Raw genomic sequence first — 54889 nt, forward strand, 5'->3', positions numbered from 1 at the left:
AGGTCTGCGCGCCGGTATTCGCCGCGGCCGGGGCGGCGGGGGTCTGAGCCTTCCCAGGCATCGAACGCAGCGATGACCGCGCGCGGTACGGGCCTCAAGCCGCCGTAGACCCAGCCCCAGACGCGGCCGCGCCCGGGCATCAGGACCGGATAGACACCCAGCGGATCGGCCACGAGGAACAGCGCCCCGGGCACCCAGCCGCGCCGCGCGCGTCCGCCAAGGCGGGGCAGCAGGGCGCTTGTTAGGGCGTTGTCGTGGTGGTGGGTCAGCGTACCGTAGAAAAACAGGCGGCGCGGCTGGCGCATCGGCTCAATGCGCGCAGGCCAGCGCCTCGACCACGTCCTCGAGCCGCGCGGGATCGCCAACTGCAATGACATGGCCATCGGACCCGGCGTGCAGCGGCTCACCGTTCCAGTCCGCCATCGTGCCGCCCGCGCCTTCGACCACTGGCACGAGTGCGGCCCAGTCATGCAGCTTGAGCCCGGCTTCGCAGACCACGTCGAGCTGCCCGGTCGCGAGCATGGCGTAGTTGTAGCAATCGCCGCCCATGACCATGCGCTTGTGATCGGTCTGCGCGGCAAGGCCCATGAAGTGGGCGCCGTCGTGATCGTCAAAGTAGTGCGGCCCGGTGGTGGCGAGCGCGGCATCGGCCAGCGCGGCGCAGGCGCGGGTGCGCACTGCCTTGCCGTTGAGCGTGGTCGGCCGCCCGACAGCACCGACCCAGCGCTCGCCCAGAATCGGCTGGTCGATCACGCCGAGCACCGGAAAGCCTTCCACCACCAGTGCGATCAGGGTGCCGAACAAAGGGCGTCCGGCAAGGAAGCCCGTTGTGCCATCGATCGGATCAAGCACCCAGCTGCGCCCGGAAGTGCCCGGACTGGCCCCCATTTCCTCGCCGATCACGGTGTCTTCCGGCACTTCGGCGGCAAGGATGGCGCGCATCACCTCTTCGGCGGCGCGATCGGCGAGGGTTACGGGCGAGGCATCAGCCTTGCGGTCCGCGCTGATCCCGCTGCGGAAATGCGGGCGGATAGCCTCGCCTGCCGCATCGGCGAGGCGCAGGGCAAGGGCGATGTCACGGTCGAGATCCTGATCCTTCATGACCCATGCCATGCCCCCCGCCTGCCCCGCGGGTCAAGTGGCAGCCGCTTGCCGGGGTTCGCATTGCCCGCCCAGGGCCCTTGGCGTGTGGGAGGGTTTATGCCTATCAATAGTGATAATGCGCACAACCCGGGGGCGGTAAGGAGGCTAGACCGGGCGCGGCACGAAATCAGTGGGCAGGTTTTGGGGGTTAGGGGGCAATAGATGCATCGGATCACCAGGCCAGCGATCGACCCGGCGATCGCCTCCGGCGGCGCGGCGACGCGCGACGGGCAGCCGATTTCCTACAGCCGCGCTCCTGCGCCTGACCTCGCTCCGTGGATCGCGCGGCTCTATGTGACCGTGGTCGATGTCCCGGCCGACTACGAGGTTTCCTGCGGGATATTCAGTGATGCCGCGATGCTGCGCATCCAGATGCGCGGCGATTGGACCGCCGAAACCGTGGACGGAAGACGCGAAATGGGCCGCGCCGCGCTCTACTTCGGCCCGCATACGCGGCGCATGCCGATTACCGTCAGGGGCAGCTTCACCAGCGTCGGGCTCTCCTTCCGGGCGGGGGCATGCCATGCGCTCGGCAGGGTCAAGCTCGACACCATGTGCGACCGGCTCGCCCCGCTCGAGACGCTCGGTCTGTGCGGCCAGGAATGGATGGGCCTGTTCCGACCCGACCAGTCGCCCGAAGAGTGGTGCACGGCGATGGAGGACACCATGCGCCTCCTGATCGCTCGCAGCGGCGCGGCCGAGCCCGACCCCGTCGCAACCTCTGTCGAGGCGGCTGCCTTTACCAATCCCGAGATCACCGTTGCGCGACTCGCCCAGCAGTGCGGGACAGAGCAGCGCAAGCTGGAGCGCCTCGTCCGCCGCGATTTCGGCATGCCGCCCAAGCAGGTCCTGCGCCGCGCCCGCGCGCTCGATATGGCGAGCCATTTGCGCGGGGTGGCCGATCACGACGAAGCCGAGGCTCTGGCGCTGCGCTATTACGACCAGAGCCACCTGATCCGCGAATTCACTGCGCTTTTCGGGATGAGCCCGCGCCAGTTCGTCGATTCGCCGCAGCCGCTGATGACGCTTTCGCTGGAGACCCGGCAGGCGCGGCGGCTGGAGATGATCGCGCGAATCGCACCCGGCGATATCAAACCCTGGCAGTAGGGATTTCGTGCCAGGCACCGGGTGCGAGGCCGTCAAGCGCCCATTCGCCGATACGCCAGCGCACCAGACGCAAGGTCGGGAGCCCGGCTGCGGCGGTCATGCGGCGCACCTGGCGGTTGCGGCCTTCGCGGATCGTAAGCTCCAGCCAGCAATCGGGCACGGTTTTGCGGAAGCGCACCGGGGGATCGCGCGGCCACAGCACAGGCGGCTCGATTCGCCGCACTTCGGCGGGAAGCGTCGGCCCGTCCTTCAGCACGAGGCCCCGGCGCAGCGGTTCGAGCGCGCCCTCGCCCGGATCGCCTTCGACTTGCGCGAGGTAGGTCTTGGTCACCTTGTAGCGCGGATCGGCGATGCGCGCCTGAAGGCGGCCGTCATCGGTCAGCAGCAGCAGGCCCTCGCTGTCATGGTCGAGCCGTCCGGCAGGGTAGACATGCGGCCGATCGATGTAATCCGCCAGCGTCGGCCTTGGCGGGCCGTTCGGCTCGGGGCTGAACTGGCAGAGGACGCCGTAGGGCTTGTTGAACAGGATCAGCGCCATGCCCGCATCCATGGGCCGGGACGCCGCACGTGTCAAAGCCGTGGCTGCGGCGCAGCGGGGGCGCTATACTCTATCTGGCGGCGGCACGTAAAAGCAGATGGAGAGACAGGCGATGGAATGCTTGCGCACCGATGACAGCCGCTTCGAGAACCTCCCCGGCTACGCCTTCGCGCCGCACTATCTGGAAGACTTGCCGGGCTATGAGGGCCTGCGCGTGCACTATGTCGACGAGGGCCCGCGCGATGCGGCGGCCACGTTCCTGTGCCTCCACGGCCAACCGAGCTGGTGCTATCTCTACCGCAAGATGATCCCGGTCTTCAGCGCGGCCGGCTACCGGGTTGTCGCGCCCGATCTGCTGGGATTCGGCAGGTCGGACAAGCCGGTGGCCGAGGCGGTCTATACCTTCCACTTCCACCGCGACATGCTGCGTGCGTTCATCGCCGCGCTGGACCTTACGCGGATCACGCTGGTCTGCCAGGACTGGGGCGGCATTCTGGGACTGACGATCCCGCCCGACATGCCGGAGCGGTTCGAGCGGCTGCTGGTGATGAACACCGCCATCCCCACCGGCGAGTCGGCAGGACCGGGGTTCGATGCATGGCGGGCCTACAACCGCAGCCAACCCGATCTCGACATTCCCGGCCTGTTCCGGCGCGCTCAAGTGGGGATCAGCGAGGCTGAGGCGGCGGCCTATGGCGCGCCATTCCCCGATGCCCGCTACAAGGCTGGGGTGCGGCGCTTTCCCGAACTGGTGATGACGAGCCCGGACATGGAAGGCGTCGCCGAAGCAAAGCGCGCTGCAGGATGGTGGCAGCGCGATTGGCGCGGACCCAGCTTCATGGCGGTGGGGATGATGGACCCGGTGCTCGGACCGGACGTGATGGCAGCCCTGCGCGCCACGATCCACGGCTGTCCGCCGCCGCTCGAGATCGCCGACGGCGGGCATTTCGTGCAGGAGCGCGGCGATCTGATTGCCAAGGCGGCGCTGGAGGCGTTCGGAATGTAGCGCATCGCCCCGACCCCCTCCCCCGTCAGGGAGAGGGCCGGAACTTCGGGAAGGTCAGTCGAACAGGCTCGAAACCGAGCTTTCATCGGCGATGCGGCGCACCGCCTCGCCAATCAGCGGGGCGATGGTGAGCACGCGGATGCGGCTGGAATTCTGGGTTGCCTCGGTTGGCAGGATCGTGTCGGTGATGACGAGTTCCTTGAGCGCCGAGCGATCAACCCGCGCCACCGCACCGCCCGAAAGCACGCCGTGGCTGATGTAGGCGGCAACACCCTTGGCGCCGGCATCCATCAGCGCCTGCGCCGCATTGCACAGCGTGCCGCCGGAATCGATGATGTCGTCGATCAGGATGCACATCCGGCCCTTCACGTCGCCGATGATGTTCATCACCTCACTCTGGCCCGGGCGGTCGCGCCGCTTGTCGACGATGGCGAGCGGCGCGTTGTCGAGCCGCTTGGCAAGCGCCCGGGCGCGCACCACACCGCCGACGTCGGGCGAGACGACCATGAGGTCCTGACCGCCATAGCGCGTCTGGATATCGGCGGCCATGACCGGCGCTGCAAACAGGTTGTCGGTCGGGATATCGAAGAAGCCCTGGATCTGCCCGGCGTGGAGATCGACCGCAAGGACGCGGTCGGCACCCGCGGTGGTGATCAGGTTGGCGACAAGCTTGGCCGAGATCGGGGTGCGCGGGCCCGGCTTGCGGTCCTGCCGGGCATAGCCGAAGTAGGGAATGACCGCGGTGATCCGCTTGGCCGATGCGCGGCGCAGCGCATCGATGCAGATCAGCAGTTCCATCAGGTTATCATTGGCGGGATAGCCGGTCGACTGAACGATGAACACGTCCTCGCCGCGCACGTTCTCGTGAATTTCGACGAAGACTTCCTCGTCGGCGAAGCGGCGGACCGAGGCTTCGGTCAGCGGTTGTTCGAGATAGGCGGCAATGGCGCGGGCCAGCGGCAGATTGCCGTTGCCGGACATGATCTTCATGGCGTCCCGAGTCCCTCTTGGGCATGCAATGACCCGGGCCTTAGCCAAAGATGACAGCATTGCAACGATAGGCCGCACGGTTTTGCACCAAGGCCAAGCTTTGCACCATTGGATATCCTTGAATTGGTGCGCACTTGCCGCCTAGGGTCGCATTCATGGCCGACACACTGATCATCACGCTAGCCCAGCTCAACCAGAAGGTCGGCGATCTTGCCGCCAATGCGGCAATGATGCTGGCCGTGCGCGAGCGGGCGGAGGGCAGCGACCTCATCGTCTATCCCGAGATGCAGCTGATCGGCTATCCGCCCGAGGACCTGATCCTGAAGCCTGCGCTGATCGAACGTGCGGCGATCGCGCTGGAAGCGTTGGCGGCCGCGACGGGCGATGGCGGGCCGGCGATGCTGGTGGGTTCGGTTTTCGTGCGCGACGGGGCACTGCACAACGGGGTGGCGCTGCTCGAGGGCGGCAAGGTGGCGGCGGTGCGCTTCAAGGTGGAGCTGCCCAACTACGGCACGTTCGACGAGAAGCGCTATTTCCTTCCGGGACCGCTGCCCGAACCGGTGCCGTTCAAGGGCGCGATGCTGGGCCTGCCGATCTGCGAGGACATCTGGCAGCCCGAAGTGTGCCGCCATCTTGCGGCGCAAGGGGCGGACATCTTCCTGTGCATCAACGGCAGCCCTTACGAGATCGACAAGGACGAGTTGCGCATCGACGGCGTTGCCAAGCGCCGCGCAATCGATACCGGCATTCCGCTTGCCTACCTCAACCGCGTGGGCGGGCAGGACGAGGTGGTGTTCGACGGAGCGAGCTTTGTGGTCGGGCCCGAAGGCGCGCTGTGGGTGCAGATGCCGGACTGGGAAGAGGCGGTGGTCGATACCGTCTGGCAGAAAGTACCCTCGGGTAAAGGGCACCGCTGGCGCTGCCAGCCTGGCGTGATCTCCGAGCTCGCCGAACACCCCGAGGACATCTACTGCGCGATGGTGCTGGCCCTGCGCGATTATGTGAACACCAACCGCTTCCCCGGCGTGGTGCTGGGGCTTTCGGGCGGGATCGATTCGGCGATCTGCGCCGCGATCGCGGTCGATGCGCTGGGTCCGGAGCGCGTGTGGTGCGTGATGATGCCGAGCGCCTATACCAGCGCCGAGAGCCTCGAGGATGCCGAAGCCTGCGCAAGGATGCTGGGCGTGCGGCTCGATACGATCCCGATCATGCCGGCCGTCGATGCCTTCGGAGAGATGCTGGCACCGGTGTTCGAGGGCCGCTCGCCGGACCTGACCGAAGAGAACCTCCAGTCGCGCATTCGCGGCACCACGCTTATGGCGCTTTCGAACAAGTTTGGCCCGATGCTGGTAACGACCGGCAACAAGAGCGAGATGAGCGTCGGCTACGCGACGATCTATGGTGACATGAACGGTGGCTACAACCCGCTGAAGGACGCCTACAAGACAACGGTCTTCGCGATCTCGCGCTGGCGCAACGCGGCGCGGCCCAAGATCGGGCTGGGACCGGAAGGCACAGTGATGCCCGAGCGGATCATCACGAAGCCGCCGAGCGCTGAACTGCGGCCGGACCAGAAGGATTCGGATTCGCTGCCTGATTACGCCGTGCTCGATGCCATCCTGCTCGGGCTGGTGGAGCACGAGAAGAGCGTGGAGCAAGTCGTCGCCGAAGGGTTTGACCGGGCAGTGGTTTCGCGGATCGAGCGCCTGCTCAATGTGGCGGAGTACAAGCGCCGCCAGGCACCGCCGGGGGTGAAGCTGGGCATGCGCAACTTCGGGCGGGATCGGCGCTATCCGATCACGCACGGGTTCCGCACGGGGTAGGTATTCACGCACTCGGGTAGGGCGATTGCATTTTCGCGGGTTTGCGCTAGGCTTTTGTTGCCATGAATTCGAAACCGCCATCGCTGGAGAACGTTCTGGCAGCACTGCCGGCGGTGCAGGCTGCCATCCGCAAGGACGTCGATGCCAAGCGAGCGGCAGGCGAGGTGATCGTGGGGGCCGAAACGCCGGAAGTGGCCCAAAGGATCGAGGCACGGCGGCAGCTGCTCGGCAATGGTGCCCCACGTCAGCCGAGGGCGTCGCGCAAATCGGCTGCGTGACAGGTGCCGGTCGTGACAATGATCGCCGGACCGAATGGTTCCGGCAAGTCGACTTTGATCGAACAGCTTCGGCTCGGCGGGTTTGATCTCGGCGAATATCTGAACGCCGATGATATCGCCAAACACCTGTCCGGCTCAGCGCAAGAAACGGCAGCCGCAGCCCAGCAGGAAGTCCGCGTTAAGCGACATGCGGCGGTGCGTGACAGGCGCGATCATGCCTTCGAAACGGTCCTGTCTCACCCATCACATGTCGAGCATCTCAAGCTGGCAAAGTCGGCTGGCTTCGCAGTCAACGTCTACTTCGTCGCAACAGACGATCCGCTGATCAACATTGGCCGCGTCGCCAGTCGAGTGCGGCATGGTGGCCACGATGTGCCTCGAGATCGGATCGAGGCGCGGTATCATCGAAGCATCGCAAACCTGAAACTCGCGCTTGCGGTGGCCGATCAGGCCGCGGTGTTCGACAACAGCTACTCTGACAAGCCATTGCGACTTCTTGCGATAATGCTTGGGGGCCAGATTACCCAGATTATTGGGGAAGAGGATGCGCCCTTGTGGTGGCAGGAACTCTTGCCACAGATATTGCCCTCGACGCGCTGAGCTTGCCCGTGCCCGACGCGCCGCTATAGGCAGGCGCATGACGGTAACCACCCGCTTCGCCCCCTCGCCCACGGGCACATTGCATGTCGGCAATATCCGGACTGCGCTGCACAACTGGCTGCTTGCGAAGCAAGGCGGCGGGCGGTTTCTGCTGCGGATCGACGATACCGATGTGGCGCGCAGCCGCGAGGAGCATGTCATTGCGATCCGGGCGGACCTTGCCTGGTTGGGTCTGCATCCCGAGCGCGAGGAGCGGCAGTCGGCGCGCTTTGCGATCTACGAAGCGGCGTTTCAGCGGCTGGTGGCGGCAGGGCGGCTCTATCGCTGCTATGAAACGTCGCAGGAGCTCGATCTGAAGCGCAAGGTGCTGCTCGGGCGCGGGCTGCCGCCGATCTATGATCGCAGTGCGCTGGCGCTGAGCGAAGCGGAGCATGCGGTCAAGGCGGCGTCTGGCGAGGCGCCGCACTGGCGCTTTCTGCTCGACCATGATGAGCCGATCGCATGGGTGGACGGCATCCGGGGCCCGCAGCACTTTGATCCGAGGCAGATGTCGGACCCGGTGGTGCGGCGGGCCGATGGATCATGGCTTTACATGCTGCCCTCGGTGATCGACGACATCGAGATGGGCGTGACCGACGTGCTGCGCGGAGAGGACCATGTGTCCAACACCGCAACGCAAGTGCAGATGTTCAGAGCGCTGGGCGCGCCGGTGCCACGCTTCGCGCATGAGGCTTTGCTGACGGGGGCGGAGGGCAAGCTCTCCAAGCGGCTGGGCTCATTGGGCGTTTCGGAGTTGCGCGAAAGCGGGATCGAGCCCGAGGCGCTGATCGCGCTGCTGGCCCGGCTCGGGACGTCCGATCCGGTCGATGCGGCACTGGATGCGCAAGATCTGGCGGCAAGCTTTGACCTTTCCCGCTTTGGCCGGGCGCCGGCGCGGTTCGATGAGGCGGAGCTGGCGCGGGTGAATGCAGCGGTAATCCACCGCCTGCCCTATGCGCGGGTGACAGACCGCTTGCCCGCCGGGATGGGCGATGCGGCATGGGAAGCGATCCGCCCGAACCTGAACACCCTGGCCGAGGCGGCGGAGTGGTGGCGGGTGGTGACAGGGCCGGTCGAGGCCCCGGCGTTCGATGACGAGACGCGGGCGTCTCTGGATCAGGCGGCAGATGTGGCGGCTGGGCTCGATTGGTCGGGCGATCCTTGGGCCGGGCTGACCGGGGCGCTCAAGGACCTGACCGGGCGGAAAGGCAAGGCGCTGTTCTTGCCGCTGCGGCAAGCGCTGACTGGCATGGATCATGGGCCGGATATGAAGGCCCTGCTGCCGTTGATCGGCCGGGATGAGGCGGTGCGGCGGCTGGGGTGAAGATTGCCCCTCCGACCCGCCTTTGACGCCCCCGTGCCTTGCAGAAATGGAGAGGGCTTAAGCGCGGCCGGTTTCGCTGACGAGGTGCGAGGGATCGATGCCTTCGGCGCGCCATGTTGCGGCCCAGCGGGCGCCTACCGGGGTTTCGAACAGGATTTCGCTGCGGCCTTGTGCTGCATACCAGCCGTGGTGGCGCATCTCGGCCTCGAGCTGGCCGGCTCCCCAGCCCGCATAACCCAGTGCGACCAACCATTTTGAGGGGCCGCGCCCTTCTGCGATGGCACGCAGCACGTCCATCGAAGCGGAGAGCGCGCAGAGCGGGCCGACTTCGACCGAACCGGTGCCGCCCCAGTCGGGGCTGTGGAGCACGAAGCCGCGCGAAGGTTCGACGGGGCCGCCATTAAGCACGGGGCCATCGGGCGCTTCGCCGGGATCGATGCCGACATCGGTGAGCAGGCTGTGCAGTGTGACGTCCTCGCGCACGCTGCCAATACCGATGCCGAGCGCGCCGTGCTCGTCGTGCACGCACATTGCGATCACCGCACGGTCAAACCGGGTATCGGCCATGCCGGGCATGGCGAGCAGCAGACGCCCGGCGAGGTACTGCGCCTCGGTCATGCCGCAGCCGCCTTGGCGCGCCGGTCCTCAGCCGCCTCGACCAGGCGCTTCTCGACCGCACGCAGGCGGCTGTCGGCCTCGATCTTCTCGCCGAGGATGTCGGTTGCATAGAACGTATCGACAGCGCGCTCGCCATACGTGGCGATATGCGCCGAATGGACGACCAACCGCGCCTCGAACAGCGCGCGGGCGAGCTGGCTGAGCAATGCGGGCCGATCACGCGCGCCGACCTCGATCACGGTGAAGCGGTTGGAGGCCTTGTTGTCGAAGATGACAATGGGCTGGACCTCGAACGCATCAGCGCGCGGCCGGGCCGAAGGGCGCGCGGCGAGCTGGGGCAGGAGCTTGACCCGGTTGGCCAGCGCATCGGCAATTGCCGTCTTGAGCCGGGCAATCTGCGCGGGTTCATTGAGCGGGCGGCCCAAGGGGTCCTGAACGAGGAAGTTGTCGACCGCGAGGCCATTGCGCGCGGTGTGGATGCGCGCGTCGATGATGTTGCCGCCGGCAAGATGGATGCCGCCCGCGATACGGTAGAACAGGCCCGGGTGGTCCGCCGCAAGCACGGTGACGAGCGTGGCGCCGCGCGCGGGATACCAGTGCGCCTCGACTGTCAGCGGCTCGTCCAGCGAGATGTCCATCTGCTGGAGGTTGAGCGCGATGATATCTTCGGGCTCGGCGATCCAGTAGGCATCACCGAGCTGGCGGCCGACCGTGCCGATCAGCGCGTCGCGTTCCTTGAGCAGCGCGGCGACGGCCTTCTTCTTGGCGGCGATGCGCTCGGCGCGGCCATGCTGCTTGTGGCCGAGGCGGAGCATTTCCTCGGCCGAGATGAAGAGATCACCCAGGAGCTGACGCTTCCACGAATTCCAGATGCCGGGACCAACCGCGCGGATATCAACGATCGTGAGCACAAGCAGGAGGCGCAGGCGTTCCTGACTCTGCACCCGGCCGACGAAATCGGCGATGGTCTTGTAGTCGGCAAGATCTCGCTTGAAGGCGGTGGCGCTCATCAGGAGGTGCCAGCGCACCAGCCAGGCGACAAGCTCGGTCTCGGCAGGGGACATGCCGAGGCGCGGGCATAGCTTCATCGCGACTTCGGCGCCGAGCAGCGAGTGATCGCCGCGCCGTCCCTTGGCGATATCGTGGAGCAGGGTGGCGACATAGAGCACGCGGCGCGAGGCGACCTTGGAGATGACCTCGGTTGCGAGAGGATGCTGCTCGTTCTCCTCGCCCTTCTCGATCCGGGAGAGCAGCCCGATGGCGCGGATGGTATGCTCGTCGACGGTGTAGTGGTGGTACATGTCGAACTGCATCTGCGCGACGACGCGGCCGAAATCGGGCACGAAGCGGCCGAAGATCCCCGCCTCGCTCATCCAGCGCAGCGCCGTCTCGGGATCGTGGCGGCTGGTGAGAAGTTCCATGAACAGGGTGTTGGCGCGCGGATCGCGGCGCACGGCCGCGTCGATCAGCACGGCATCGCGGCGGGCAAGGCGCATGGCCTCGGGGTGGATTTCCAGCCCCTCGCGGTCGGCAACGAGGAATATCTCGACAAGGCGGACCGGATCGGACCGGAAGAAGTCGTCGCCATCGGCACCCAGCTTTTCCGCGACGATCGGATAGGCCCCGATCTTGCGCTTGCGGCGGCCGCGCAGCGCCGCGAAGAAGCCGAGGCGGGTCTTGGCGAACTGCTCGTCGAGCTGGGCAAGGAACATGCCCGTAAGCGAGCCGACCTGCGTTGCCTGGAGGAAGAAATACTGCATGAAACGCTCGACCGCGCTCTTGCCCGGACGGTCGGCGAAGTTCATCCGCAGCGCGACTTCGCGCTGGAGGTCGAAGGTCAGGCGGTCTTCGGCACGGCCGGTGATCGCATGGAGATGGCAGCGCACCGACCAGAAGAAGTTCTCCGCGCGGCGGAACGCGCGGTATTCTGCGGCCGAGAGGAGGCCGGCGCCTACCAGTTCGCTCGGATCGCGCACCTTGTGGATGTATTTGCCGATCCAATAGAGCGTGTGCAGATCGCGCAGCCCGCCTTTGCCTTCCTTGACGTTGGGTTCGACGACATAGCGGCTGTCGCCCAGCTTGCGGTGGCGCTCGTTGCGCTCGGCAAGCTTTTCGGCGACGAACTGGCGCTCGGTACCGTTGACGACTTCGGCCCAGAAGCGCTTGGCGCTATCCTCGTAAAGCGCGCGGTCGCCCCAGACATAGCGGCCTTCGAGCAGCGCGGTGCGGATCGTCAAGTCGCTGCGCGCCTGGCGCACCATCTCGTCGAGCGAGCGACTCGACTGCCCGACCTTGAGGCCGAGGTCCCAGAAGAAATAGAGCATCGCCTCGATCACCTGCTCGCACCAGGCGGTGGGCCGGGTGGGGGTGAGGAAGGCGATGTCGACATCCGAATGCGGCGCCATCTCGCCGCGCCCGTAGCCGCCGACAGCAACGAGAGCGATTCGCTCGCCGGTCGAGCGGTTGCTGGCGCGGTAGACATGGCCGACGACGTGATCGTGGATCACGCGCACAAGCTGGTCGATCAGGAAGGCCTGCCCCTGAGCGCATTCGCTGCCGTGGGACGGGCGCGCGGTGAGGCGGCGGGCGATTTCCTCGCGCCCGCCCGCCAAAGCCTCACGCAGCAGCTCCACGACCGCCGGCCGCGCCTTGTCACCCTCGGCGGCGACACGCTCGGCAATCGCATCGGCAAGGGCGCGGCGATCGATGATGGCGCGCTGGTTGGGAATCCGGGGGCTGATCATACCCCGCTTCTCTATCGCATCAGGCCTTGCGCGTCTCTTGCCATTGCGCCCCGTAACGCTGCTTCAGCGTGCGCTTGTCCACCTTTTCGGTGCCGAGACGCGGCAGGGCCTCGTGCTCCTCCCAGAAGTGGACGGGAATCTTGAAGGCGGCGATGTGCGCGGCGAGGAAGGCACGCAGGTCCTCACCGGTCACGGTGCAGCCTTCCTTGGCGAGATAGACCGCCACCGGCACTTCACCATAGAGCTCGTCGGGCAGGCCGAAGACGCTGGCCTCGGCAACACCGGGGTGCGCGTAGATCGCGTTCTCGACCTCGATGCAGGCGATGTTCTCGCCGCCGCGAATGATGATGTCCTTCTTGCGGTCGACGATGAACAGGTAGCCCTCCGCGTCGAGGTAGCCGAGATCGCCGGTGCGAAAGTAGCCGTCCGGCATGATCGCTGCCGCCGTCGCCTCGGGATTGTCCCAATACCCGAGAAAGTTGGCGACGGTGCGGATCGAGACTTCGCCGAGCTCGCCCTGCGGCACCGGCTGGCCGGCATCATCGAGGATCGCGAGATCGACCAGCGGGCGCGAGGGCGTGCCGGTGCTGCCGGGCTTGGCGAGATAGTTCTCGTTGAAGTTGCCGCAGCCCACGCCGTTGGTTTCGGTGAGGCCGTAGCCCAGGATCGGGAAGGCGTGGGGCAGCGCCTTGCGGATGCGGTCGACATGCTCGACCGGGCGAGGCGCGCCGCCGGCTGCGAAGGTGACACAGCTCGAAAGATCGTACTTGTCGTGATCGGGATGAGTGGCGATCTCGTAGCTCATCAGCGGGACGCCAACGAAGTAGGTGACCTTCTCGCGTTCGATCAGCTGCATCGCGGTGACCACATCCCACTTGGGCATGAGCACCAGCTTGCGGCCGAGCGCATAGGACTGGAGGAGCAGCGGCACTTCGCCAGTGACGTGGAAGAGCGGCACGTTGACCAGCGCGATCGGCTGTGAACCGGCCGGCGGCGCATCGCCACGCTCGGTCATCAGGCCAAGGACGAGCAGGCTTTGCGCCAGATAGCTGTAAGTGCCCTGGACCACGCCGCGGTGATCGGAATAGGCGCCCTTGGAAACACCGGTCGAGCCCGAGGTGAAAAGCACGGTGGCAAGGTCGTCCGGCCCGACATCGGGCAGCGGCGTAGCGCCGTCGCCGCCCTTGGCGGTGAGCGCGGCAAGGCCCTCGGCCGGATGGCAATCGTGCAGCAGCGGAACGATCTCGGCGCCGTGGCCGATGCCCGCGAGGCGCTCGGCGCGCTGCCGATCGGCGATGATCATGCGGCAGCCGACGAGGTCGATGCCGTGGGCCATCTCCTCGCCCTGCCACCAGCCGTTGATCAGCACGGCGCAGCCACCGGCCATGAGCACGGCCATGTAGGCGACGATCCAGTTGGCCGAATTGCGCGCGGCAATGCCGATGCGCTCGCCCTTCTGCAGGCCGTGGCCGGCAACCAGGCCGCCGGCGGCGATCCGCGCTGCCTCTAGCGTCTGGGCGAAGGTGAGGCGCACATCGCCGTCGACGATGAATTCCTTGGTCCCATGGAAGGTGCAGAACTGGGTGAAATAGGTGCCCAACGTCGGGGGTGCCGCAGCGATCATCGGCAGTTCGCGGCCAAAGGCCTGGAAAGGCGTGGTCGCGAGCATGCCGCCCGGGGCGGTCAGCCCGTCCATTACGCGCGCAAGGTCCCGGTCAAGCTGGGTCAACATGGTGTGGTAATCGCTCCTCTCCGCCCGGATCCGGTCGCTTTGCGCCTTGATCCGACCTGTGCCGTTATTCGGTTTGCCTCATGGCTTTGCCCTGTGCCAGAAGGCCGCGCAAGGCCGCGTCGTCGGCGTTACAAAACAAAACAGTCCCGTTGCAAAATTTCCAGGGAGCTTGACCCTTGCTGTCATTATCGGCCGCCGCCGCAGCCGTCGCGGCTCGCCAACCGCTGCATTGGGAGAGCCTCGGGCTCTCGCCGATCGCGATCGACCTCGGGTTCTTCGCGATCAAGTGGTACAGCCTCGCCTACCTGGCGGGGATCATGCTGGCCTACTTCCAGCTGGGCAAAATGATTCGCCAGCCCGGCGCCCCGATGGCGCAGCGTCATGCCGACGACCTGTTCTTCTATGCGACGCTGGGCATCATCCTGGGCGGCCGGCTGGGCTACGCGATTTTCTACGCGCCCGAACTGCTGACCGATCCGGCGCGGCTGGTGCGGCTGTGGGAAGGCGGCATGAGTTTCCACGGCGGCCTGATCGGCACGGTTCTGGCGATCGCCTGGGTTTCCTGGCGGGGCGGGCTGAACTTCGTGCGGGCCTGCGACTACATCGCGGTTTGCGTACCGCCGGGGCTGTTCTTCGGGCGCTGCGCCAATTTCGTGAACGGCGAACTGTGGGGCCGGGTGACTGATTCGACCGCGCCCTGGGTCATGGTGTTCCCCGGCGCGGGATCGCTGCCGCGGCATCCGAGCCAGCTTTACGAAGCGCTGCTCGAGGGGCTCGTGCTCGCCCTTGTCATGCTGGTGCTGTTCTGGCGGACCCGCGCGCGGTGGCGGCCGGGCCTGCTCGTGGGCCTGTTCACGCTCGGCTATGCAACGGCGCGCTTTACCGTAGAATATTACCGCGAGCCCGATGCGCAGTTGCACGACTTCACGATGCGCACCGGGCTTTCCATGGGCCAGTGGTTGACCCTGCCGATGATGGCAGTGGGGCTCATCTTCGCGCTGCGTGCGCTGATGCGTCCGCCGCTGGCGGTGACAATCCAGCCGGCCGGCCAGCCTGCCACATCCTGACGGGCCGGAGCCTGTGTCCGGTGACGCCCCGACCCCGGGCGCGAGCCTCGCGGCCGTATTCGCGCGGCTGATCGCGGCCATGGGGCCGATCCCGATCGCGCACTACATGGCCGAGGCCAATGCGCGCTACTATGCATCGCGCGATCCGCTGGGGGCGGCGGGCGATTTCGTGACCGCGCCCGAGATCAGCCAGATGTTCGGCGAACTCATCGGCCTTTGGCTCGCCGATATCTGGCAGCGCGCACGACAGCCGGAGAACGTCTGCTATGTCGAGCTCGGGCCCGGGCGGGGGACGCTGGCACGCGATGCACTGCGTGCGGCGCGGCGCGGCGGCCTTGTGCCCGAAGTCCATTTTGTCGAGACCAGCCCGGCTCTGACGGCGCTGCAGCGCGCCGCGCATCCCGGGGCGCAGTGGCATCACGACCTTTCCGATTTGCCCGCTGACCGGCCGCTGCTTGTCGTGGCCAACGAGTTTCTCGACGCGCTGCCGGTGCGCCAGCTGGTGCGGACCGCAGCAGGGTGGCGCGAACGGATGGTCGGGCTCGATGGCAGCGGGGCGTTTGTGCCGGTGGTGGGCACAAGGCCGATGGATGCAGCCGTGCCAGCAGGGTTTGCCGATGCGGCAGAGGGGTCCATTCTGGAGACCTCTCCGGCGGCCGCGACTGTGGTGCAAGACGTGGCGGGACGCCTCGCCGCGCAAGGCGGGGCGGCGCTGTTCATCGACTACGGCTACAGTCAGCCGCAGCTGGGTAGCACGCTGCAGGCGGTGCGCGCGCATCGCAAGGTCGATCCATTCGCCGGGCCAGGCGAGGCGGATCTGACCGCCCTTGTCGATTTTGCCACGCTCGCCGGGATCGCCGAGGCGGCCGGTGGGCGCTGGCTCGGCACGCGCGAGCAGGGCGCATGGCTGAAAGCGCTCGGAATCGACGCGCGGGCGGAGGCCCTGACGCGCGGCGCACCGCACGCTGAGGAGGCGATCCGTGCCGAGGCCTTGCGACTGACCGCACCGCAAGAGATGGGCAGCCTGTTCAAAGTGATGGGCCTTGCCGCGCCGGGTTGGCCCGATGGGGCGGGCTTTGTCCGAGTCAGCAGCGACGGGCCAGCCGCGGGCACTGTCACACCGCAGCCAGACTAGTCTTGCGAAGCGCTCGCAATAAACGATCAAGATCATGAAAATACTAGCCTTTGCAGGCTTAACGTCATGGCAAAATGCTTGTTGGCAAACCTGCGGCTTTGCGTCTATCAGGCGCGGCCAAGGGGGCCGGACTCTCGCACTGCAGCGAGGCCGGACTGACACGTGCGGATGGCGTCCCTTTGGGCACTTCCCCGCCGGGTCGGTGTGGGACATTTTAGGACACGCTATCCGCGCCCGATCCGTGGCGGCGGCGGCGGCAGGCAGGGAATGGCAATGGCTGAACAAGCAAGCATCGCTGAGGCAACCATGACTGGCGAAGGCGTACGGCGGCGCGATTTCATCAATATCGCCGCAGTGAGCTTCGCAGGCGTGGGTGGTCTCGCAGCACTCTATCCGCTGATCGCGCAGATGGCGCCTTCGGCCGACGTTCTGGCGGAAAGCTCGACCGAGATCGACATCTCGGCGATCGCTCCGGGCCAGGCAATCAAGGCCGTGTGGCGCAAGCAGCCGGTCTTCATCCGCAACCTGACGCCCGACGAGATCAAGGCGGCCGAGAAGGTCGACGTGGCGACCCTGCGCGATCCGCAGTCGCTGGAGCAGCGCACCACCGCCGGCAAGACCAACTGGCTTATCACGATGGGCGTCTGCACCCACCTCGGCTGCGTGCCGCTGGGCGCGGGCGAAGGCGAGGTCAAGGGTGAGTTCGGCGGCTATTTCTGCCCCTGCCACGGCTCGGTCTACGACACCGCGGCGCGCATCCGCAAAGGCCCGGCACCGAAGAACCTCGAGGTGCCTCCCCATGAATTTGCTTCCGACACTGTCGTGAAGATCGGCTGAGGACTGACACGATGAGCTTTCCCTGGGCGAACGAATACAAGCCGAGCCACCCGCTGATGCAGTGGCTTGATGATCGGCTTCCCCTCCCCCGCTTTGTCTACAACGCGGTGGGCGCCGGCTATCCGGTGCCGCGCAACCTCAACTATATGTGGAACTTCGGCGTGCTCGCGGGCTTCGCCCTCGTGCTGCAGATCGTGACCGGCGTCGTTCTGGCAATGCATTATGCTGCCAACGACAAGGTCGCATTCGACAGCGTCGAGCACATCATGCGCGACGTGAACTGGGGCTGGATGCTCCGCTACGCGCACGCCAACGGCGCGAGCATGTTCTTCATCGTGGTCTACACCCACATCTTCCGCGGCTTCTTCTACTCGTCGTACAAGGCGCCGCGCGAGATGATCTGGCTCTTGGGCGTGGTGATCTTCCTGCTGATGATGGCGACCGCCTTCATGGGCTACGTGCTTCCCTGGGGCCAGATGAGCTTCTGGGGCGCCAAGGTCATCACCGGCCTGTTCTCGGCGATCCCGCTGGTCGGCCCGCCGCTGCAGGAGTGGCTGCTGGGCGGCTTCGCGCCTGACAATGCCGCGCTCAACCGCTTCTTCTCGCTGCACTTCCTGCTGCCGTTCGTGATCCTGGGTGTGATCATCCTGCACGTCTGGGCGCTGCACATCCCGGGTTCGTCGAACCCCACGGGCGTGGAAGTGAAGCAGGAATCGGACACCGTGCCGTTCCACCCCTACTACACCGCCAAGGACGGCTTCGGCCTCGGCGTGTTCCTCATGCTCTATTGCGCGCTGGTGTTCTTCGCGCCGAACCTGCTGGGCCACCCGGACAACTACATCCCGGCCAACCCGCTCTCGACGCCGGCCCACATCGTGCCCGAATGGTATTTCTGGCCGTTCTACGCGATCCTGCGCGCCTTCACCTCGGACTTCATGTTCATCCCGGCCAAGCTGATGGGCGTGCTCGCCATGTTCAGCGCGATCCTGGTGTGGTTCTTCCTCCCTTGGCTCGACACGAGCCCGGTGCGTTCGGGCCACTACCGGCCGCTCTTCCGCAAGTTCTTCTACCTGCTCGTCGTCGACGTGCTGGTGCTGGGCTACTGCGGCGGCGCTCCGGCAGCCGAGCCTTACGTGATGATCTCGCAGATCGCGTCGATGTACTACTTCCTGCACTTCCTCGTGATCCTGCCGGTTGTCTCGTCGATCGAAACGCCGCAGCCGCTGCCGTTCTCGATCACCGAGGCCGTGCTGGGCAAGGACGAGCACGCCGCCCTCGCTCCCGCAACCCCGGCTGTCGCCTGAGCCTGCCAACCCGGCACATCCAAAGGGAAACCTCATGGTCCGTCTATTTGGCCCGCTCGTTGGCCTCTTCTTCGCAGTCGCACTGCTCTGGTCGTTCGGAAACGGCGCCTACAATGCGGCGACCCAGCCTACCCCGCCGACCGCGGAAGCGCTGTTTCACATGCACCCGAAGGAAGTCGCGTTCTCGTTCGACGGCGCCTTCGGCACGTTCGACAAGCAGCAGCTTCAGCGCGGCTTCAAGGTCTATCAGGAAGTCTGCTCGAACTGCCACAGCCTGAAGCAGGTGGCGTTCCGCGACCTGACCGCGCTTGGCTACAAGGAGGCAGAGGTCAAGGCGATCGCCAAGAACTGGGGCAACAAGGCACAGACCTTCGATCCCAAGACCGGTGACCGCGGCGAGCGTCCCAACCTGCCTTCGGACCACTTCCCGCCGGTCTACTACGCCGGTCAGGGCGCGCCGCCGGATCTTTCGCTGATTGCCAAGTCGCGTCACGGCGGGGCGCAGTACATCCACGCGCTGCTGACGGGCTATGTCGATCAGGCCGGTTACAAGAACGAGGCGGGCGAGGAACTGCTCAAGAAGTTCCCCGATGCGAAGACGCCCGACGGGCTGTACTTCAACCCCTACTTCGCCAACCTCAACCTGGCGATGCCGGCCCCGCTGGTAAGCGATGGTCAGGTGACCTACAGCGATGGCACCCCGGCGACGGTCGACCAGATGGCCAAGGACGTTGCGGCGTTCCTGACTTGGACGGCCGAGCCCAAGCTCGACAAGCGCAAGCAGACCGGCTGGCCCGTGCTCCTGTTCCTGCTTGCGGCGACGGCTCTTGCCTACCTTGCCAAGCGCAACGTCTGGGCTGACAAGCACTGACAGGTACGCATTGATCCTGCGGCAAACGCCGACGAACGAAGGCCACCGGCAACGGTGGCCTTTTTCGTTGGCGGCGGTATGAGGGGCGCGCCATGACCAAGGACGAGATCAAGGCGCTGGTGCGCACGGTGCCCGACTTTCCCGCCAAGGGAATCCTGTTTCGCGACATCACCACGCTGATCGGGCACGGTGAGGGCTTTGCCGCCTGCATCGCCCACCTGGCTCGCATGGCCGAAGCGGCCGGCGCCGAGGCGGTTGCGGGCATGGAAGCGCGCGGGTTCATCTTCGGGGCGGCGGTGGCCGCGCACATGAAGCTGGGCTTCGTTCCGGTGCGCAAGCCGGGCAAGCTGCCGGTGCGCACCGTGGGCATCGACTATGCGCTGGAATATGGACGCGACCGGCTGGAGATCGACCCCGGCGCGATTACCAAAGGCGCGCGGGTGGTGATCATCGACGACCTTATCGCCACCGGGGGAACGGCGCTGGCCGCAACCGAACTGCTGCGCGGCGCGGGCGCGCGGATCGACCATGCGCTGTTCGTGATCGACCTGCCCGACCTGCACGGAGCCGAGCGCCTCCGCGGTGGGGGCGTGAAGGTGGAAGCGCTGATGGACTTCCCGGGGCACTGAGAGCGCCGAGCTTTGCGCATGCGCCCCTCTCGGGGGGGCTCTCCCCTGTCCTAAGGCAAGCTCGGGATGATCGGGGAAGAGGGCTTTGGCGGCTCAGAGACTGGCGATAGTGGCCTTGGCGCAGCGGGCCGAAACCTCTGCGCTGCCGCCGCTTGCGCCGCTGGCCAGGCTGGCAAGATAGAACCCGCCGATGATGAACACGACGAAGCCGATGGTCACAAGGCCGAGGTACTTGTCGATCATGCGCTTGATCGGCGCGCCGAACAGGCGGAACAGTCCGCCGACGATCATGAAGCTGATCGAGCGGCTGACGATGCTGGCAAGCAGGAACGGGATGATCGGCATGGCGATGAAGCCGGCGGTGATCGTGAGGAGCTTGAACGGGATCGGCGTCGCGCCCTTGATGACGATGATCTCCACCCCGTATTCGCGCAGATAGCAGGCAGCCTTGGGGAAGCTTTCGGAGAGGTGGAGCAGCGCGAGCAGCTCCTTGCCGACGCTGGCGAAGAGGAAGTAGCCAATCGCGTAGCCGAGCAGGCCACCAGCCACCGAAGCGGCGGTGGCGATTGCGGAATAGCGCACGGCCTTCTTCGGTTCGGCAAGGCACATCAGCCCCAGCAGCGGATGCGGCGGGACCGGGAAGAAGCTGGCCTCCATGGCCGAGAACAGCGCCAGCCATACCTCGGCGAGCGGGTGCGTGGCCTTGGCCATGGTCCAGTTGTAAAGGCTGCGAAGCATCGGGCTGGGTACTCGTTTGGGCGATCGTGGGCCAGGGCGGGAGCGAGACAGCGTCCCGCAGCTGCTTCCTGACAGCGCAAAGCAAATATTCCCTAAGCGAGCGGGACCCAAAGCGCTAGGGGGGCACTGCCTATAACCATATAGGTACATTTTTCTTGACAGCGTGACGCTGTTTGAGTACATAACGGGAACATCGCGATAGACCGAGTCGCCGCCGAGGCGGCTCCGCCCTCGTCCTCCCCTACCCCCAGCAACGGAGAGCCCATGGCCGAGCGACCCTCTGCGCCGCAGCCGCCTCATGCCGAACCGGATGCCCGGCAAGGCCCGGCGGCCGCACCGCACTGGAGCACGAAGTTCCTTGCTGCCCTTGCCGACACATCGAATGTGGCCGCTGCCGCCCGCACCGCCGGTATCGATGCCTCCACCGCCTATAACCGACGGCGGCAGGACCACGCGTTCAACCGCGAATGGCAGGTGGCGCTGTGCGAGGGCTATGACAACCTCGAGATGGAGCTGCTTTATCGGCTTCGGACCGGCGAACTGAAATCCGCGGCGGGAGCCCGGCGCGGGAACCGCAGCTTCGACAACGGCACCGCGTTTCGTCTGCTGGCGGCGCACCGCGAATCAGCGGCACGCGAGCGGGCACGGCGCGACCATGTCAGCGCGGAGGAAATCCGCGCTTCGATTGATCGCAAGGTCGAGGAACTGAAGCGCCGGGTGATGGACGCAAAAGCGCAGCGGGACACGGCTGCAGAAGCGATGGCGATCCTGCCCAAGCCGCAGGATCCGGCATGAGCGTCGACCGGCTCGACTTTCTGCGCCACGACGAGAGCGGCTTGGCCCACGCACTGCCGGACTTGCTCGATGAGAGCGAGCGCGACGCGGTGCCGTGGAACTGGCCGATGTGGGCGCGCGCGGCGCAGTTGCCGCCAACCGGCGATTGGCGGGTGTGGCTGATCATGGCCGGGCGCGGTTTCGGCAAGACGCGCGCCGGTGCGGAATGGGTGCGCATGGTGGCCGAACGCGACCCCGAGGCGCGCATCGCGCTGGTGGGGGCCTCGCTGCACGAGGCGCGCAGCGTGATGGTGGAAGGCGAGAGCGGGCTTATGGCGGTAAGCCCACCGCACCTGCGCCCGCGCTTTGAGCCTTCGCTGCGCCGGATCATGTGGCCCGGCGGGGCGCAGGCGCAGCTTTTCTCGGCAGCAGAAGCCGAGGCGCTGCGCGGGCCGCAGCACAGCCATGCGTGGTGCGACGAGATTGCCAAGTGGGACGACAACCAGGGGCAAGCGCGGCGCAGCTGGGACAACCTCATGCTGGGCCTTCGGCTGGGCAAAGCTCCGCAGATCGTGGCGACGACGACACCAAGGGCCGTCCCGCTGGTGCGGCGGCTGATCGCGCAACTCGGCAGCGAGAGCGATGTGGTGCTGACGCGCGGCTCTACGCTGGAGAACATAGCCAACCTGCCGGGCCGGTTCATCGCCGACGTGACACGCGAGTTCGGCGGAACGCTGCTCGGGCGGCAGGAGCTGGACGGCGAGCTGATCGACGACCTGCCCGGAGCGTTGTGGACGCGGGGCCTGATCGAGCAGTGCCGCGAAGCCGGTGCGGACACCGCGATGACGCGGGTGGTCGTGGGTGTGGACCCGCCGGCGAGCGCCGAGGGCGATGCCTGCGGGATCGTGGTCTGCGGTCTTGGCAGTGACGGCGTAGCGCGGGTGCTGGCCGATGCCTCGGTCGAGAAGGCGAGCCCGGAGCGTTGGGCCCGGGCAGTGGCCGAGGCGGCACGGGCCTGGTCAGCGGACCGGGTCGTGGCCGAGGCCAATCAGGGCGGCGCGATGGTGGAAGCGGTGCTGCGCGCCGCGAACGCCGCGCTGCCGCTGCGGCTGGTGCATGCGCGGCGCGGCAAGGCAGCGCGGGCCGAGCCGATCGCCGCGCTCTACGAGGCCGGGCGAGTGCGCCATGCGGGGCTGTTCGCACGGCTGGAGGACGAGCTGTGCGGGCTGCTGCCGGGCGGAACCTATCAAGGGCCGGGCCGATCACCGGACCGGGCCGATGCCTGTGTCTGGGCGCTGACCGAGCTGATGCTGGGCCGAGCTGGAGAGCCGCGCATCTGGATTGATTGAAGGGGGCACGGAGCCCCGGGCGAGCAGCAGTGTGTGCTGCGGCCCATCCCCGCCCCCTCCCGCAAGCGGGAGGGGAGACGACGGCGCTGAGTGGCATCACGCGTTTTGAAAGGCTGGATATGTCGATTTTGCAAAGTCTGGCCGCGGCCTTCAAGGGCGCGGCGGTATCCGAGCGTGCGCCGCTGGCGCGCGGGTTTGTTTCGCCCTGGGCCGAAGCCTTCAACTGGCGCGGAGGAGAAGCGCGTGGGCCGCTCAACTATCCGGCGGCGATACGCGAGGCTTACCTCAAGAACCCGGTGGCGCAGCGCGCGGTGCGGCTGGTGGCGGAAGGGGTAGGCGGCGCGCCGGTTGGCGCTTCGGACCCGGAACTCATGCGGCTGGTGAGCGCGACGAGCGCGGGACAGGCGCTGCTGGAGACGCTGGCGAGCCAGCTGGTGTTGCATGGCAACGGCTATGTGCAGGTGCTGCGTGATGCGGAGGGCCAGCCGGCAGAGCTTTTTGCACTGCGGCCGGAGCGGGTGCGGATCCTGCCCGATGCCAAGGGCTGGCCGGCGGCCTTTACCTATACCCTGGGCGATACGACGCTGCAGATCGATGCGCTGGATGAGTTCGGGCTGCCCAATCTCATCCACATCCGCGCGTTTCACCCCTCCGACGATCACTATGGGGCAGGCTGCCTCGAGGCGGCGGACGAGGCGGTAGCCATCCACAATGCCGCGGCGCGGTGGAACAGAGCACTGCTGGAGAACGCAGCGCGGCCATCGGGCGCGCTGGTCTATGATCCGGGTGAGCCGGGTGCGGCGCTGAGCGCGGACCAGTTCGAGCGGATCAAGGCCGAGCTTGCCGCTGCCTTTTCCGGCGAAACCAATGCCGGGCGGCCGATGCTGCTCGAGGGCGGGCTCAAGTGGCAGGCGCTGGCGCTGAGCCCGGCGGACATGGACTTCGCGACGCTGAAGGCGGCGGCGGCGCGTGACATCGCGCTCGCTTTCGGGGTGCCACCGATGCTGCTCGGGCTGCCGGGGGACAATACGTATGCCAACTACCGCGAGGCCAATCGGGCGCTGTGGCGGCTCACGCTGTTGCCGCTGGCGGGCAAGATCCTGGATGCGCTGGCCGAGGGGCTGAGCCCCTGGTTTCCCGAGGCGCGGCTTGTGGTCGAGCTCGACCGGGTGCCGGCGCTCTCGGAGGACCGGCAAATGCTGTGGAACCAGGTTTCGGCAGCCGATTTCCTGACGCCTGCCGAGAAGCGGCAGATGCTGGGCCTTGCGGAGAAAGCGGCATGAGGCGCGAGGACATGCTGGCCGGTCTGCTGGCGCAGGCGGGAAGCGAGGGCTCTGAACTGATCACGCTGCGCGCGGTCGTCGAGGAGGCGAGCGAGCTGGGCGCGGCGCGGGCGCTGGAGCGGATGGGCCTTGCCGACGATACGGCGCACAAGGACCTAGCCGAGCTGCGCGAACTGCTGCGCGCATGGCGCGATGCCAAGGCGAGCGCGTGGAAAGCGGTGGTCGCCTGGGCGATGCGCGGGGTGCTGGCGCTGCTTCTGCTGGGCCTTGCGGTCCGCTTCGGATCGCAGGACGGCGCACGATGAGCGCGCAGCAGCCAGACCCTGCGCCGCAGGCGGTGCGCTTTGCCGGCTATGCAGCGGTGTTCGGCAAGCGCGATACCGGCGGCGATGTGATCGTGCCTGGCGCCTTTGCCGCGACGCTGGCGGCGCGTGCGGCGGCGGGTTTGCGCCTTCCGCTCTTGTGGCAGCACCGCACGGGCCAGCGCATCGGCTGGGTCGATGTGGCAGAAGAGGACCGCCACGGCCTGCGCGTGATCGCCTCGCTGTCGCCCGGCGCCGGGCCAGCAGCCAAGGCCCTGGCCGAGGGCGCGGTGAACGGCCTCTCGTTTGGATACCGGGTGCGCGACGCCGCACCGCAGGGCGGGGGCCGCCAGCTGCGCGCGCTCGACCTGATCGAGGTCAGCCTGGTTACCCGCCCCATGCAGCAGCTGGCGCGGGTTCACTACGTCGACAGCAAAGGCGGCCGTCTGGCGCCGGCGTGAGCCCACACACTTTCCCGACCACCACCCCGAAATTGGCCGCCCGGGCGGGCGACCCTCACCCAGAAAGGACGTTCGGTTCCATGGAAATCAACACCACCGAAGGCGCCACCAGCGGCGCGATCGAGACCAAGGCCGACGCATTCGAAGCGTCGTTCGACATCGTGACGCGGCAGGAAGAAACCGCCGCAGCCATTGCCGCGCTGCGCGGCGATCTGACCGAAGTGAAAGGCCGGCTCGACAAGGTGAATCGCGCCGCGGTGCGCCCGGTGATCGGCAGCGGCGACACTGGCGAGGCTTCGCCCGAGCTCAAGGGCTTTGTTGACGGCTATCTGCGCTTGGGCCGCGAGACCGAGCTCAAGAGCCTTTCGATCGGCTCCCCGGCCGATGGCGGTTTTGCCTTGCCGCGCCCGATCGACACGGAAATCGCGCGCCGCCTCGTGAAGTTCAGCCCGGTGCGCAGCGTGGCCAACGTGGTGCAGACCAGCAGCAGCGGATTCCGCCGCCTGATCTCGATCGGCGGCACGGCTTCGGGCTGGGCCAGCGAGACCGGCGCGCGGACCGAGACGGCGAGCCCGAAGCTGGCCGAGATCGTGCCGCCGCAGGGCGAGCTCTATGCCAATCCCTCGGCAACGCAGCAGATGCTCGACGATGGGGCGTTTGACGTCGGCAACTGGCTGGCGTCCGAGATCGCCACCGAATTCGCCCGCGCGGAAGGAGCAGCCTTCATCAACGGTACCGGCACCAACCAGCCGCGGGGCTTCCTCACCGGTCCGACCGCAGCGCAGAACGATAGCACGCGTCCGTTCGGCACCCTGCAGTTCATCACTTCGGGCAATTCCACTGCGTTTGACGCGGCGCCCGAGGCCAAACTGATCGATCTGGTGTTCTCGCTGCGAGCGGGGCTGCGCCAAGGTGCGGTGTGGATGATGAACTCGGCAACGCTGGCGGCGGTGCGCAAGTTCAAGGCGGCCGATGGTTCGTTCCTGTGGCAGGCCGGCATCGTCGATGGCCAGCCGAGCCGCCTGCTTGGCTATCCGGTGATCGAGGCCGAGGACATGCCGGATATCGGCGCGGGCGCCTTCCCGATCGCGTTCGGCAACTTCAAGGCCGGCTACCTGATCGCCGAGCGCACCGCGACGACGATCCTGCGCGATCCCTACACCAACAAGCCATACGTGCAGTTCTACGCTACGCGCCGGGTGGGCGGGCAGGTGCTCGACAGCGACGCGATCAAGCTGATGAAAATCTCGACCTGACCGGAACAAGGCGGGCGCGTGCCCCCCTGACGCGCCTGCCCCGCGCGCCCGCGGCGGCTCCCCTCACGCCGCGGGCGCGCCCTTTTCCCCTCCCCAGAACACCGGAGATTGCCATGAAGCGGGCAATAATCGCGCCGCCGACGCTGGCACCAACGGCGCTGGCCGAACTCAAGGCCTGGCTCGGCATCAGCACATCGCGCGACGACGCTGAGCTGACGGGCCTGATCAGGACCGCGCTCGAATTGTGCGAAGGTTTTATCGGCACGCTGCCGCTGGTATCGCCCTGCGAGGAAGTGCTGCCAGCGATCGGCGACTGGCAGGCGCTGGCGACATGGCCGGTCAAGGCGATCACCGGCGTTTCGGCGGTCGCTCTCGACGGCACGCGCACTGCGCTGGCGGCAAGCGACTACGAGATCGATATCGACGCCGAGGGCGGCGGGCGGCTGCGCCTGACGAGACCGCTCGACCAGACCCGCGTGGCAGTGCGGTTTACCGCAGGCCTCGCCGAGGGCTGGGACACGCTGCCCGATGCGATCCAGCAGGGCCTGGTGCGCTGGGCCGCGCACCAGCACCGGACCCGCGACAGCGACAAGGCCATGGCCGGACCGCCGGCTTCGGTGGCGGCGCTGTGGCGGCCGTGGCGGCGGATGCGCCTCGCATGATCGGCGCGGGCAGCAACTTCGCGCAAGTGCAGCAGCAGTTGATCGCGGCTGCACGCCGTCTGGCCGAGGCGCGCGCGGCGCGGCGCGGCGCAAGCGACAACACCGCCAACTGGCGTTCGGCGCGGTGGCTGTGGCCCCTGCCGGGACAGGAGTAAGCGATGGAACTGGCTTTTCGCAGCGTGCTGGTGGCCTGGCTGTCTGCCGACAGCACACTGTCTGCCACGCTCAACGCGATTGTCGAGGAAGCGCCCTTGCGCACGGCGCTGCCGTGGCTGGCGCTGACCGCGAGCGCGAGCACCGACTGGAGCACCAAGAGCGGACGCGGGCGCGAGATCCGCGTGGCGCTGGAACTCAATTACCGCGGCTATGAGCAACTGGCCGAAGCGGACCTCATCGGCGCGATCGAAGCGCGGATGGAGAGCCTGCCCGCCGATCAGAGCGAGGCCGGTTTCCAGATCGCCAGCCTGACCTTCCTCAGGGCCCGGGCCGAACAACGCGGCGAGGCCCTGCGCGCTCTCGTGCTCGAGTACCGGGCGCGGGTGCTGGCAGTCTGACCGCGCGGCGCGAGGGCGCCTTTTTCACGACCCTGTATCCTTCCAACCAGGAGAACCGAGATGCCCGCTCAGAAGGGAAGCGCCTTTCTGCTGAAGATCAGCGATGGCGCCGCGACGCCGACCTACAATACCGTGGCTGGGCTACGCACCACGCAGATGTCGATCAATGGCGAGCTGGTGGTGGTGACCAGCAAGGATTCGGGCGGCTGGCGCGAGCTGCTTTCAGGCGCGGGGACGCGCTCGGTGAGCGTGAGCGCGGCGGGGATCTTTCTGGGCAGCAGCGCCGAAGCGCAAGTGCGCGGCGCGGCGCTGGCGGGCACGATCACCGACTATGAGCTTTCGTTCGAGGGCGGCGAGAAAATGCGCGGCAAGTTTCTTGTCCAGCGGCTCGATTATGCCGGGGATTTCAACGGCGAGCGCAATTACACGCTGTCGCTGGAAAGCTCGGGCATGGTGGCGCAGGTATGAGCGGCGCCAGCAGGACGCCGGTATCCGCCAATCCGCATCGCGGCGAAGCGCAGCTGCTGCTGGACGGTGTGGCCCACGTGCTGCGCCCGACATTCGGCGCGCTGGTGGCGGCCGAAGAGGAGCTTGGCCCGCTGTTCACGCTGGTCGAGCGGGCAAGCGGCGGCGAGCTCAAGCTGGGCGAGATGGTGGCGCTATTCTGGCACTGCCTCGCGCACCCTTCCGGCCAGAGCCGCGAGACTTTTGCCGAAGCGGTGACGCGCGCCGGCCTCGCCGTCTGCGCGCCGGCTCTGCGGAGCCTGCTGGTGCAGGTGCTAAAGGGCGGCGGATGAGCGGACGCTTTGGCGAGGGGGCGGCGCGGCTTGCGGGGGAGGCCGCGTTGCTGATCGGCTGGACGCCGGACACGTTCTGGGCCGCTACGCCAGAGGAACTGGCGATTATCGTGACAGCCGCCGCGCCGCCACCTGCCGGCGGCATCGATCGGACCACACTCACCGCAATGATGGAGCGCGAGGCGCATGGATAGTCTTTCAACGCTGGTCGTCGACGTGCGCGCCAGCACCGACGGGTTTGCCGCCGATGTCGGACAGATGCGGAGCAGCTTCGACACAATCCTGGTCGACGGCTTCAGTCGGGGCGGCGACGTGCTCGAGCGTGGTCTGCTCGGCGCGATCCGGCGCGGCAGCCTGGGCTTCGAGGACTTGCGCCGGACCGGGCTCAGAGTGCTCGACGACATTGCCGCGCAGGCGCTGCGTGGGGGCCTCACCTCGATCGGCATAGGCGGATCGGGCGGCGGGAGCCTTGGCAGCGGCATTTCTGGCCTTGGCAGCCTGATCGGTTCGATCTTTGGCCTGCCGGGGCGTGCGACGGGCGGGCCGGTCTCGCCCGGGCGGCCCTATCTGGTGGGCGAGCGGGGGCCCGAGCTGTTCGTGCCGACATCGGCCGGGCAGGTCGATGCGGGCAGCAGCGCGGCGGCTAGGTCGGTCAATGTCTCGATCAAGGTGGTGGCGCCAGAGGGCAGCAGCAGCCCGGAAAGCCTGCGCCGTTCCAGCCGCCAGGTGGCACAGGCCGTGCGCCGCGCCCTCAGCGAATACTGAGAAGGAACGAGGGCCATGAGCTTCTGGCTGGCGAGCCGCCGCACGGTGCAGACGACCGATACGATCCAGCGCTTCGATCCGCGCTTCTGGACCGTGGATTTCCCGCGCCCGGCAATGGCATCGGTGGTGACCATCGGGCCCGACGCCTTGCGCGTCGACGCGGTGTTCCAGAAGGCCGACGACCTGATCGGGCTGATCTGGGAAAGTGCGGACCGCTGGGACCATCCGCTCCTCGCCTACGATACCGACCGCGACTATGCGCGGCTGACGCTGTCGTTCCGCTGGCGTTCGGGCGGGGTGCTGCCGCTCGACGCGGTGAACGGCCCGACCCTGACGATCGAGGGACGGGATGCGGCGGGCAACCCGCGCTCCTGGTATGTGCGGCTGTGGAACTATGCCGTGGGCACGCCGACCGATGCGGTGGTGTCCCTGCCGTTTTCGGCGCTTTCGGGCGGGTTCATGCTGCCTGGCGAGGCCGATCCGGTCCATCCTTCGGACATCGACCGGATGTTCATCTCGCTGGTTGCACCGGGCTATTCGGCGAGCGCGGGCGCGCCGTTCACCCCGGCGCTGACGGGCTGGGTGGAACTGACGGCGATACGCTGCCAGGGCCACAAGCCGATGCTGACCATCGGCGACGTGATGGTTCCGCCGCACGGGCTCGCCATGGCGACCGGCTATGACGACGGTTACAACCAGACACCGGCGCGGCTGCTGCGCGCGATCCGGGGCCTCGGCTATCGCGGCAGCATCAATCACTATGTGGGGATGAGCCACTTCTTCCCGCTGGCGCCCGACGGCGCGGGCGGCTTTGTGGTTGATCCGGCCCTGCCCGCGCTCAACGTAGCCGCCGAGCGCTGGCACGCCGCGTTTCTTTCGGGCGCGAAGGCCATGGGTTACACTGTGATCCTGTCGCAGTCCTACGAATTGCTGGCGCAGCATTGCCCGGCTTCCTGGCAGCAGCGGGCCTCTGACGGGAGCCCGGCGCGAACCGGCTGGTCACCACCCTCGGCTTTGCTTTCGCCGGCAAACACAGCGGCGAACGCGTGGCTGCGAAAGGTGGCGGTGCGGCTTGCGGGAATGCTCATCGAGGCGGGCCTGCCGGTGCGCTACCAGGTAGGAGAGCCGTGGTGGTGGGTGACCGGGGATCGCAGAATCTGCATCTATGACGATGCAGCAAAGGCGGCTTTGGGCGGAAATCCGGTGGTCATTCCCGATCTGGGCGGCGCACTTACCGCCTCGCAGATAGCGCTGCTCGATGCGGCGGGCGCCTTGCTGGCGGCCTCGACCGCAAGCCTTACTGCCGCAGTTCGCACAGCCGCCGGGTCTGCGCCCTGCGAGACGCTGCTCCTGGCGTTCCTGCCGACCGTGCTTGCCCCTGCAATGCCTGAGGCGCGCCGCGCGAACTTGCCGACCGGCTGGGCGTGGCCGGCTTTCGATGTGCTTCAGATTGAGGACTACGACTGGCTCACCGCCGGATTCGAGGCGCTGCGCATGGGGGGACGGGCCGAAGCGGAGGCTCGCCTCGGCTATGCCCGCAGCCGCCAGCACTACGTGTCAGGCTTCGTGCTGAGTGGTGCCGATGCCGGTGCGATGTGGCCGATGATCGATGCCGCGGCGAGCGAGGCGCAGGCGATCGGGGTGTCCGAGACTTTCATCTGGGCCCTGCCGCAAGTGGCGCGCGACGGTTTTACCCGACTGCCCGGCCCCGCTGCCGGCACGGCCAGCGAGGACGATATCATGCAGCCATTCGACGACGTGCTTTTTCCCATCGCGATCGGGCGATCGGCGACAGTGACCCCCGAGTTTTCGACCAATGTGACGATCACCGCCTCGGGCTTCGAGCGGCGCAACAGCCTGTGGGCCGATGCGCGGCTGCGCTTCGATGTCGGGCCGGGCGTGCGTTCGGAGGCGGAACTGGGCGAGCTGATTGCCTTCTTCCGGGCCCGGCGCGGGCAGGCGCGGGGTTTTCGGCTGCGCGACCCTTCGGACTACAGCTCGAACGGCATGGCGGGTGTGCCCACCGCGCTTGATCAGGTGATCGGTGTGGGCGATGGCGCTAAGGCGCGCTTCCCGCTGGTCAAGGCCTATGGCCCGGACAGCGAGGCGCAGCAGCGGCGGATAACCCGGCCTCGCGCCGAGAGCCTGCTGGTCAGCGTCGACGGCCTTGCGGTTACCGCGTGGACGCTCGATCCGTTGGGGGTGATCGTGTTCACCGACGCACCGGCCGCCGGCAAGACTGTGCACGCAGGCTTCCTATTCGACGTGCCAGTGCGATTTGCCGAAGACCGGCTCGACATTTCCGGCGCGGCATTTGCAGCCGGCGAGGCGCCAAGCGTGCCGCTGATCGAACTGCGCGAGGACGCCTGACATGGCAGAGAGCACACGCGTCTGGTTCAGCCAGCCGCTGGAAACGGTCGCGATCTGGTGGCGGCTCGAACGACGCGACGGGGTGACGCTGGGCTTTACCAGCCATGACCGCGACCTTGCCTTCGACGGATTGGTCCACCGCACGGCGCCGGGCATGGTGCCTTCCGCAATCCGCCGCACAGCCGATTTCGAGGCAGACAGCGCCGAAGTGGCGGGCGCACTGAGCCATGACGCGATCCGTGAGGCCGATCTTGCCGCCGGGCGTTTCGACGGCGGATCGATCGCGATGGGGCTGGTCGATTGGGAAACGCTCGAGCGGGTAACGCTCTATGCAGGAACGATCGGAACCGTGGGGCACGAGGGCGCAGGCTTTTCCGCAGAGCTGCGATCGGTGAAGGACCTTCTCGCGCGCGAGATAGTGCCGCGCACGGCGCCAACTTGCCGCGCCGAGTTCTGCGGCCAGGGCTGCACACTTTCCGCCAATGCCTTCACCCATCTGGCGAGCCTGGCGGAGGTTTCCGCCGACGGCGCATCGGTGCGCGCGAGCGGCAGGCCGAGCGCCGCGCAGCTGGCCTTTGGCACCTTGCGCTGGATCGACGGGCCAGAGGCGGGGATCACCAGGCGGATCGAGGCGGCCGACGGCACCTGGCTGGTGCTGGACCGCACCAGCGCCGACGGAATCCCGCCCGGCACCATGATCGAGCTGCGCGAAGGCTGCGACCATACGCTGGAGACCTGCGCCGCGCGTTTCGACAATGCGGTCAATTTCCAGGGCGAGCCATTCCTGCCGGGCAACGACCTGCTCACGCGCTATCCGGCGCTGCAACCATGAACGCCGCGCTGGCCGCCGCTGCGGCAACGCTCGTCGGGGTGCGGTTTCGACTACATGGCCGGGACCCGGCGACCGGGCTCGACTGCGTCGGTCTTGTTGCCGAGGCTATGCGCCGGGCCGGGGCAGAACCGGTAGTGCCTGAAGGCTACCGCCTGCGCACGGCGAGCGTGGCCGGTCTGCTGCCCATTGCCGCAGCCAACGGCTTTACCCCTGTTGACCAGGCGGTGGATGGCGATCTCCTGCTGGCCATGGTGAATCCGGTGCAGCCACACCTTCTGGTTCGCGTGCCAGGGGGCTTCATCCACGCCCATGCCGGGCTGGGACGCGTGACGTTCCTGCCCGGATCGGCGCCGTGGCCGCTTGTGGGCGGCTGGCGCGTGCCGCTGCCAAAACTCCCAGACAGGACCTGACCACAATGGCTACCTTGCTTCTCACTGCTGTCGGCTCCGTGTTCGGCGGGCCGCTGGGCGGCGCGATCGGTGCGCTGATCGGGCGGCAGGTCGACAGCGCGATAATCGGTGGACGCCGGGTGGAAGGACCGAGGCTCAAGGACCTGAAAGTGCAGACCTCGAGCTACGGTTCGGCGCTGCCACTGCATTTCGGGCGAATGCGCGCGGCCGGCAGCGTGATTTGGTCGACCGAGCTGGCAGAGCACCAAGACACCGCCAGCAGCGGCAAGGGGCGCCCCTCTGTCACGAGTTATGCCTACAGCGCCTCTTTCGCCGTGGCCTTGGCCAGCCGACCGATTGCCGGGATCGGCCGAATCTGGGCCGATGGCAACCTGCTGCGCGGGGCGGACGGCGAGCTCAAGGTTGGCGGAACCTTGCGCATTCATCTTGGCCACGGCGACCAGAAGGCGGACCCGCTGCTGGTGCAGGCCGAGGGCGCGATGCGGTGTCCGGCTTATCGCGGGCTGGCCTATGTGATGTTCGAGGATCTCGAGCTTGCCGACTATGGCAACCGACTTCCCTCGCTGACCTTCGAGATCCTGGCCGACCCGGCCGACACATCGGTGGGTGCAATCGCCCGGGAGATCCTGCCGGGTGCGGTGGTGCGCGATCTCGAGGCGGAGCTTGCAGGGTTCAGCATAGACCAAGGGTCGGCAGGCGATGCCCTTGCCGTGATCGCCGATGCGGTGCCGATTGCTTGCGCGGTTTCCAGCGGGACGCTGACGATTCATGCGGCGGAGCCGGACCGCGGGGTCTCACCTGTACTTTTGCCCGGACCGGCGGCGGCGAGCAGGGACACCACTTCGACCGAGATCAAGACCAGCGGCTGGTCGCGCAAGCGCGAGCCCTTGCCACGGGTGCGCCAATGCGGCGTGCGATACTACGACGTGGCGCGCGATTATCAGCCGGGCCTGCAGCGCGGGATAGGGCGGAGCGAGCAGGGCGATCTGCAGGTGATCGAACTGCCAGCGGCCCTCAGCGCGGCAACGGCCCAGAGCCTCGCCGGAAGCGCCAGCCGCCGCGCCGCGAGGCCCGCCGACACAATCAGCTACCGCGTGACCGAAGTCGATCCCGCGATCGGCCCTGGGGCCTTCGTAAGCGTTCCCGTTGCTTCAGGCCTGTGGCGGATAGTGCAATGGGAGTGGCAGCAGGACGGGGTCCTCCTATCGCTCGCCGCCTGTGCGGTTGCGGGAGCCGCTGCGACCCCTGTTGTGCCGTCGGTCGATCCCGGCCGGTTCAATCCCGCCGCAGACCTTGCGCGCTCGCCAACCGTGCTCGACGCCTTTGCCCTGCCGTGGGACGGTAGCGGAAGTGGGGAGAGCCCGGCTGTGTTCGTCGCGGCATCCGGGGCGAGCGCGGGGTGGAAGGGGGCTGCACTGCTGGCCGACCTTGGCGGTGACGGCGGCAGCCTGACCACGATTGGTTCGACCAGGCGAACACGGGCGCGGATCGGGCAAGCGCTGACCGCCCTCGCGCCGGCCTCGGCGCTGCTGCTTGATCGAAGCTCGACAGTCGAGATCGCGCTCGCCGGACCTGACCAGATGCTGGTGAACGCCAGTCTGCCGCAATTGCTGCAGGGGGCGAATCGGGCGCGCATCGGGAGCGAGATCGTGCAGTTCGCCAGTGCGGTGCCGCTCGGTGGCCGTGTGTGGCGGCTGAGCAATCTGCTGCGCGGGCGCGGGGGATCCGAATGGGCGATCCCGGCCCATGCGGCAGGCGAGCCCTTTGTCCTGATCGATGATACGCTCGTGCAGCTTGACCCCACGCGGATCGGCGATCCCGCAACCACGAGGATCGTCGCGGTCGGGCTTGGCGACTCGGCTGCCGTCAGCGTGCCGATCGCGGACCCCTGGGCTACGCTGCGGCCGCTTTCGCCTGTGCACGGATCGGCGAGGCGGCAGCCCGACGGTTCGATTGTGCTCGACTGGATTCGGCGCGCGCGCGGCGCATGGCTCTGGCAGGACGGGGTCGACACACCGCTGTGCGAGGAAGCCGAGCGCTGGGAGATCACAACAGGGGATCCGGCAGCTCCCGCGCTGCGCTGGCAAACCTCGACCGCCGGCCTGGTTGTGACGGCGGCTCAGCTTGCTGCGCTGCCAGCGGGGAGCCCGCGCTACTTCGCAGTGCGCCAGATCGGCCGGCACGCGGCTTCCATCCCGCTGAGCATCGACTTTCCGGCCTGACACCATCCACGGGGACCGACCATGACCGATCCGATCAGCTTTTCCACCACCTCGCCCCGCTTTGCCCTGCCGATGCTGTTTGCGGGGCAGAGCCAGAAAGAATTGACCCTCAACGAAGCGCTGCTCTGCGCGGATATCCTGCTTCATCCGGCGATCGAGGCCGTCGCCGCAACTCCGCCGGGGACGCCGATGCCTGGGCAGTGCTGGCTGGTGGGCAGCGGCGCGACCGGTGCCTTTGCCGATCAGACCGACCGCATTGCGGCTTGGAGCGAAGGCGGCTGGCGCTTCGTGACACCGCGCGAAGGCATGCGGGCCTACGATTTGGCGGCAGGCGCGCACCGACTCTACGCTGGAGGGATCTGGGTGCTGATCGCCGCCCCGGTCAGCCCGGCAGGAGGGACCGTGGTCGACATCGAGGCTCGAACGGCTATCACGGCGATCATCTCCGCGCTCAGGGGCAGCGGCGTTGTGGTCTAGGCACTGGGTACTGCATCACCTTGTAAGACAACGGTCATGCAGGCATGATGTGTGTTCGGTCCTCGGGATTGATGCGTAGGCGGCTTGTTTTTGTTGCCTTTTGGCAACAGGGGAGTCTTACGTTTGCTTGCATGCCGAATCGAGAGCCGCTAATGGCGGAAGCATCCGAGGCATGACTTCGAATGAAGGGGAAATGAGAATGCGGAAACTGCTTTTGGGCTTGGCCCTGGCCTCCACGGCGCTCGCAACGCCGGCGCTCGCCAAGAAAGATTCCTGGTATGTCGAGGTCGATGCCGGCGCGATGATCGTCGAAAAGACGGATCTTGCGATTGCTGGCGTCGCGAATGCGGCCACGCTGAAGAGCGACACGGGGTATGACGTCGGCGGGATCGTCGGTTACGATTTCGGCGGCTTCCGCCTCGAAACCGAAGTTGGCTATCGCCGTGCACGCGCCGACCGGGTGACTAACAGCGCTGGGGCCACCGCCGACCGTGCCACCAACACCCTGACCGGTCGTTCGCACGCGCTGAGCTACATGGTCAACGGCCTGCTCGACTTCGGCAGCGACGACGGCATTCAGGCATTTGTCGGCGGCGGCGTCGGCATTGCCAACGTGAAATATGCCATTTCGACTGCCGGCTTCGGCGGCGCCAATGATTCGGATACCAACTTTGCCTGGCAGGCGTTGGCCGGTGTGCGTGCGCCGATCAGCAAGCACTGGGACATGGGCCTCAAGTATCGCTACTTCAACGTCAGCAAGCTCGACTTTGTCGGTAACGGCGCGCTGACCGGCCAGTCGATCGCCGGCCAGTGGCGTTCGCACTCGCTCCTGGGTACGCTGACGTACAACTTCGGTGGCGACGAGCCGGCTGCACTGCCCCCGCCGCCTCCGCCGCCCCCGCCTCCGCCGCCCCCGCCGCCCCCGCCGCCCCCGCCGCCCCCGCCGCCGGCTCCGGTGTGCAACAAGGGTCCGTACATCGTGTTCTTCGACTGGGATAAGTCGCTCATCACGCCTGAGGCTGCGACCATTCTGGACAACGCGGTCACGGCATATGGCAACTGCGCCAGCGTGCCGATCATGCTCGCGGGCTACACCGACCGTTCGGGGACGCCGAAGTACAACCAGGGCCTTTCGGAGCGCCGCAACGCTTCGGTGCGCGGCTACCTGACCGCCCATGGTATCCCCGATGGCTCGATCACCAGCCAAGCGTTCGGCGAAAGCAACCCGCGCGTTCCGACCGCCGATGGCGTCAAGGAACTCCAGAACCGCCGCGTGGAAATCACGTACGGTCCGGGTTCGGGCATGTAAGCCACGGCAAACGCCGCAAAATGAATTGGGGGGCCGGAGCAATCCGGCCCCCTTTTTCGTGGAGGCCGGACCTCAGGTGCTCATGCACTCAGACCTGCCTTGGGCGCGAAAGCGATTTCCCAGCTTGTCGCTTGATGCGCGTGGGTGAGCCATCACGCGGCTACGTCGTGATGCATGGTCGGATTATCGAGAGGCAGGACGCGAACGGGTTCTCACCCCCGTCTGCGACTGTTTCCGGCAGGGGACCGACCGCCAACGCGTCGCAGCGTTCGCGCCGCCCCGGCCTTGCTCAGGTCTCCTTGCGGAGCAGGTCGCGGCGGGCAATCTCCAGTGCCGCCACGGCGAAGGGGATGACCACGAGTATGCCCGCAAGACCAATTCGCAGGCTGCCGAAGCTGCTCGAAATCCGGCCGGCAGCGTAGGGCCCGAGCGCAAGACCGATAATCGTGGCGAAGAGGAGGAACGACGCGGTGGCCGTCGCCCGCGTGGAGGCGGGGACGATGTTGACGATGGTGCCGGATGATCCGCCGATGGCCGCGCTCGCAAGAAACCACATCGGGAAAACGCACATCGAAAACACCGTGAACGAATCCGTCGTCAACATCACGGCATTTGGGATCTGCGCAAGGAGCAGTGCGCCGATCACCACCGCGACACGGCGCGAATGGTGGGTCTCGCCGGCGAATCGATCTCCGAGCGCCCCGCCTGCGATCACCCCGAGCGCTCCGCCTGCGGCCGCTGAACCGCCCACAACGAGAGCAACGGTGCCCGGCTCGGCACCGAATGTGCGCATTGCATAAAGCGGACCGAAGGCTGCGGAGGCATAGGTGATCACGCATGTGAGCCCGTTGCCCAAGCTGACACCGACCACCGACGGTGTCGCCCAGATCACGCGGAAGGCCTCCGGATCGTCATGCCGAAGGGCAATTGCCCAGGACACGATGGCATAGAAACCGATGCCAAGTGCGATCCACTGCGCAGGATCGCCCAACCACGCCGTCAGCCCTGCAGCGAGCAGTGCCAGCCCGCCCATCACGAGCAGATTGCCCAGCATGGCCCGCCCGCCCCGGCGCATGGCCGCCAGCAGTGTGAATGGCGGAACAATGGCCCCAAGATCGCGCGCAAACGCCGCCCATGTGGCCGGTTCGCGGGGCTGCGCAGGCACTGCCGCATCCGCTGGGGGTGATTCAAACCGGCCGCGCACCGGCTCGCTCAGGCTCCGCACCCAGAGTGCCATGATGAGACCCGGCAGGCCAACCGCCAGAAACGCGGCCTGCCAGCCGGCCAGTCCGAAGGGACGGGCTCCCACAGGAAAGCTTGCATTCCAGCCGCCGGCGATCGCGGTGCCGATATAGAGCGACAGGCCGCCGCCCATGTAGATTCCCGAAGAGAAAATAGCGATCGCCGTGGCGCGGCGATGCGCGGGGAAGTAGTCGGCCAGCAGCGAGTAAGAGCAAGGCCCAGCCGTTGCCTCGCCTACCCCGACGCCGATCCGCGCTGCGCCAAGCTGCAAGAAACTGCGCGAGAAGCCCGAGAGCGCAGTCATGGCCGACCACAAAGTCAGTCCCGCGGCGAGCAAACGGGTGCGCGAGACACGGTCAGCGAGCTTGCCGAGCGGAATGCCGAACAGGGCATAGAACACGCCGAAGGCGGTGCCATAAAGGAAACCGAACTGCGCATCGGAAATGCCGAGATCGTGTTTGATGTCGACCGCGAGGATCGTGAGAAGCTGACGATCCACGAAGTTGATGACGTAGACAATGACCAGCACGAACAGGACGTACCAGCTGTAGCGGTCAACACCGAGCCACTGCTTCGGCTTATCCGTCATCTCCATAAAGCGTGCCATCCTCTATCCCGGCTGCATCGAATCCCGCGCGCCGCAGACGGCAGCTGTCGCAGACGCCGCAGGCCCGGCCATCGGCCAGCGGGTCGTAACACGACCAACTGGCACCAGGTTCGAGCCCGAGACGGGCCGCTTCTTGCGCGATTTCGCTTTTTTTAAGGTGTTGGAGCGGCGCGTGAACGCACACGGTGCCGCCCTGATCGCCGAGCTTCGTGGCAACCCGGGCCAGATTTTCGAAACCGCCGATGAATTCGGGCCGGCAATCGGGATAGCCGGAATAGTCCAGCGCATTGACCCCGATGAACAGATCGCCAGAGCCTGCCGCCTCGGCCCAGGCCAACGCCAGCGAGAGGAACACGAGATTGCGGGCTGGCACATAGGTGACCGGGATATCGGTCCCTACCCCGTCCTTCGGCACCGCAATCTCGGCCGTCAGCGCCGATCCGCCGAACTGGCGAAGATCGAGCGGCAGCACGACGTGGCGCTCCACATCCAGGTTTTGCGCTATGGCGCGCGCCGCTTCGATCTCTACCCGGTGGCGCTGGTTGTAATCGATCGTCAACGCAAGGATCCGAAAGCCCTGCTCGCGCGCGAGCGCGGCGCAGACCATGGAGTCGAGACCGCCAGAGAGCAGGACCACGGCGAGAGGCGCTTGTTCGGAAACGGCTTTTGCGACCATGCCCCAGAGCTAGAGCGATGGATCGCCCATGGCAATCCTCGGCTTGTAATCAGGATGTACAGGCGCCGATCCGCCGGGCCTCCGCTCGCACATTGAAGGGCAGTCCCTGCGCAATGCCCTGCGTTTCGAGCTGGACGAGCTGGGCGCTTTCAAAGCGGACCGAAGTCTGCCCGTACCCGTTGCCCGGGCAGGTGTAGTGCACCGTTACTGACTCGGCCGTATCCTGCACAGTGAAGCTTCGGCAGGTTTCCCGCATGTGCCGGATCTGGATCAGGCGCCGGCCGTTCGCGATGCAAAGCCGGCTCCGACCGCCGGAAGGATCGCGATCGCGCACTTCCCACTGGCCGGGCTGGAGCTGGTCGAGCATGGCGAGCGAGGGCCGCTCGGCTGTGAGCGCCGGGCCGACCAGCGCAATTGCGACAACCGAGCCGCCGCCCACAAGACGGATCAGCCGCCGGGGGAGCATTCGGGCAATTCGGCGCAGTGGGCGTTCCATCAGGCGGTGCGTCCATGAGTGGCATGGGCCGGCACAATACCGGACCTGCCAACACACAATATAGCGCAATTTTAGCTGCGTTAAAGTGTTCTCTGTGCGCGACGAGCCGAAACGGTGCAATCAGTCGAGATCGATCTCGAAAATGCGCGAGCAGAACGCGCAATCGACGAGGATCAACCCCTCCTCATTGCGCATCTCTGCCTGCTCTGCTGGATCGAAGCGGGCAAGCACGGAGCGATAGTATTCGTTTGAGCAGCGGCACCCTTTTGCGATGTGCACGCCCTTCTCGACGCGCACCTCGCGCTCCTCGTGGAACAGCCGCCAGAGCAAGGCTTCCAGCTCAAGCGCCGGGTCGACCAGTTCGGCGCGCGATACCGAGCCGCCCATGATCCGCATGTGCTCCCACTCGGGGTGATCGAGCTGGACATGGAGCCGCTCGCGTCCCTCCTCGCCTTCCGGCAGATGCTGGATGAGTATGCCGCCAGCCACACAACCTGCCGAATCGCTGCGCACGCCAAGGCGGATGAGCGTCGGGATCTGCTCCGACTGGACGAAATAGCTCTCACAGGCTTCGGCGAGGGTCTCGCCCTCGAGCGGGACAATGCCTTGATAGCGCTGCCCGGTTGTAGCCATGTCGAAGGTGATTGCGAGATAGCCATCGCCAAACAGGGCATGCAGCGTCGGACTCGGCCCGAGATCATCGAGCCGCGCGCGATCAAACCTGGCATAACCACGCACTTCGCCGCCACGAAAATCGCACACCAGCAGATCGACCACACCGTCCTGCGTCTGCGCCTGCATTGTTAGCTGGCCCTGCTCGTCCTTGAGCAGCGAGCCGAGCAAAGCCGCCAGCACCAGCGCCTCTGCCACCAGATGCCGGATCGGGGCTGGGTAGGAATGTGCCGCGATCACGGCATCCAGTGGCAGCCCCAGCCGCACCACCCGGCCGCGGGCGTTGCGATCGGGTACGGTGAAGGCGAGTATCTGGTCAAATCCGGTGCCCGCGGTAGGCGCTGCGCTGTCGGCCATGCTCAGATCTGCCCAAACGCCCAGCGCAGAATCGCCTTTTGCGCGTGGATGCGGTTCTCCGCCTCGTCCCACACTACCGATTGCGGCCCATCGATCACCGCGTCGGTGACTTCCTCGCCGCGGTGCGCGGGGAGGCAGTGCAGCAACACGCCATCGGGCTTTGCCAGCGCCATCAGTGCAGCATTCACCTGATAGGGCGCCATCGCTGCCAGCTTGGCCTCGGCATGGGCCTGCCCCATCGAAATCCAGGTGTCCGTGACGACGACGTCGGCGCCCCGCACAGCCTCCGCGGCAGCGCGATGCACAGTGACGCCCGCACCGCGCGACCGGGCCTGCGTGATAAAGCCTTCATCGCTGTCATAGCCTTCGGGCACGCCGATGCGGACGTTGAACTTCATCAGCCCGGCCGCCTCGATAAACGAGTTGAGCACATTGTTGCCGTCGCCCAGCCACGCCACCTCGAGCCCCGGCAGTGCCTTGCCGTGTTCCAGCAACGTCTGCAAATCAGCGACGATCTGGCAGGGATGCGAAAGGTCGGTAAGGCCGTTGATCACCGGCACGGTGGCATGACGCGCCAATTCCTCGATCTTGGCGTGATCATCGGTGCGCAGCATGATTGCATCGGCCATGCGGCTGAGCACCCGGGCAGTATCGGCAATTGTCTCACCGCGTCCCAACTGCGTGTTCCCGGCATCGAGCACCAGCGCCGAGCCGCCAAGCTGGCGGATCGCGATATCGAACGAGACGCGCGTGCGCGTGGAGTTCTTCTCAAAGACCATCGCCAGCACTCGCCCGGCCAGCGGCGAATCGGCATCCGGCTGGCCCTTGGGCAGCGCGCTCCGCGCCGCCTTGCGGTCCATCGCGTCGCCCAGCATGGCCGCCAGCGCATTGCCGCCGGCATCGCTCAGCGCCAGGAAATGCCGCGTCATGCCGGCAGCGCTTCGACCGCATAGCTGGCGGTCGCGGCCGAAAGCTTGTCCATGAATTCCTCGACATGGCTGTCGTCGATCACGAGGGGCGGCAGCACGCGGAAGGTCATGTCGCCGGCCGCCACAGTGAGCAACTGATGGTTGTCGCGCATATGGGCGACGAAGGGACGCGGCTCGATCTTCATCTTGACGCCGAGCATCAGCCCCCTGCCGCGCACGAGCTCGAACATGTCCGGATAGTTGCCGATGAACTGTTCCAGCCGCCCGCGCAGCCGCTCGCCCTTGGCCTTGACCTCGGCGAGGAAGGCCGGCTCGGCAACGACATCGAGCACCGCCTCTGCCGCCGCCATGGCGAGTGGGTTACCGCCATAAGTGCTGCCATGAGTGCCAAGGCCCATGCCGCGCGCGGCGCGCTCAGTGGCCAGGCAGGCGCCGAGCGGGAAGCCGCCGCCGATACCCTTGGCACTGGCCATGATGTCGGGCACCACGCCGTACTGTTCGTAGGCATAGAGGTCCCCGGTGCGGGCGACGCCGCACTGCACTTCGTCAAAGATAAGCATGAGGTCGTGCTCGTCAGCCAGAGCACGCAGGCCCTCGAGGAAGGCGGGCGAGGCATCGCGGATGCCGCCCTCGCCCTGGATCGGCTCGACGAGGAAACCGGCCGTATTGGGACCGATCGCTGCGCGCGCGCCATCGAGATCGTCGAAATCGACGTAGCGGAAGCCTTCGAGCAGCGGCATGAAGCCCTTGTGCATCTTTTCCTGATTGGACGCACTGATCGTGGCCATGGTGCGGCCGTGAAACGCGTTCTTGAACGTTATCAGTTCATAGCGCTCGGTATTCCCGGCATGCTGGTGATAGGCGCGCGCCGTCTTGATCGCGCATTCCACCGCTTCGGCGCCTGAATTGGTGAAGAACACCGTATCGGCGAAGGTCAGATCGACCAGCCGCTGCGCGAGGTGTTCGCCCTGCGGGCTGCCATAGAGGTTGGAGACGTGCATGAGCGTAGCGGCCTGACGCTGGATTGCCCCGATCAGATGCTCATTGCTGTGGCCAAGCAGGTTGACCGCGATGCCGCTTGCAAAATCGAGATAGCGGGTGCCGTCCTCGCTGATCAGGTGACAATGCTCGCCGCGCACCGGACGCACGCCGCACCGGGGATAGACGGGCATCAACGGGGTGATCGACATGACACGGTTCCTTCCTGCTTGGGCTCCCGCTTTGCCGGGAGTGTTGTCGAAAACGACAAATGGCGACCCGTAAGGGCCGCCACCTGCGAATTTCAGTGGCACAGGCCACCGGCCCCGCGGCCGATGGCGATGTGCCCGTCTCAGTCTTGTCGCGGTACCAGGTTGACAGCCGAGTACTTGCCACGGCGATCGACCTCGAGATCGAACTCGAGCTTGTCGCCCTCGTTGAGCTCGCGCATGCCCGAACGCTCGACCGCACTGATGTGAACAAACGCGTCCGGCTGGCCGTCGTCACGCGTGATGAAGCCGAAGCCCTTCATCGCGTTGAAGAACTTGACCGTGCCGGTGGCCTTCTCGCCGGTCAGCTGACGCTGGGGAGCAGCGGGCTTGGCCGCAACCGCAATCACGTCACCCACGACCTGAAGATCGGCAGCCGAAACCTTGCCGCCGCGATCAACGAGATTGAACTCCAGCTGCTGGCCTTCGGCAAGGCCTTCAAGGCCCGCACGCTCGACAGCGCTGATGTGGACAAACACGTCCTCGCCGCCGTCTTCACGCTGGATAAAGCCGAAGCCCTTTTGTGCGTTGAAGAACTTCACCACGCCCTTGCCGGTGCCGACAACCTGAGCAGGCATGCCGCCGCCACCGCCACCGCCGCCGCGCGGGCCGCCGAAGCCGCCACCACCGCCGCCGCCGCGCGGGCCGCCGCTGAAACCGCCGCGATCACCGCCGCCGAAGCCGCCACGGTCGCCGCCGCCAAATCCGCCGCGGTCACCGCCGCCGCCGAAGCCGCCGCGCCCGCCACCGAAGCCGCCGCGATCAAAGCCGCCGCCGCCGAAACCACCGCCGCCGTAGGGGTCGAACCCGCCTTCGTCACCGAAACCATCGCGCTTGTCGCGTCCGCGACCCCGCCGCCCTCTGTCAAAACCCATAAAAACCAATAAACCTTCGTTCCGCCCCTGCGTTCCTGGGTGCCGCAAGCCGGACGCGGCTGCCGACGGCACAACAAGGGATTTTCGCGAGACTCTGCTCGTCGGCTCCTCTGCACCTGAGACTATAACCAGTAATTGCATCCAGCGCGAACGGAATCGTTGTTTCCCGGGACTTGCGAAAGATTCGGTGTGACCTTTATGCCATGTTCCCCCGGCCCTTGCCCTTGACGGAGGGTTTGGGCAAAGCAGAGAGGATGCATTTGCTCTCCCTCCTGGCAGATCCCTCCGCATGGGCCGCGCTTGTCACACTCGTTCTGGTCGCGATCGTGCTTGGCATCGATAGTCTTATTTTCATTGCCATTCTTTCGAACAAGTTGCTGGTGCTCCCGCAGGCACGTGCGCGCCGTATCGACCTTCTGCTCGCGCTCGCCATCCTGGTGATGATCGGCTCCGTGCTGTTCGCCGACGGTTTCGGGGTTCACATCCCCAAGGGCTATATCTACGCCGCGATAGGCTTCTCGGTCTTCGTCGAGTTGCTCAACATCATCGAACGCAATCACCGCACCCGCAGCAGGAATGCCGCATAGCAGGACGCGGTGAAGGAGAAGCTGCCCATGTTCCGCCAGATCGACGAGAAGACCTATGCCAGCCCGCAGATCGAGGTGGGCGACATCGCGGAGGCGAGCGCGCTCGGCATCGGCCTGATCGTGAACAACCGGCCCGAGGACGAATCGCCCGATCAGACCCCGGGCGCGGCGATCGAGGCCGCTGCAAAGGCCGCGGGCATTGCCTACGTCGCCATTCCCGTCACCCACGCCGGGTTCTCGATGCCGCAGGTCGAGGCGATGCAGGCCGCGCTGGCCGAAGCGGGGGACAAACCGGTCCTCGCTTATTGCCGCTCGGGCACCCGCTCGACGCTCCTCTGGGCGCTCGCGCAGGCTCGCACCGGCATGGCTGTCGATGCCATTGCTGCACATGCGGCAGGCGCCGGCTACGATGTCGGCCCGATTCGCCCGCAACTCGATTTCCTCGCCGCGCAGGCACGGTAAGCGGGGCCTGACGCGTGATCGCGCTGCTTGATACCTTGCTTGCCCTGCCCGGAGCAGGGATCGCGCTGCAGGCGTTGGGATCGCTGATCGCGGTCATGCTCGTCTTTGCGCTTGTCCGAACCCTCGATCTGGGCAGCGATGTGCGCATTGCCGACGAGGCCGAGGCGCGCGCGCTGGCGGAAAATGCGCGCTGCGGTTTCGATCCGGTCGAGATCGCGCTCGACCGTGCGCGCATCGGCGCCTTGCTGCGCAATGCGACAGGCGAAGTCATGCTGATCCGCCGCCACGGCGCGCACTTTGCTGCGCGCGTGCTCACCTCGCACGCCGGCGCGCGGCTCGATCGCGGTTTCCTGACGCTTTCCACCGAGGATCCGCATTTCGGCAGCATCACGCTCGATCTCGGCGAGAAGGCGCAAGTCTGGGCGGCCAGCCTGCGCCGACTGGGAGCGACCGCATGACCGATTTCCTCGCGCCGCTCCTCTCCGCGCTCAGCCACCCGATCACCCGGCCGATCGACGTGATCGCCTACGCCGTCCCCGCCTTCATCGCGCTCATCCTGATCGAGATCGCCTGGGCCCGCCGCCACGCACCGGCCGCCTACGAAGCCCACGACATGCTGACCTCGCTGCTGCTTGGCCTTGGCAGCACGATCGCCGGTGCGCTCGTCGCAGGCATGATCTACGCCGCGGCCGAATGGCTCTATCTCCACCGCGTTGCGACCGTGCCGTTCGCCTGGTGGTCATGGGCCGCGATCGTGCTGCTCGACGATTTCAACTACTACTGGGCGCATCGCACCGGCCACCGCGTGCGCTGGTTCTGGGCGGCGCATGTCAACCACCACACCAGCCAGCACTACAACCTCAGCACCGCGCTGCGCCAGACCTGGACCGGCTTCATCGCGCTCTCGTTCATTTTCCGCATCTGGCCAGCCTTTGTCGGATTCCCGCCAGAGATGCTGATCACAGTGGGCGCAGCGAACACGGTCGGCCAGTTCTGGATCCATACCGAAGCAGTGCGCCGCATGCCGGCATGGTTCGAGTGGGTGTTCAACACGCCCTCGCACCACCGCGTCCACCACGCGACCAATCCGATCTATCTCGATCGCAATTATGCCGGCGTGTTCATGTTCTGGGACCGCCTGTTCGGCACGTTCCAGCCCGAACTTGACGAGGAGCCCGCGCGCTACGGCGTGATCCGCCAGCTCGGCACCTTCAACCTCCTCCACAGCGTATTCCACGAATGGAAAGCGATGCTGAAGGACTTCGCGGTCGCGCCGTGGCGCCACAAGCTCGGCTACCTTCTGCGCGAACCGGGCTGGAGCCACGATGGCAGCCGCGACAGCAGCGACACGATCCGCACGCGCTGGCTGGAACGGAACGGCGCCTCAGCGTCCGATGAGGCCCAGCGCATGGCGGATGAAGGCATCGCGGTCAGCCACCCATAGCATCGTGTCCGGCAGGCGCGGGTTGGCGTAAGTCCAACCTTCGCCCGAATAGACCTTGTCGAAGGTCCCCCGTGTCCCGAACGACAGTGAAACCGCCCGCTGCTCGGCGCGGGTGGTGAAGCCCTCGCCCAGTATTGTTGCGGTCCCGGGCTCGAAACCCCGCCCCCAGGAGCGCAGCGCGAAGACGTGGGGCTCCTGGCGGAAGCTCTGCACCGAAGTATCGAAGAACACTGAGAGATAGACCCTGTCGAGCGAGCCCAGTGGCGCCGCCGGCATTCGCCAGTCGGATGTGGCAATCACCGGCCAGGGGTAATGCTGCGGGTTGCCGTAAAGGATCTCGCTGCGCAGATCGACCAACGCGTCGCGCGGGGCCTGCTGCGGCGGCACGCGCCGGATCTGCAGGTTGTTCGACCAGGTGAAGCCGAACGAGGACGCATCGATCAGCGGCATGGCGGATGGCGGGCCCCGGCCCGGCGCGTTCGAGACGGCGACGTTCTCGTAAATCCGCAAGTAGGCCTTGTCCTTGAGCTGGTGCCCGCTCGCCACATCACGCCAGCCCTGCTGGCCCTGCCAGCTCACATTGCGGAAATGCGAGACGAGCGTGCCGTTGATGTAGGTCCCGTGCTCCTGATCGACATTGGTGCCGACATTGCCGGTAACCGCGCTGTCCTCGACATAGAGCATGGTTTCCCCGCCCGGCACGAAGATCGCGTTCTTGCCGCCGAAGATGCGCGAGCGCCGCACCACCGCGGTGAACAGGCCGGGTGCGGTGCCGCCATATGTTTCGAGGTGGAGCGCTCCCATCGGCTGGATCGCGCCGGGAAAATCCAGGGCGATATCGCGCATCTCGAAGTGGATGCGGCTGCGTCCCATCTCCAGCGCCCGCATCTTGAGCGTGGCCCATGGATCATCGGTGCGAAAGGTGACCTGCACGCCCGACAGCGACGAGCGGAAAATGTACTGCGTGCCGTCGAGATTGCCGACGATGTCAGGCTGCCACGGCGCGAAAGGGTAGACGCAAGGGCGCCCCTGCCCATCAAGCGCCTCGTAAACGAACTCGTATCCGCCCTCGGCCCGGCCATAGAGCGAGGCCGCGTCCGGGCCTTGGTAAACCTCCCGTCCTGCCGCACGTGAAGCATCGCATTTGATGAACAGGCGGATCGCGGGCCGGCGCAGCCCCTGCATCGGCATGTAAAAGGGATAGGTACGGTCATGCGCGGCGTAATCGGCCGGGGTTTCGGGCTTCGGCGGCTCGGCCGGAACGACGGGCTGGAGCGGCGGTACGGACTGGACCGGGCGCTGCGCGGTCTGCGCGTTTGATTCGCCGCCAAGGCCGCTGCACCCGATGACGCCCAGCATCGCCGCGCCGGCCATAAGCGGCAGCGTCAATGTCAGCGCCGGTCGCGCGATCCTCCAAGCCATGGCCCCTGCCTCACTCCCCAAGTCGCGACAGGCGGCGCATGCCGCCCCGCCGGTTCAGCTGGCGAGCCGGAGACCCGTCGCCATGCTGTCCGCGTCCGGCTGGTCGGGCCAGATACCGCGCGTATCATAGACCACCTTGCCGCTGCGCTCGGCGAGGGGCACGACCTTGAACACGTCGTGATCGACCAGCACGATCAGCAGGTCGCAAGTCTCGAGCGCATCATCGAGGTCGATCAGGCCCGCACCCGTATCGGTGAACTCTACCGGCAGCTGGCTGGCGTAAGGCTCCACGATCGAAACGCGGTTGCCATACTTGCGCGCGATCCGCGCCGCGACAAAGCGGGCCGGGCTCTCGCGGAAATCATCGATATTGGCCTTGAAGGCGAGGCCAAGGCACGCGATCCGCGCATCGGGATGCGCCTCGACCAGCTCGGTCGCCCGCGCGATCACATGATGCATCTTCTGGTCGTTCACGCCGCGCGCGGTGCGGATCAGCGGGGTGTCTTCGGGCGCACTCGCCACGATGAACCAGGGATCGACCGCGATGCAGTGGCCGCCGACGCCGGGGCCCGGCTGGAGGATGTTGACGCGCGGGTGGCGGTTGGCCAGGCGGATCACTTCCCAGACGTCGAGGCCCATACGGTCCGCCACGATCGAAAGCTCGTTGGCAAAGGCGATGTTCACGTCGCGGTAGGCGTTCTCGACCAGCTTGGTCATCTCGGCGCTGCGGGCATCGGTGGTCACGCAGGTGCCCCGCACGAAGCGCTTGTAGAACGCCAGCGCCTTGCGCGCGCAGCGCGGCGTGATGCCGCCGATCGAGCGGTCGTTGTTGGTGAGCTCTTCCAGAATGCGGCCCGGCAGCACGCGTTCAGGGCAATAGGCGATCGAGACGTCGGGCGTCTCGCGCGTAAGGCCCGGGAACTTCAGGTCAGGGCGGAGACCTGCCATGAGATCGCGCATGGCATCGGTCGTGCCGACGGGGCTGGTCGATTCGAGAATCACCACGTCACCCGGCTTCAGCACGCCGGCCACTTCGCTGGCAGCGGCCTGCACATAGGAAATGTCCGGCGTGTGGTGCCCGTCCTTGGCGAAGGGTGTCGGGACAGCGATCACGAAAACATCTGCAGGTTCGATCTGGGTCGAGGCGCGCAGCAGCCCGCGCTGGACCACGCCCTGCACAAGGCCATCGAGATCGACTTCCTCGATATGGATCTCGCCGCGGTTGATCGTATCGACGACATGCTGCGTTACATCGAGCCCGAGTACCGGGCACCCGGCGCGGGCAATGATGGCAGCAGTGGGAAGCCCGATATAGCCGAGGCCGACAACACAGACCTTCGGCTTCACATCCTGATTTCCGGTCTTAGGGGGCATGTCCCAATAGCTCCGCGATACGCCGCGCGGCGTGCCCATCCCCGAAGGGATTGTGCGCGCGCGCCATGGCTGAATAGGCAGCCTTATCGTCGAGCAGGGTAAAGATTTCGGAAACTATCCGAGCAGTTTGGGTGCCCACGAGCCGCGCCGTGCCGGCTTCCACGCCTTCGGGCCGCTCAGTCGTCTCGCGCATGACCAGCACCGGCTTGCCCAGCGCAGGAGCTTCCTCCTGCACCCCGCCGCTGTCGGTCAGCATGATCTCGGCAATCGAAAGCAGGCGCGCGAAATGCGGGTAGTCGAGCGGCTCGATCAGCGCGACATTGTCGAGGCCGCTGAGCGCGCCCTCCATGACCTTGCGCACATTGGGATTGGGATGGACCGGGAAGATCAGCGCCACATCGGGGCGCGCCGCAATCTGGCGAATCGCCTCGGCAATCGCTTCCAGCCCGCCTCCGAAATTCTCGCGGCGATGGCTGGTAACGCCGATGATGCGCTTGCCGGCAAAGCGCGCTTCCAGATCAGCGAGGCCCTCGGCGAGCGCAGGCTGCGCCTCGATCCGCTCTGAAACCCATTGCAGCGCATCGATCACGGTATTGCCCGTCACGTGGATCGCATCCGCCGCCACATTCTCAGCGCGCAGTGCCGCCGCAGAGGTTTCCGTGGGCGCAAAGTGCAGCGCGGCGATCGTGCCGATGATCTTGCGGTTCACCTCCTCGGGCCAGGGGTGATAGATATTGTGGCTGCGCAGCCCGGCTTCGACGTGTGCCACAGGCACCTTGCGGTAATAGGCAGCCAGTGCGCCGGCCATCGCGGTCGCGGTATCGCCCTGAACCACCACCCAATCGGGCTTTTCGGCATCCATCACGCCGCCAAGGCCGGTGAGCAGCGCGGCGGTGAGGCCGTCCAGCGTCTGATCGGGCTTCATCAGGTCGAGATCGTGATCGGGCACGATCCCTGCGATTTCGAGCACCTGATCGAGCATCCCCCGATGCTGCGCCGAAACGCAGGTCACCACGCGGAAAGCCGGGTCGGCCGTCAGCGCATGGACCACGGGAAACATCTTGATGGCTTCGGGCCGGGTGCCGAAGATCACGAGAATTGTCTTAGCCATGGCCCAGCCCTTTAGCGCCGCCGGGTTAAGGGGCGCATAATCAGGCTGCAGGCATCTGCTGGCTGGAACAATGGAAGCCCCCGCCGCCCGCCAGCACCGCATCGGCCATCAGCCCGATCACCGCGTGGTGTGGAAACAGCTCGGCAATCGCTGCGACGCCGTCGTCATCATGCTGCGTGCCGAACACCGGCACGATCACGACCTTGTTGGCAATCACGAAGTTCATGTAGCTCGCCGGCTGCACCATACCGCCCCATTCGACGAGCCCCGGCGAGGGCACTTCCACCACCTCCACGCCGAAACCCTGCGCGCGCGCTGCCGTATCGGCGTAGATCGCGGCATTGGGATCGCCCGGACCTGTAGCGCGCGGCACGGCAAGGCGGTTCGGCGCGACGAACCGCGCGAGATTGTCGACATGGCCGTCGGTGTGGTCGTTGATAAGGCCCTCGTCCAGCCACAAGACCCGGTCAAAGCCCAGATCCCGCGCGAGCCGCACTTCCAGGTCGCCGCGCGTCAGCGCCGGATTGCGATTCGGGTTCAGCAGGCACTGTTCGGTCGTGGCGACGAGACCCGTGCCATCGCCATCAAGCGCGCCGCCTTCCAGAATCCAGTCGCAGCGATCGGCCGCAAGGTCCGTGCTAGCAGCCAGATCGGCGCCGATCGCCTCGTCGCCCGCCATCAGGTACTTGCCGCCCCAGCCGTTGAACCCGAACAGCTTCGCGCGCCGACCCGCTTGCCCGCGCACCACCAGCGGCCCGGTATCGCGCAGCCAGACATCGCCATAGACCCGCCGCTCCAGCGTGACCGCACCCGAAACCAACGTTCGCGCCCGTGCTTCGTTCGCCGCATCGCGGACGATCAGCCGCACCTCCTGCCCGCTATCGGCAACGGCGCTCGCGAAGGCGGCAATCTGCTCCTGCGCCCGGTCGATCACGCCGGACCATTCTTCCGCCAGATGCGGAAAGCCGATCCAGAGCCAGTCCTGCGGATGCCACTCGGGCGGCATCCGCATTGCGATATCGGTCATTCCAGCCGCCTCTTACTTGCCAGCCGCTTCGGCAAGGCTCTTGTCGCGAATGGCGCGGAACTCGTCGCCCGGGTGCCAGTTGGGCCAGGTCGTGCCATTGGCAAGCTCCCGACCGATCCGATAGAACAGCGTCACATCCTGCTTCATGCCCGAAACGTCCCAGCTCTCCTGATACTCATCGCTGGGCTGATGGTAGTGCAGGTTCTCGTAATCATTCGTGATCGCCTGGCCAGCCGCTTTGCCCCCAACGATCAGATCGGTACCGCGCTTGAGATCGAGCATTGGCACACCGCGCTTGGCGAAGCTGAAGTGATCGGACCGGTAGTAGAAGCCCTTCTCGGGGCCTTCCTCAGGTGCTTCGGCGAGCCCCATTGCACCTTCTGCCTTGCGCAGGATCGCGGTCAATTCGGACTTGTCTCCCCCTGTCACCGTCACGTCCTTCACCGATCCGCCTGTGTACAGGGCGTCGATGTTCACACCGCCCACGGTCTTCGCCAGGGGGAATACCGGGTTCTGAGCGTAGTACTCCGAACCTAGCAGGCCCGATTCCTCGAGTGTGACCGCCAGAAACACCTGGCTGCGCGCAGCGGGGCCAGCCGCGCGGTTCATCTTGGCCATCGCCACCAGCGCGGCGATGCCGGTCGCATTGTCGATCGCGCCGTTGCAGATGCCGTCGCCGGTTGCATCGGGCTTGCAGTGGCCGAGATGATCCCAGTGCGCGCTGTAGAGCACAAACTCGTTCGGCCGCGACTTGCCGGGCAGAATGCCGATCACGTTGTGCGAATTGGCCTTTTCGATCGTGTTGTCGAAAGAAAGGCTCGCCTTGAGACCCAGCGCCACCGGCTTGAAACCCTTCTGCCCCGCCGCTGCGGTGAGCGCCGCCAGATCCTTGCCCGCCGCCTTCAGGATCGCTTCCGCGACGCTCTTCTGCACCCAGCCGTTGGCAACGGTCTGGTCGGCGCCGTTGTTCGCGCTCTGCACGAAATGCTGCGCCCCCGACCAGCTCGATTCAACCACCTGCCAGCCATAGGCCGACGGGAACGTGTCATGCACGATCAGCGCCGCCGTCGCGCCCTGCCGCGCCGCTTCCTCGAACTTGTAGGTCCAGCGCCCGTAGTAGGTCATGCGGCGCCCGCGAAAGAGCCCCTCCTCGGTCGCCATCGCATAGTCGGGATCATTGACGAGGATGACCGCAGTCTTCCCCTTCATGTCGATGCCGGCGTAGTCGTTCCAGCCAAGCTCCGGTGCGCTGATGCCGTAGCCGACGAAAACGAGCTCGCTGTCCTTGACCTCGCTGTGCGGCGTGATGCGGTAACTGCCCGCCACGAACTCGCTGGAGGGCTTGAAGCTCAAAGTCAGCGCATCGCCGGTGATCACCAGCGGGCTGCGATTGCCCCCGGTGATCGTTGCCGTTGGCACATCCTGCAGCCAGCTTGGTTTGCCCTCAGGCCCTTTGTTGCCCGGCTTGAGCCCTGCCGCCTTGAACCGCGCGATGATCGCATCGAGCGTCTTTGGCTCAGCCGCGGTGCCCGGCTCGCGCCCTTCGAAGGCGTCCGAGGACAGCGTACGGATCGTCTCGCGCAGCAGCGCCTCGTCCACAGGCGGCACTGCAGGTGCAGCGAAACTCGCCGAAACCGGCATCACCAGCGCGGCGCCACACGACAGGGCAAGCAGGGTGCGGCCTAAAGGCTTGCGAAAGGTCATCCGTCATTCCTCGACTAAGCCGCCGGGTTACCGGCAAGGCGGCGAGAGGTGGCAGAGGCCTCGCTCGCTGGCAAGCATGACAAGCGCGCTTGATCGCGCGGGGCCGAAGGAGCATCGCATGCCCCATGACCGCGCCCGCCCTCGACTGGCCCCACGCCATCCACCGCGCGCGCGCCGAAGCCCCGTTCCTGTGCCGCAGCCTGGACCGCCTTCCGGCGCTTGCAGCCCTGCTCGAAACGGGCCGGATCGAGGACGCGCTGGCTGCCGCACGCACTGCCGGCGCGGGCGAGACAGACGCCGCGATCGCGCTGCGCCGCGAACGTCTCGCGCTCGCCATAGCGCTTGCCATTGGCGATCTAGCCGGCGCGCTTCCGCTCGCGCGGGTGATGGCCGAACTCTCCGCCTTCGCCGACCGCGCACTCGATACCGCGATCACCGCTGCCATGCGCCGCCGCGTGCCCGATGCCGAGCCGAAAGGCTTTTCCGCAATCGCACTCGGCAAGCACGGGGCGGGCGAGCTCAACTACTCGTCCGACATCGACCCCATCCTGCTCTACGATCCCGATATTCTCCCCCGCCGCGACCGGGACGATCCAGCCGACGCGGCGCAGCGCATTGCGCGAACCATCGTCGAACTGCTCGGCGCGGTCACGGCTGAAGGCTATGTCTTCCGCGTCGACCTGCGCTTGCGGCCCGCTGCCGAAGTCACGCCGCTCGCACTGCCGTTCATCGCCGCGATCACGCACTACGAATCGAGTGCGCTCGCCTGGGAACGCGCCGCCTACATCCGCGCGCGGCCCGCTGCCGGCGATGTCGTTGCCGGGCAGGCCTTTCTCGATGCGATCCGGCCCTTCGTCTGGCGTCGCAGCCTCGATTTCGGGGCGATTGCCGAGATCGGGCGGCTCACCACGCGGATCCGCGACCACTATGCCGGCGGCCAGCAGGTCGGTCCGGGCTATGATCTCAAACGCGGACGTGGCGGAATCCGCGAGGTCGAGTTCTTTGCGCAGACGCATCAGCTCATCCACGGCGGCCGCAACCCGGCACTGCGCCAGCGCGGCACTCGCGCCGCGCTCGATGCCCTCGCTGCGGCGGGCATTATCGCCGCCGACGATGCCGTGTTGCTGGGGCAAAGCTACGACCGCCTGCGCACGCTCGAACACCGCCTGCAGATGATTGCCGATCAGCAGACCCACAGCCTGCCCACCGACCCCGCCCAGCTCGATGCGGTCGCCCGGCTCGAGGGCCTGCCTTCGGGTGCCGCACTGGTCAAGGAACTGGCCGGCATTTCCGAGGCGGTGGGAAGCCGTTTCGACACATTGATCGCAACCTACGCCCCCACCGGCGCCGTCCCTGTCACCGTGCGCCCGCTCGAGCTCGAACTTGCCGGGCTCGGATTTGCCGATCCGGCTCCGCTGGCCGCACGAATCGAGAGCTGGGAGAACGGCCAGTACCGCGCGCTGCGCACTGCCGAAGCGCGCGGCGCCTTTGCCCGGCTGCGCACCACACTGCTCGGCGCGCTCGCCGCCGCGCCCGATCCGGAGCGCGCGCTGCTGCGCTGGGAAGGGCTGCTCGCCGGCCTGCCGAGCGCGATCAACGTGTTCCAGTTGCTCGAAGCGCGGCCAGCCCTGCTCGGCGTGGTCATGCGCGTGCTCGCCCATGCACCCACGCTGGCGGATGAACTCGCCCGCCGCTCCGATCTGCTCGATACGCTGATCGACCGCACCGCCTTTGATCTTCCAGGCAGCACCGAAAGCCTCGCTGCCGAATTGCGCTGCGGCGAGCCGGGTGATGATTACCAGTGCCTGCTCGATGCGGTGCGGCGCAAGGTCGGCGAATGGCGCTTTGCGCTGGGCGTCCAGCTGATCGAGTGCGAAGCGGGCGAGTGTTGGCGCGATCCGCTCGATGTCGCCGCCGCCCTGTCGAGACTGGCCGAAGCCGCTATCACCGTGCTGGCCGATGCGGCACAAGGCGAGTTCGTCCGCCCGCACGGCCGGATCGCGGGCAGCGATCTGGTCATTCTCGGACTTGGCCGGCTTGGCGGCGCCGCGCTGACCCACGCCTCCGACCTCGATCTCGTGTTCCTGTTCAGCGGCGACCACACCGGCGAATCCGATGGCGCGCGCCCGCTTGGCAGCACGCTCTATTTCAATCGCCTGACCCAGCGGGTGATCGCCGCGCTTTCTGCCCCCACCGCAGCCGGCGCGCTTTACGAGGTCGATGTGCGGCTGCGGCCCAGCGGCGCGCAAGGACCGATTGCCGTGAGCCTCGACAGCTTCGCGCGCTACCAGCGCGAAGACGCCTGGACCTG

General features: G+C 66.7%; 56 protein-coding genes (2 of these 56 running past the window's edge). 36 read left to right on the forward strand and 20 right to left on the reverse strand.

The window, feature by feature from the left end:
• Positions 1 to 305, reverse strand: the 5' portion of a protein-coding gene (locus WCL10_RS03835; RefSeq protein ID WP_336894297.1) for a gamma-glutamylcyclotransferase family protein. Its footprint begins 142 nt before the window's first position; the window shows 305 of its 447 coding nt (coding positions 1-305); the start codon lies at positions 303 to 305; the stop codon falls past the left edge of the window.
• Positions 306 to 309: 4 nt separating this feature from the next.
• Positions 310 to 1113 carry an inositol monophosphatase family protein gene (locus tag WCL10_RS03840; RefSeq protein ID WP_336894298.1) on the reverse strand — a complete coding sequence of 268 codons (804 nt, stop codon included), beginning with the start codon at positions 1111 to 1113 and terminating at the stop codon, positions 310 to 312.
• A gap of 192 nt (positions 1114 to 1305) precedes the next feature.
• Between WCL10_RS03840 and WCL10_RS03845 the strand changes: the two genes are divergently transcribed.
• Positions 1306 to 2250: a helix-turn-helix domain-containing protein gene (locus WCL10_RS03845; protein ID WP_336894299.1), complete on the forward strand. Its 945-nt coding sequence runs from the start codon at positions 1306 to 1308 to the stop codon at positions 2248 to 2250.
• Here the strand turns inward: WCL10_RS03845 and WCL10_RS03850 are convergent.
• A complete protein-coding gene (locus WCL10_RS03850; protein WP_336894300.1) occupies positions 2234 to 2788 on the reverse strand; it encodes a pseudouridine synthase in 555 nt (184 codons plus the stop codon). The two genes, WCL10_RS03845 and WCL10_RS03850, sit on opposite strands and share 17 nt — an antisense overlap.
• A 112-nt stretch (positions 2789 to 2900) precedes the next feature.
• On the opposite strand from WCL10_RS03850, the gene WCL10_RS03855 reads away from it, so the two are divergent.
• Positions 2901 to 3794, forward strand: coding sequence for a haloalkane dehalogenase (locus tag WCL10_RS03855; protein ID WP_336894301.1), 894 nt, complete (start codon positions 2901 to 2903; stop codon positions 3792 to 3794).
• A gap of 54 nt (positions 3795 to 3848) precedes the next feature.
• On the opposite strand, the gene WCL10_RS03860 is transcribed toward WCL10_RS03855, so the two are convergent.
• A complete protein-coding gene (locus tag WCL10_RS03860; protein ID WP_336894302.1) occupies positions 3849 to 4784 on the reverse strand; it encodes a ribose-phosphate pyrophosphokinase in 936 nt (311 codons plus the stop codon).
• Positions 4785 to 4939: 155 nt separating this feature from the next.
• Between WCL10_RS03860 and WCL10_RS03865 the strand changes: the two genes are divergently transcribed.
• The 4 genes from WCL10_RS03865 (at position 4940) to gltX (ending at position 8848) form a co-directional block, all read left to right on the forward strand.
• On the forward strand, positions 4940 to 6607 hold the full coding sequence (locus tag WCL10_RS03865) for an NAD+ synthase (protein WP_336894303.1): 1668 nt from the start codon (positions 4940 to 4942) through the stop codon (positions 6605 to 6607).
• A gap of 62 nt (positions 6608 to 6669) precedes the next feature.
• On the forward strand, positions 6670 to 6885 hold the full coding sequence (locus tag WCL10_RS03870) for a hypothetical protein (protein WP_336894304.1): 216 nt from the start codon (positions 6670 to 6672) through the stop codon (positions 6883 to 6885).
• A gap of 18 nt (positions 6886 to 6903) precedes the next feature.
• Entirely contained in the window at positions 6904 to 7485 is a 582-nt protein-coding gene (locus WCL10_RS03875; RefSeq protein ID WP_336894373.1) for an AAA family ATPase, read from the forward strand.
• A 37-nt stretch (positions 7486 to 7522) separates the two neighbouring features.
• Entirely contained in the window at positions 7523 to 8848 is a 1326-nt protein-coding gene (gene gltX / locus WCL10_RS03880; RefSeq protein ID WP_336894305.1) for a glutamate--tRNA ligase, read from the forward strand.
• 57 nt (positions 8849 to 8905) lie between these two features.
• Here the strand turns inward: gltX and WCL10_RS03885 are convergent, their stop codons facing one another.
• From WCL10_RS03885 to WCL10_RS03895, 3 genes are read right to left on the reverse strand one after another with little or no spacing between them, the layout of a single operon-like run.
• Entirely contained in the window at positions 8906 to 9466 is a 561-nt protein-coding gene (locus tag WCL10_RS03885) for a YqgE/AlgH family protein (protein WP_336894306.1), read from the reverse strand.
• On the reverse strand, positions 9463 to 12210 hold the full coding sequence (locus tag WCL10_RS03890) for a [protein-PII] uridylyltransferase (RefSeq protein WP_336894307.1): 2748 nt from the start codon (positions 12208 to 12210) through the stop codon (positions 9463 to 9465). The genes WCL10_RS03885 and WCL10_RS03890 overlap by 4 nt, the downstream gene beginning before the upstream one ends.
• 19 nt (positions 12211 to 12229) lie before the next feature.
• Positions 12230 to 13942 carry a class I adenylate-forming enzyme family protein gene (locus tag WCL10_RS03895; protein WP_336894308.1) on the reverse strand — a complete coding sequence of 571 codons (1713 nt, stop codon included), beginning with the start codon at positions 13940 to 13942 and terminating at the stop codon, positions 12230 to 12232.
• Between the two features lie 176 nt (positions 13943 to 14118).
• Between WCL10_RS03895 and lgt the strand changes: the two genes are divergently transcribed.
• The 6 genes from lgt (at position 14119) to WCL10_RS03925 (ending at position 19785) form a co-directional block, all read left to right on the forward strand.
• A complete protein-coding gene (lgt, locus tag WCL10_RS03900) occupies positions 14119 to 15009 on the forward strand; it encodes a prolipoprotein diacylglyceryl transferase (RefSeq protein ID WP_336894309.1) in 891 nt (296 codons plus the stop codon).
• 79 nt (positions 15010 to 15088) lie between these two features.
• Positions 15089 to 16144 (forward strand): SAM-dependent methyltransferase, encoded by a 1056-nt coding sequence (locus WCL10_RS03905; protein ID WP_336894374.1) that lies wholly within the window; start codon positions 15089 to 15091, stop codon positions 16142 to 16144.
• Between the two features lie 273 nt (positions 16145 to 16417).
• Positions 16418 to 16981, forward strand: a complete 564-nt coding sequence (petA, locus tag WCL10_RS03910; protein WP_336894310.1) for a ubiquinol-cytochrome c reductase iron-sulfur subunit — start codon at positions 16418 to 16420, stop codon at positions 16979 to 16981.
• An 11-nt stretch (positions 16982 to 16992) separates the two neighbouring features.
• On the forward strand, positions 16993 to 18285 hold the full coding sequence (locus WCL10_RS03915; protein WP_336894311.1) for a cytochrome b/b6: 1293 nt from the start codon (positions 16993 to 16995) through the stop codon (positions 18283 to 18285).
• 34 nt (positions 18286 to 18319) lie between these two features.
• On the forward strand, positions 18320 to 19156 hold the full coding sequence (locus tag WCL10_RS03920; protein WP_336894312.1) for a cytochrome c1: 837 nt from the start codon (positions 18320 to 18322) through the stop codon (positions 19154 to 19156).
• A gap of 92 nt (positions 19157 to 19248) precedes the next feature.
• The gene (locus tag WCL10_RS03925) at positions 19249 to 19785 is read left to right on the forward strand and encodes an adenine phosphoribosyltransferase (protein ID WP_336894313.1); all 537 of its coding nucleotides are present in this window, start codon (positions 19249 to 19251) and stop codon (positions 19783 to 19785) included.
• Between the two features lie 93 nt (positions 19786 to 19878).
• Here WCL10_RS03925 and WCL10_RS03930 read toward each other — a convergent pair whose 3' ends face one another.
• Positions 19879 to 20523: a YqaA family protein gene (locus tag WCL10_RS03930; protein WP_336894314.1), complete on the reverse strand. Its 645-nt coding sequence runs from the start codon at positions 20521 to 20523 to the stop codon at positions 19879 to 19881.
• Positions 20524 to 20787: 264 nt separating this feature from the next.
• Here WCL10_RS03930 and WCL10_RS03935 point away from each other — a divergent pair, with 264 nt between their 5' ends.
• From WCL10_RS03935 to WCL10_RS04025, 19 genes are all read left to right on the forward strand, one after another.
• Positions 20788 to 21318: a hypothetical protein gene (locus WCL10_RS03935; protein ID WP_336894315.1), complete on the forward strand. Its 531-nt coding sequence runs from the start codon at positions 20788 to 20790 to the stop codon at positions 21316 to 21318.
• Positions 21315 to 22646 (forward strand): terminase family protein, encoded by a 1332-nt coding sequence (locus tag WCL10_RS03940; RefSeq protein WP_336894316.1) that lies wholly within the window; start codon positions 21315 to 21317, stop codon positions 22644 to 22646. Before WCL10_RS03935 ends, WCL10_RS03940 begins: the two co-directional genes overlap by 4 nt.
• A gap of 119 nt (positions 22647 to 22765) precedes the next feature.
• Positions 22766 to 23929, forward strand: coding sequence for a phage portal protein (locus tag WCL10_RS03945; protein ID WP_336894317.1), 1164 nt, complete (start codon positions 22766 to 22768; stop codon positions 23927 to 23929).
• Positions 23926 to 24234: a DUF6127 family protein gene (locus tag WCL10_RS03950; protein WP_336894318.1), complete on the forward strand. Its 309-nt coding sequence runs from the start codon at positions 23926 to 23928 to the stop codon at positions 24232 to 24234. Before WCL10_RS03945 ends, WCL10_RS03950 begins: the two co-directional genes overlap by 4 nt.
• Positions 24231 to 24692 carry an HK97 family phage prohead protease gene (locus tag WCL10_RS03955; RefSeq protein WP_336894319.1) on the forward strand — a complete coding sequence of 154 codons (462 nt, stop codon included), beginning with the start codon at positions 24231 to 24233 and terminating at the stop codon, positions 24690 to 24692. The genes WCL10_RS03950 and WCL10_RS03955 overlap by 4 nt, the downstream gene beginning before the upstream one ends.
• Positions 24693 to 24772: 80 nt before the next feature.
• Positions 24773 to 25948: a phage major capsid protein gene (locus WCL10_RS03960; RefSeq protein WP_336894320.1), complete on the forward strand. Its 1176-nt coding sequence runs from the start codon at positions 24773 to 24775 to the stop codon at positions 25946 to 25948.
• A gap of 113 nt (positions 25949 to 26061) precedes the next feature.
• Positions 26062 to 26610 (forward strand): hypothetical protein, encoded by a 549-nt coding sequence (locus WCL10_RS03965; protein ID WP_336894321.1) that lies wholly within the window; start codon positions 26062 to 26064, stop codon positions 26608 to 26610.
• Positions 26607 to 26765: a hypothetical protein gene (locus tag WCL10_RS03970; RefSeq protein ID WP_336894322.1), complete on the forward strand. Its 159-nt coding sequence runs from the start codon at positions 26607 to 26609 to the stop codon at positions 26763 to 26765. The genes WCL10_RS03965 and WCL10_RS03970 overlap by 4 nt, the downstream gene beginning before the upstream one ends.
• A gap of 3 nt (positions 26766 to 26768) precedes the next feature.
• Entirely contained in the window at positions 26769 to 27164 is a 396-nt protein-coding gene (locus tag WCL10_RS03975; RefSeq protein WP_336894323.1) for a DUF3168 domain-containing protein, read from the forward strand.
• A gap of 60 nt (positions 27165 to 27224) precedes the next feature.
• Positions 27225 to 27632, forward strand: coding sequence for a phage major tail protein, TP901-1 family (locus WCL10_RS03980; RefSeq protein WP_336894324.1), 408 nt, complete (start codon positions 27225 to 27227; stop codon positions 27630 to 27632).
• Complete coding sequence (locus WCL10_RS03985; protein ID WP_336894325.1) at positions 27629 to 27961, forward strand: gene transfer agent family protein; 333 nt, start codon at positions 27629 to 27631, stop codon at positions 27959 to 27961. The genes WCL10_RS03980 and WCL10_RS03985 overlap by 4 nt, the downstream gene beginning before the upstream one ends.
• A complete protein-coding gene (locus WCL10_RS03990) occupies positions 27958 to 28155 on the forward strand; it encodes a phage tail assembly chaperone (protein WP_336894326.1) in 198 nt (65 codons plus the stop codon). Before WCL10_RS03985 ends, WCL10_RS03990 begins: the two co-directional genes overlap by 4 nt.
• Complete coding sequence (locus tag WCL10_RS03995; RefSeq protein WP_336894327.1) at positions 28148 to 28726, forward strand: tail tape measure protein; 579 nt, start codon at positions 28148 to 28150, stop codon at positions 28724 to 28726. Before WCL10_RS03990 ends, WCL10_RS03995 begins: the two co-directional genes overlap by 8 nt.
• Before the next feature lie 15 nt (positions 28727 to 28741).
• On the forward strand, positions 28742 to 31096 hold the full coding sequence (locus WCL10_RS04000) for a DUF2460 domain-containing protein (RefSeq protein WP_336894328.1): 2355 nt from the start codon (positions 28742 to 28744) through the stop codon (positions 31094 to 31096).
• 1 nt (position 31097) lies between these two features.
• Positions 31098 to 31928, forward strand: a complete 831-nt coding sequence (locus WCL10_RS04005; protein WP_336894329.1) for a DUF2163 domain-containing protein — start codon at positions 31098 to 31100, stop codon at positions 31926 to 31928.
• Positions 31925 to 32338, forward strand: coding sequence for a peptidoglycan endopeptidase (locus tag WCL10_RS04010; protein ID WP_336894330.1), 414 nt, complete (start codon positions 31925 to 31927; stop codon positions 32336 to 32338). Before WCL10_RS04005 ends, WCL10_RS04010 begins: the two co-directional genes overlap by 4 nt.
• Positions 32339 to 32343: 5 nt before the next feature.
• On the forward strand, positions 32344 to 34560 hold the full coding sequence (locus tag WCL10_RS04015) for a phage tail protein (protein ID WP_336894331.1): 2217 nt from the start codon (positions 32344 to 32346) through the stop codon (positions 34558 to 34560).
• Between the two features lie 21 nt (positions 34561 to 34581).
• Positions 34582 to 35037 carry a DUF2793 domain-containing protein gene (locus tag WCL10_RS04020; RefSeq protein ID WP_336894332.1) on the forward strand — a complete coding sequence of 152 codons (456 nt, stop codon included), beginning with the start codon at positions 34582 to 34584 and terminating at the stop codon, positions 35035 to 35037.
• Between the two features lie 199 nt (positions 35038 to 35236).
• Positions 35237 to 36346, forward strand: a complete 1110-nt coding sequence (locus WCL10_RS04025) for an OmpA family protein (RefSeq protein ID WP_336894333.1) — start codon at positions 35237 to 35239, stop codon at positions 36344 to 36346.
• A gap of 289 nt (positions 36347 to 36635) precedes the next feature.
• Here the strand turns inward: WCL10_RS04025 and WCL10_RS04030 are convergent, their stop codons facing one another.
• The 7 genes from WCL10_RS04030 to WCL10_RS04060 all read right to left on the reverse strand — a co-directional run bounded on the left by WCL10_RS04030 (position 36636) and on the right by WCL10_RS04060 (position 43447).
• Positions 36636 to 38183, reverse strand: coding sequence for an MFS transporter (locus WCL10_RS04030; RefSeq protein WP_336894334.1), 1548 nt, complete (start codon positions 38181 to 38183; stop codon positions 36636 to 36638).
• The gene (queC, locus tag WCL10_RS04035) at positions 38167 to 38871 is read right to left on the reverse strand and encodes a 7-cyano-7-deazaguanine synthase QueC (RefSeq protein WP_336894335.1); all 705 of its coding nucleotides are present in this window, start codon (positions 38869 to 38871) and stop codon (positions 38167 to 38169) included. The genes WCL10_RS04030 and queC overlap by 17 nt, the downstream gene beginning before the upstream one ends.
• A 49-nt stretch (positions 38872 to 38920) precedes the next feature.
• The gene (locus WCL10_RS04040; protein WP_336894336.1) at positions 38921 to 39367 is read right to left on the reverse strand and encodes a DUF3617 family protein; all 447 of its coding nucleotides are present in this window, start codon (positions 39365 to 39367) and stop codon (positions 38921 to 38923) included.
• A gap of 120 nt (positions 39368 to 39487) precedes the next feature.
• Positions 39488 to 40396: an Hsp33 family molecular chaperone HslO gene (locus WCL10_RS04045; RefSeq protein WP_336894337.1), complete on the reverse strand. Its 909-nt coding sequence runs from the start codon at positions 40394 to 40396 to the stop codon at positions 39488 to 39490.
• A gap of 2 nt (positions 40397 to 40398) precedes the next feature.
• The gene (argF, locus tag WCL10_RS04050; protein WP_336894338.1) at positions 40399 to 41325 is read right to left on the reverse strand and encodes an ornithine carbamoyltransferase; all 927 of its coding nucleotides are present in this window, start codon (positions 41323 to 41325) and stop codon (positions 40399 to 40401) included.
• Positions 41322 to 42515, reverse strand: coding sequence for an aspartate aminotransferase family protein (locus WCL10_RS04055; RefSeq protein ID WP_336894339.1), 1194 nt, complete (start codon positions 42513 to 42515; stop codon positions 41322 to 41324). The genes argF and WCL10_RS04055 overlap by 4 nt, the downstream gene beginning before the upstream one ends.
• A gap of 140 nt (positions 42516 to 42655) precedes the next feature.
• The gene (locus WCL10_RS04060) at positions 42656 to 43447 is read right to left on the reverse strand and encodes a cold-shock protein (protein WP_336894340.1); all 792 of its coding nucleotides are present in this window, start codon (positions 43445 to 43447) and stop codon (positions 42656 to 42658) included.
• Positions 43448 to 43701: 254 nt separating this feature from the next.
• On the opposite strand from WCL10_RS04060, the gene WCL10_RS04065 reads away from it, so the two are divergent.
• Genes WCL10_RS04065 through WCL10_RS04080 form a run of 4 tightly spaced genes read left to right on the forward strand, consistent with a single transcriptional unit; the run spans position 43702 to position 45940 of the window.
• A complete protein-coding gene (locus WCL10_RS04065; RefSeq protein WP_336894341.1) occupies positions 43702 to 44034 on the forward strand; it encodes a hypothetical protein in 333 nt (110 codons plus the stop codon).
• Between the two features lie 27 nt (positions 44035 to 44061).
• Entirely contained in the window at positions 44062 to 44496 is a 435-nt protein-coding gene (locus WCL10_RS04070) for a TIGR01244 family sulfur transferase (RefSeq protein ID WP_336894342.1), read from the forward strand.
• Between the two features lie 14 nt (positions 44497 to 44510).
• Entirely contained in the window at positions 44511 to 44954 is a 444-nt protein-coding gene (locus tag WCL10_RS04075; protein ID WP_336894343.1) for a hypothetical protein, read from the forward strand.
• Entirely contained in the window at positions 44951 to 45940 is a 990-nt protein-coding gene (locus WCL10_RS04080; RefSeq protein WP_336894344.1) for a sterol desaturase family protein, read from the forward strand. The genes WCL10_RS04075 and WCL10_RS04080 overlap by 4 nt, the downstream gene beginning before the upstream one ends.
• On the opposite strand, the gene WCL10_RS04085 is transcribed toward WCL10_RS04080, so the two are convergent.
• From WCL10_RS04085 to WCL10_RS04105, 5 genes are read right to left on the reverse strand one after another with little or no spacing between them, the layout of a single operon-like run.
• Positions 45881 to 47362: a hypothetical protein gene (locus WCL10_RS04085; protein ID WP_336894345.1), complete on the reverse strand. Its 1482-nt coding sequence runs from the start codon at positions 47360 to 47362 to the stop codon at positions 45881 to 45883. The genes WCL10_RS04080 and WCL10_RS04085 overlap by 60 nt on opposite strands.
• 54 nt (positions 47363 to 47416) lie before the next feature.
• Positions 47417 to 48736: a UDP-N-acetyl-D-mannosamine dehydrogenase gene (wecC, locus tag WCL10_RS04090; protein WP_336894346.1), complete on the reverse strand. Its 1320-nt coding sequence runs from the start codon at positions 48734 to 48736 to the stop codon at positions 47417 to 47419.
• Complete coding sequence (gene wecB / locus WCL10_RS04095) at positions 48726 to 49847, reverse strand: UDP-N-acetylglucosamine 2-epimerase (non-hydrolyzing) (protein WP_336894347.1); 1122 nt, start codon at positions 49845 to 49847, stop codon at positions 48726 to 48728. Before wecB ends, wecC begins: the two co-directional genes overlap by 11 nt.
• A gap of 40 nt (positions 49848 to 49887) precedes the next feature.
• Positions 49888 to 50874, reverse strand: coding sequence for an agmatine deiminase family protein (locus tag WCL10_RS04100; RefSeq protein ID WP_336894348.1), 987 nt, complete (start codon positions 50872 to 50874; stop codon positions 49888 to 49890).
• 12 nt (positions 50875 to 50886) lie between these two features.
• A complete protein-coding gene (locus WCL10_RS04105; protein ID WP_336894375.1) occupies positions 50887 to 52515 on the reverse strand; it encodes a M28 family metallopeptidase in 1629 nt (542 codons plus the stop codon).
• A 188-nt stretch (positions 52516 to 52703) separates the two neighbouring features.
• On the opposite strand from WCL10_RS04105, the gene glnE reads away from it, so the two are divergent.
• A protein-coding gene (gene glnE, locus WCL10_RS04110; RefSeq protein ID WP_336894349.1) for a bifunctional [glutamate--ammonia ligase]-adenylyl-L-tyrosine phosphorylase/[glutamate--ammonia-ligase] adenylyltransferase crosses the window boundary here: on the forward strand, positions 52704 to 54889 show its 5' portion. Its footprint extends 538 nt past the window's final position; the window shows 2186 of its 2724 coding nt (coding positions 1-2186); the start codon lies at positions 52704 to 52706; its stop codon lies off the right edge, out of view.

Source organism: Novosphingobium sp., from assembly GCF_037133355.1.
GTDB lineage: Bacteria > Pseudomonadota > Alphaproteobacteria > Sphingomonadales > Sphingomonadaceae > Novosphingobium.

What these genes read in the sequence shown, in the direction of transcription:
- WCL10_RS03980 (WP_336894324.1), top strand. Translation starts at nt 27,225, where the DNA reads ATGCCCGCTCAGAAGGGAAGCGCCTTTCTGCTGAAGATCAGCGATGGC.
- WCL10_RS03840 (WP_336894298.1), bottom strand. Translation starts at nt 1,113, where the DNA reads ATGGCATGGGTCATGAAGGATCAGGATCTCGACCGTGACATCGCCCTT.
- WCL10_RS03925 (WP_336894313.1), top strand. Translation starts at nt 19,249, where the DNA reads ATGACCAAGGACGAGATCAAGGCGCTGGTGCGCACGGTGCCCGACTTT.
- WCL10_RS04010 (WP_336894330.1), top strand. Translation starts at nt 31,925, where the DNA reads ATGAACGCCGCGCTGGCCGCCGCTGCGGCAACGCTCGTCGGGGTGCGG.
- WCL10_RS04015 (WP_336894331.1), top strand. Translation starts at nt 32,344, where the DNA reads ATGGCTACCTTGCTTCTCACTGCTGTCGGCTCCGTGTTCGGCGGGCCG.
- WCL10_RS04105 (WP_336894375.1), bottom strand. Translation starts at nt 52,515, where the DNA reads ATGCCGGTTTCGGCGAGTTTCGCTGCACCTGCAGTGCCGCCTGTGGAC.
- WCL10_RS03860 (WP_336894302.1), bottom strand. Translation starts at nt 4,784, where the DNA reads ATGAAGATCATGTCCGGCAACGGCAATCTGCCGCTGGCCCGCGCCATT.
- WCL10_RS03905 (WP_336894374.1), top strand. Translation starts at nt 15,089, where the DNA reads ATGGGGCCGATCCCGATCGCGCACTACATGGCCGAGGCCAATGCGCGC.
- WCL10_RS03965 (WP_336894321.1), top strand. Translation starts at nt 26,062, where the DNA reads ATGAAGCGGGCAATAATCGCGCCGCCGACGCTGGCACCAACGGCGCTG.
- WCL10_RS04070 (WP_336894342.1), top strand. Translation starts at nt 44,062, where the DNA reads ATGTTCCGCCAGATCGACGAGAAGACCTATGCCAGCCCGCAGATCGAG.
- gltX (WP_336894305.1), top strand. Translation starts at nt 7,523, where the DNA reads ATGACGGTAACCACCCGCTTCGCCCCCTCGCCCACGGGCACATTGCAT.
- WCL10_RS03845 (WP_336894299.1), top strand. Translation starts at nt 1,306, where the DNA reads ATGCATCGGATCACCAGGCCAGCGATCGACCCGGCGATCGCCTCCGGC.
- WCL10_RS04030 (WP_336894334.1), bottom strand. Translation starts at nt 38,183, where the DNA reads ATGGAGATGACGGATAAGCCGAAGCAGTGGCTCGGTGTTGACCGCTAC.
- WCL10_RS03985 (WP_336894325.1), top strand. Translation starts at nt 27,629, where the DNA reads ATGAGCGGCGCCAGCAGGACGCCGGTATCCGCCAATCCGCATCGCGGC.
- WCL10_RS03865 (WP_336894303.1), top strand. Translation starts at nt 4,940, where the DNA reads ATGGCCGACACACTGATCATCACGCTAGCCCAGCTCAACCAGAAGGTC.
- queC (WP_336894335.1), bottom strand. Translation starts at nt 38,871, where the DNA reads ATGGTCGCAAAAGCCGTTTCCGAACAAGCGCCTCTCGCCGTGGTCCTG.
- WCL10_RS04055 (WP_336894339.1), bottom strand. Translation starts at nt 42,515, where the DNA reads ATGTCGATCACCCCGTTGATGCCCGTCTATCCCCGGTGCGGCGTGCGT.
- wecB (WP_336894347.1), bottom strand. Translation starts at nt 49,847, where the DNA reads ATGGCTAAGACAATTCTCGTGATCTTCGGCACCCGGCCCGAAGCCATC.
- WCL10_RS04000 (WP_336894328.1), top strand. Translation starts at nt 28,742, where the DNA reads ATGAGCTTCTGGCTGGCGAGCCGCCGCACGGTGCAGACGACCGATACG.
- WCL10_RS04025 (WP_336894333.1), top strand. Translation starts at nt 35,237, where the DNA reads ATGCGGAAACTGCTTTTGGGCTTGGCCCTGGCCTCCACGGCGCTCGCA.
- WCL10_RS04040 (WP_336894336.1), bottom strand. Translation starts at nt 39,367, where the DNA reads ATGGAACGCCCACTGCGCCGAATTGCCCGAATGCTCCCCCGGCGGCTG.
- WCL10_RS03970 (WP_336894322.1), top strand. Translation starts at nt 26,607, where the DNA reads ATGATCGGCGCGGGCAGCAACTTCGCGCAAGTGCAGCAGCAGTTGATC.
- WCL10_RS03940 (WP_336894316.1), top strand. Translation starts at nt 21,315, where the DNA reads ATGAGCGTCGACCGGCTCGACTTTCTGCGCCACGACGAGAGCGGCTTG.
- WCL10_RS03955 (WP_336894319.1), top strand. Translation starts at nt 24,231, where the DNA reads ATGAGCGCGCAGCAGCCAGACCCTGCGCCGCAGGCGGTGCGCTTTGCC.
- WCL10_RS03990 (WP_336894326.1), top strand. Translation starts at nt 27,958, where the DNA reads ATGAGCGGACGCTTTGGCGAGGGGGCGGCGCGGCTTGCGGGGGAGGCC.
- WCL10_RS03855 (WP_336894301.1), top strand. Translation starts at nt 2,901, where the DNA reads ATGGAATGCTTGCGCACCGATGACAGCCGCTTCGAGAACCTCCCCGGC.
- WCL10_RS04045 (WP_336894337.1), bottom strand. Translation starts at nt 40,396, where the DNA reads ATGGCCGACAGCGCAGCGCCTACCGCGGGCACCGGATTTGACCAGATA.
- WCL10_RS03975 (WP_336894323.1), top strand. Translation starts at nt 26,769, where the DNA reads ATGGAACTGGCTTTTCGCAGCGTGCTGGTGGCCTGGCTGTCTGCCGAC.
- WCL10_RS03960 (WP_336894320.1), top strand. Translation starts at nt 24,773, where the DNA reads ATGGAAATCAACACCACCGAAGGCGCCACCAGCGGCGCGATCGAGACC.
- argF (WP_336894338.1), bottom strand. Translation starts at nt 41,325, where the DNA reads ATGACGCGGCATTTCCTGGCGCTGAGCGATGCCGGCGGCAATGCGCTG.
- WCL10_RS04060 (WP_336894340.1), bottom strand. Translation starts at nt 43,447, where the DNA reads ATGGGTTTTGACAGAGGGCGGCGGGGTCGCGGACGCGACAAGCGCGAT.
- WCL10_RS04100 (WP_336894348.1), bottom strand. Translation starts at nt 50,874, where the DNA reads ATGACCGATATCGCAATGCGGATGCCGCCCGAGTGGCATCCGCAGGAC.
- WCL10_RS04020 (WP_336894332.1), top strand. Translation starts at nt 34,582, where the DNA reads ATGACCGATCCGATCAGCTTTTCCACCACCTCGCCCCGCTTTGCCCTG.
- WCL10_RS03935 (WP_336894315.1), top strand. Translation starts at nt 20,788, where the DNA reads ATGGCCGAGCGACCCTCTGCGCCGCAGCCGCCTCATGCCGAACCGGAT.
- WCL10_RS03870 (WP_336894304.1), top strand. Translation starts at nt 6,670, where the DNA reads ATGAATTCGAAACCGCCATCGCTGGAGAACGTTCTGGCAGCACTGCCG.
- WCL10_RS03895 (WP_336894308.1), bottom strand. Translation starts at nt 13,942, where the DNA reads ATGTTGACCCAGCTTGACCGGGACCTTGCGCGCGTAATGGACGGGCTG.
- WCL10_RS03930 (WP_336894314.1), bottom strand. Translation starts at nt 20,523, where the DNA reads ATGCTTCGCAGCCTTTACAACTGGACCATGGCCAAGGCCACGCACCCG.
- WCL10_RS03915 (WP_336894311.1), top strand. Translation starts at nt 16,993, where the DNA reads ATGAGCTTTCCCTGGGCGAACGAATACAAGCCGAGCCACCCGCTGATG.
- WCL10_RS03950 (WP_336894318.1), top strand. Translation starts at nt 23,926, where the DNA reads ATGAGGCGCGAGGACATGCTGGCCGGTCTGCTGGCGCAGGCGGGAAGC.
- WCL10_RS03920 (WP_336894312.1), top strand. Translation starts at nt 18,320, where the DNA reads ATGGTCCGTCTATTTGGCCCGCTCGTTGGCCTCTTCTTCGCAGTCGCA.
- WCL10_RS03995 (WP_336894327.1), top strand. Translation starts at nt 28,148, where the DNA reads ATGGATAGTCTTTCAACGCTGGTCGTCGACGTGCGCGCCAGCACCGAC.
- WCL10_RS03875 (WP_336894373.1), top strand. Translation starts at nt 6,904, where the DNA reads ATGATCGCCGGACCGAATGGTTCCGGCAAGTCGACTTTGATCGAACAG.
- petA (WP_336894310.1), top strand. Translation starts at nt 16,418, where the DNA reads ATGGCTGAACAAGCAAGCATCGCTGAGGCAACCATGACTGGCGAAGGC.
- WCL10_RS03850 (WP_336894300.1), bottom strand. Translation starts at nt 2,788, where the DNA reads ATGGCGCTGATCCTGTTCAACAAGCCCTACGGCGTCCTCTGCCAGTTC.
- WCL10_RS04005 (WP_336894329.1), top strand. Translation starts at nt 31,098, where the DNA reads ATGGCAGAGAGCACACGCGTCTGGTTCAGCCAGCCGCTGGAAACGGTC.
- WCL10_RS04085 (WP_336894345.1), bottom strand. Translation starts at nt 47,362, where the DNA reads ATGGCTTGGAGGATCGCGCGACCGGCGCTGACATTGACGCTGCCGCTT.
- WCL10_RS04065 (WP_336894341.1), top strand. Translation starts at nt 43,702, where the DNA reads ATGCATTTGCTCTCCCTCCTGGCAGATCCCTCCGCATGGGCCGCGCTT.
- WCL10_RS04080 (WP_336894344.1), top strand. Translation starts at nt 44,951, where the DNA reads ATGACCGATTTCCTCGCGCCGCTCCTCTCCGCGCTCAGCCACCCGATC.
- wecC (WP_336894346.1), bottom strand. Translation starts at nt 48,736, where the DNA reads ATGCCCCCTAAGACCGGAAATCAGGATGTGAAGCCGAAGGTCTGTGTT.
- WCL10_RS03885 (WP_336894306.1), bottom strand. Translation starts at nt 9,466, where the DNA reads ATGACCGAGGCGCAGTACCTCGCCGGGCGTCTGCTGCTCGCCATGCCC.
- WCL10_RS03945 (WP_336894317.1), top strand. Translation starts at nt 22,766, where the DNA reads ATGTCGATTTTGCAAAGTCTGGCCGCGGCCTTCAAGGGCGCGGCGGTA.
- WCL10_RS03890 (WP_336894307.1), bottom strand. Translation starts at nt 12,210, where the DNA reads ATGATCAGCCCCCGGATTCCCAACCAGCGCGCCATCATCGATCGCCGC.